At 68.2% G+C, this 56,695-nt stretch carries 54 protein-coding genes, 1 tRNA gene and 1 pseudogene (1 of these 56 cut by a window edge); 27 read left to right on the forward strand and 29 right to left on the reverse strand.

The features are described 5' to 3' along the window. From ACWEKR_RS31960 to ACWEKR_RS31970, 3 genes are all read right to left on the reverse strand, one after another. Positions 1-1,585 (reverse strand): amino acid adenylation domain-containing protein (locus ACWEKR_RS31960; RefSeq protein ID WP_452357651.1); only part of this gene is annotated, 1,585 nt, incomplete at its 3' end. 293 nt (positions 1,586-1,878) lie between these two features. Next, positions 1,879-2,862, reverse strand: coding sequence for a DNA-binding response regulator (locus tag ACWEKR_RS31965; RefSeq protein ID WP_452357652.1), 984 nt, complete (start codon positions 2,860-2,862; stop codon positions 1,879-1,881). A 143-nt stretch (positions 2,863-3,005) separates the two neighbouring features. Beyond that, entirely contained in the window at positions 3,006-3,878 is an 873-nt protein-coding gene (locus ACWEKR_RS31970; protein ID WP_452357653.1) for a M23 family metallopeptidase, read from the reverse strand. Between the two features lie 188 nt (positions 3,879-4,066). Here ACWEKR_RS31970 and ACWEKR_RS31975 point away from each other — a divergent pair, with 188 nt between their 5' ends. The 3 genes from ACWEKR_RS31975 to ACWEKR_RS31985 all read left to right on the forward strand — a co-directional run bounded on the left by ACWEKR_RS31975 (position 4,067) and on the right by ACWEKR_RS31985 (position 6,256). Next, on the forward strand, positions 4,067-5,131 hold the full coding sequence (locus ACWEKR_RS31975; protein ID WP_452357654.1) for a nitronate monooxygenase: 1,065 nt from the start codon (positions 4,067-4,069) through the stop codon (positions 5,129-5,131). Positions 5,132-5,190: 59 nt separating this feature from the next. After that, positions 5,191-5,583 (forward strand): SCO5389 family protein, encoded by a 393-nt coding sequence (locus ACWEKR_RS31980; RefSeq protein ID WP_452357655.1) that lies wholly within the window; start codon positions 5,191-5,193, stop codon positions 5,581-5,583. Between the two features lie 124 nt (positions 5,584-5,707). Next, on the forward strand, positions 5,708-6,256 hold the full coding sequence (locus tag ACWEKR_RS31985) for an HD domain-containing protein (protein WP_452357656.1): 549 nt from the start codon (positions 5,708-5,710) through the stop codon (positions 6,254-6,256). Between the two features lie 16 nt (positions 6,257-6,272). On the opposite strand, the gene ACWEKR_RS31990 is transcribed toward ACWEKR_RS31985, so the two are convergent. The 3 genes from ACWEKR_RS31990 to ACWEKR_RS32000 form a co-directional block, all read right to left on the reverse strand. Continuing rightward, positions 6,273-7,910, reverse strand: coding sequence for a long-chain fatty acid--CoA ligase (locus tag ACWEKR_RS31990; RefSeq protein ID WP_452357657.1), 1,638 nt, complete (start codon positions 7,908-7,910; stop codon positions 6,273-6,275). A gap of 742 nt (positions 7,911-8,652) precedes the next feature. Further along, positions 8,653-9,684: a cation diffusion facilitator family transporter gene (locus tag ACWEKR_RS31995; protein WP_452357658.1), complete on the reverse strand. Its 1,032-nt coding sequence runs from the start codon at positions 9,682-9,684 to the stop codon at positions 8,653-8,655. Next, positions 9,681-10,073, reverse strand: a complete 393-nt coding sequence (locus ACWEKR_RS32000; protein ID WP_452357659.1) for an ArsR/SmtB family transcription factor — start codon at positions 10,071-10,073, stop codon at positions 9,681-9,683. Before ACWEKR_RS32000 ends, ACWEKR_RS31995 begins: the two co-directional genes overlap by 4 nt. Positions 10,074-10,587: 514 nt before the next feature. Between ACWEKR_RS32000 and ACWEKR_RS32005 the strand changes: the two genes are divergently transcribed. The 5 genes from ACWEKR_RS32005 to ACWEKR_RS32025 all read left to right on the forward strand — a co-directional run bounded on the left by ACWEKR_RS32005 (position 10,588) and on the right by ACWEKR_RS32025 (position 14,876). Then, the gene (locus ACWEKR_RS32005; RefSeq protein ID WP_452357660.1) at positions 10,588-11,730 is read left to right on the forward strand and encodes an acyl-CoA dehydrogenase family protein; all 1,143 of its coding nucleotides are present in this window, start codon (positions 10,588-10,590) and stop codon (positions 11,728-11,730) included. An 81-nt stretch (positions 11,731-11,811) separates the two neighbouring features. Further along, positions 11,812-13,284, forward strand: coding sequence for a flavin-containing monooxygenase (locus tag ACWEKR_RS32010; protein WP_452357661.1), 1,473 nt, complete (start codon positions 11,812-11,814; stop codon positions 13,282-13,284). 74 nt (positions 13,285-13,358) lie between these two features. Further along, positions 13,359-14,144 (forward strand): DUF1542 domain-containing protein, encoded by a 786-nt coding sequence (locus tag ACWEKR_RS32015; protein ID WP_452357662.1) that lies wholly within the window; start codon positions 13,359-13,361, stop codon positions 14,142-14,144. A 93-nt stretch (positions 14,145-14,237) separates the two neighbouring features. Beyond that, positions 14,238-14,313, forward strand: a tRNA-Arg gene (locus ACWEKR_RS32020). A gap of 389 nt (positions 14,314-14,702) precedes the next feature. After that, positions 14,703-14,876, forward strand: a complete 174-nt coding sequence (locus ACWEKR_RS32025; protein WP_452357663.1) for a hypothetical protein — start codon at positions 14,703-14,705, stop codon at positions 14,874-14,876. A 309-nt stretch (positions 14,877-15,185) separates the two neighbouring features. Here ACWEKR_RS32025 and ACWEKR_RS32030 read toward each other — a convergent pair. From ACWEKR_RS32030 to ACWEKR_RS32045, 4 genes and pseudogenes are all read right to left on the reverse strand, one after another. Next, positions 15,186-16,190 (reverse strand): annotated as a pseudogene (locus ACWEKR_RS32030) (recombinase family protein); the annotation flags it as partial. After that, positions 16,187-16,474: a hypothetical protein gene (locus ACWEKR_RS32035; RefSeq protein ID WP_452357664.1), complete on the reverse strand. Its 288-nt coding sequence runs from the start codon at positions 16,472-16,474 to the stop codon at positions 16,187-16,189. The pseudogene ACWEKR_RS32030 and the gene ACWEKR_RS32035, both read right to left, overlap by 4 nt. 331 nt (positions 16,475-16,805) lie before the next feature. Then, the gene (locus tag ACWEKR_RS32040) at positions 16,806-19,670 is read right to left on the reverse strand and encodes a TraG/VirB4 family ATPase (RefSeq protein ID WP_452357665.1); all 2,865 of its coding nucleotides are present in this window, start codon (positions 19,668-19,670) and stop codon (positions 16,806-16,808) included. After that, complete coding sequence (locus ACWEKR_RS32045) at positions 19,667-21,178, reverse strand: conjugal transfer protein TrbL family protein (RefSeq protein WP_452357666.1); 1,512 nt, start codon at positions 21,176-21,178, stop codon at positions 19,667-19,669. The genes ACWEKR_RS32040 and ACWEKR_RS32045 overlap by 4 nt, the downstream gene beginning before the upstream one ends. Positions 21,179-21,188: 10 nt before the next feature. Here ACWEKR_RS32045 and ACWEKR_RS32050 point away from each other — a divergent pair, with 10 nt between their 5' ends. Continuing rightward, complete coding sequence (locus tag ACWEKR_RS32050; protein ID WP_379253895.1) at positions 21,189-21,563, forward strand: hypothetical protein; 375 nt, start codon at positions 21,189-21,191, stop codon at positions 21,561-21,563. Here the strand turns inward: ACWEKR_RS32050 and ACWEKR_RS32055 are convergent. Together ACWEKR_RS32055 and ACWEKR_RS32060 are read right to left on the reverse strand one after the other, a co-directional pair. After that, complete coding sequence (locus ACWEKR_RS32055; RefSeq protein ID WP_379253896.1) at positions 21,550-21,939, reverse strand: pilin; 390 nt, start codon at positions 21,937-21,939, stop codon at positions 21,550-21,552. The genes ACWEKR_RS32050 and ACWEKR_RS32055 overlap by 14 nt on opposite strands. Continuing rightward, positions 21,936-22,859 carry a hypothetical protein gene (locus ACWEKR_RS32060; protein ID WP_452357667.1) on the reverse strand — a complete coding sequence of 308 codons (924 nt, stop codon included), beginning with the start codon at positions 22,857-22,859 and terminating at the stop codon, positions 21,936-21,938. Before ACWEKR_RS32060 ends, ACWEKR_RS32055 begins: the two co-directional genes overlap by 4 nt. A 477-nt stretch (positions 22,860-23,336) precedes the next feature. Here ACWEKR_RS32060 and ACWEKR_RS32065 point away from each other — a divergent pair, with 477 nt between their 5' ends. The 6 genes from ACWEKR_RS32065 (at position 23,337) to ACWEKR_RS32090 (ending at position 31,089) form a co-directional block, all read left to right on the forward strand. After that, positions 23,337-23,978, forward strand: a complete 642-nt coding sequence (locus tag ACWEKR_RS32065; RefSeq protein WP_452357668.1) for a hypothetical protein — start codon at positions 23,337-23,339, stop codon at positions 23,976-23,978. A 49-nt stretch (positions 23,979-24,027) separates the two neighbouring features. Continuing rightward, positions 24,028-25,038: a TRM11 family SAM-dependent methyltransferase gene (locus ACWEKR_RS32070; protein WP_452357669.1), complete on the forward strand. Its 1,011-nt coding sequence runs from the start codon at positions 24,028-24,030 to the stop codon at positions 25,036-25,038. Continuing rightward, positions 25,035-27,500: a helicase HerA domain-containing protein gene (locus ACWEKR_RS32075; protein ID WP_452357670.1), complete on the forward strand. Its 2,466-nt coding sequence runs from the start codon at positions 25,035-25,037 to the stop codon at positions 27,498-27,500. The genes ACWEKR_RS32070 and ACWEKR_RS32075 overlap by 4 nt, the downstream gene beginning before the upstream one ends. 69 nt (positions 27,501-27,569) lie before the next feature. Further along, complete coding sequence (locus tag ACWEKR_RS32080; protein WP_452357671.1) at positions 27,570-28,604, forward strand: replication-relaxation family protein; 1,035 nt, start codon at positions 27,570-27,572, stop codon at positions 28,602-28,604. A gap of 7 nt (positions 28,605-28,611) precedes the next feature. Further along, positions 28,612-29,613, forward strand: a complete 1,002-nt coding sequence (locus ACWEKR_RS32085) for an NlpC/P60 family protein (RefSeq protein WP_452357672.1) — start codon at positions 28,612-28,614, stop codon at positions 29,611-29,613. 30 nt (positions 29,614-29,643) lie between these two features. Continuing rightward, on the forward strand, positions 29,644-31,089 hold the full coding sequence (locus ACWEKR_RS32090; protein WP_452357673.1) for a cutinase family protein: 1,446 nt from the start codon (positions 29,644-29,646) through the stop codon (positions 31,087-31,089). Between the two features lie 88 nt (positions 31,090-31,177). Here the strand turns inward: ACWEKR_RS32090 and ACWEKR_RS32095 are convergent, their stop codons facing one another. The 11 genes from ACWEKR_RS32095 to ACWEKR_RS32145 form a co-directional block, all read right to left on the reverse strand. Next, the gene (locus ACWEKR_RS32095; protein ID WP_452357674.1) at positions 31,178-31,651 is read right to left on the reverse strand and encodes a hypothetical protein; all 474 of its coding nucleotides are present in this window, start codon (positions 31,649-31,651) and stop codon (positions 31,178-31,180) included. Between the two features lie 91 nt (positions 31,652-31,742). Then, a complete protein-coding gene (locus ACWEKR_RS32100) occupies positions 31,743-32,876 on the reverse strand; it encodes a hypothetical protein (protein ID WP_452357675.1) in 1,134 nt (377 codons plus the stop codon). 252 nt (positions 32,877-33,128) lie between these two features. Continuing rightward, on the reverse strand, positions 33,129-33,290 hold the full coding sequence (locus ACWEKR_RS32105; RefSeq protein WP_452357676.1) for a hypothetical protein: 162 nt from the start codon (positions 33,288-33,290) through the stop codon (positions 33,129-33,131). A gap of 51 nt (positions 33,291-33,341) precedes the next feature. Then, complete coding sequence (locus ACWEKR_RS32110) at positions 33,342-33,653, reverse strand: hypothetical protein (protein WP_452357677.1); 312 nt, start codon at positions 33,651-33,653, stop codon at positions 33,342-33,344. 133 nt (positions 33,654-33,786) lie between these two features. After that, positions 33,787-35,550 (reverse strand): VWA domain-containing protein, encoded by a 1,764-nt coding sequence (locus ACWEKR_RS32115; RefSeq protein ID WP_452357678.1) that lies wholly within the window; start codon positions 35,548-35,550, stop codon positions 33,787-33,789. A 38-nt stretch (positions 35,551-35,588) separates the two neighbouring features. After that, entirely contained in the window at positions 35,589-36,824 is a 1,236-nt protein-coding gene (locus ACWEKR_RS32120; protein ID WP_452357679.1) for an AAA family ATPase, read from the reverse strand. 746 nt (positions 36,825-37,570) lie between these two features. After that, complete coding sequence (locus tag ACWEKR_RS32125) at positions 37,571-39,358, reverse strand: BTAD domain-containing putative transcriptional regulator (protein ID WP_452357680.1); 1,788 nt, start codon at positions 39,356-39,358, stop codon at positions 37,571-37,573. Between the two features lie 10 nt (positions 39,359-39,368). Further along, positions 39,369-40,112: a hypothetical protein gene (locus ACWEKR_RS32130; RefSeq protein ID WP_452357681.1), complete on the reverse strand. Its 744-nt coding sequence runs from the start codon at positions 40,110-40,112 to the stop codon at positions 39,369-39,371. A gap of 106 nt (positions 40,113-40,218) precedes the next feature. Further along, positions 40,219-41,364: a lipase family protein gene (locus ACWEKR_RS32135; RefSeq protein ID WP_452357682.1), complete on the reverse strand. Its 1,146-nt coding sequence runs from the start codon at positions 41,362-41,364 to the stop codon at positions 40,219-40,221. Further along, complete coding sequence (locus ACWEKR_RS32140) at positions 41,361-42,602, reverse strand: cutinase family protein (RefSeq protein WP_452357683.1); 1,242 nt, start codon at positions 42,600-42,602, stop codon at positions 41,361-41,363. The genes ACWEKR_RS32135 and ACWEKR_RS32140 overlap by 4 nt, the downstream gene beginning before the upstream one ends. Then, entirely contained in the window at positions 42,599-43,336 is a 738-nt protein-coding gene (locus ACWEKR_RS32145; protein ID WP_452357684.1) for a hypothetical protein, read from the reverse strand. The genes ACWEKR_RS32140 and ACWEKR_RS32145 overlap by 4 nt, the downstream gene beginning before the upstream one ends. A gap of 773 nt (positions 43,337-44,109) precedes the next feature. Here ACWEKR_RS32145 and ACWEKR_RS32150 point away from each other — a divergent pair. Further along, on the forward strand, positions 44,110-44,949 hold the full coding sequence (locus tag ACWEKR_RS32150) for an MmyB family transcriptional regulator (protein ID WP_452357685.1): 840 nt from the start codon (positions 44,110-44,112) through the stop codon (positions 44,947-44,949). A gap of 219 nt (positions 44,950-45,168) precedes the next feature. Further along, complete coding sequence (locus tag ACWEKR_RS32155) at positions 45,169-45,915, forward strand: MmyB family transcriptional regulator (protein WP_452357686.1); 747 nt, start codon at positions 45,169-45,171, stop codon at positions 45,913-45,915. 47 nt (positions 45,916-45,962) lie between these two features. On the opposite strand, the gene ACWEKR_RS32160 is transcribed toward ACWEKR_RS32155, so the two are convergent. Beyond that, positions 45,963-46,409, reverse strand: coding sequence for an NUDIX hydrolase (locus tag ACWEKR_RS32160; protein WP_452357687.1), 447 nt, complete (start codon positions 46,407-46,409; stop codon positions 45,963-45,965). Positions 46,410-46,874: 465 nt separating this feature from the next. Between ACWEKR_RS32160 and ACWEKR_RS32165 the strand changes: the two genes are divergently transcribed. Continuing rightward, a complete protein-coding gene (locus tag ACWEKR_RS32165; protein ID WP_452357688.1) occupies positions 46,875-47,666 on the forward strand; it encodes an alpha/beta hydrolase in 792 nt (263 codons plus the stop codon). A 115-nt stretch (positions 47,667-47,781) separates the two neighbouring features. Beyond that, the gene (locus tag ACWEKR_RS32170) at positions 47,782-48,324 is read left to right on the forward strand and encodes a GNAT family N-acetyltransferase (RefSeq protein ID WP_452357689.1); all 543 of its coding nucleotides are present in this window, start codon (positions 47,782-47,784) and stop codon (positions 48,322-48,324) included. 18 nt (positions 48,325-48,342) lie between these two features. Here the strand turns inward: ACWEKR_RS32170 and ACWEKR_RS32175 are convergent, their stop codons facing one another. After that, positions 48,343-48,822, reverse strand: coding sequence for a GNAT family N-acetyltransferase (locus ACWEKR_RS32175; protein WP_452357690.1), 480 nt, complete (start codon positions 48,820-48,822; stop codon positions 48,343-48,345). Positions 48,823-49,094: 272 nt separating this feature from the next. Between ACWEKR_RS32175 and ACWEKR_RS32180 the strand changes: the two genes are divergently transcribed. Continuing rightward, positions 49,095-49,916: a hypothetical protein gene (locus ACWEKR_RS32180; protein ID WP_452357691.1), complete on the forward strand. Its 822-nt coding sequence runs from the start codon at positions 49,095-49,097 to the stop codon at positions 49,914-49,916. Beyond that, a complete protein-coding gene (locus ACWEKR_RS32185; RefSeq protein ID WP_452357692.1) occupies positions 49,913-50,446 on the forward strand; it encodes a restriction endonuclease in 534 nt (177 codons plus the stop codon). The genes ACWEKR_RS32180 and ACWEKR_RS32185 overlap by 4 nt, the downstream gene beginning before the upstream one ends. Positions 50,447-50,594: 148 nt before the next feature. Here ACWEKR_RS32185 and ACWEKR_RS32190 read toward each other — a convergent pair whose 3' ends face one another. Both ACWEKR_RS32190 and ACWEKR_RS32195 read right to left on the reverse strand, forming a co-directional pair. Beyond that, positions 50,595-51,188 (reverse strand): 2'-5' RNA ligase family protein, encoded by a 594-nt coding sequence (locus ACWEKR_RS32190; protein WP_452357693.1) that lies wholly within the window; start codon positions 51,186-51,188, stop codon positions 50,595-50,597. A gap of 7 nt (positions 51,189-51,195) precedes the next feature. Further along, positions 51,196-52,551, reverse strand: a complete 1,356-nt coding sequence (locus ACWEKR_RS32195) for a hypothetical protein (protein ID WP_452357694.1) — start codon at positions 52,549-52,551, stop codon at positions 51,196-51,198. Between the two features lie 305 nt (positions 52,552-52,856). Here ACWEKR_RS32195 and ACWEKR_RS32200 point away from each other — a divergent pair, with 305 nt between their 5' ends. The 6 genes from ACWEKR_RS32200 (at position 52,857) to ACWEKR_RS32225 (ending at position 54,987) form a co-directional block, all read left to right on the forward strand. Next, positions 52,857-53,072: a hypothetical protein gene (locus ACWEKR_RS32200; RefSeq protein WP_452357695.1), complete on the forward strand. Its 216-nt coding sequence runs from the start codon at positions 52,857-52,859 to the stop codon at positions 53,070-53,072. A 6-nt stretch (positions 53,073-53,078) separates the two neighbouring features. Beyond that, the gene (locus tag ACWEKR_RS32205; protein ID WP_452357696.1) at positions 53,079-53,666 is read left to right on the forward strand and encodes a hypothetical protein; all 588 of its coding nucleotides are present in this window, start codon (positions 53,079-53,081) and stop codon (positions 53,664-53,666) included. A 6-nt stretch (positions 53,667-53,672) separates the two neighbouring features. Continuing rightward, the gene (locus ACWEKR_RS32210; RefSeq protein ID WP_357810378.1) at positions 53,673-53,876 is read left to right on the forward strand and encodes a hypothetical protein; all 204 of its coding nucleotides are present in this window, start codon (positions 53,673-53,675) and stop codon (positions 53,874-53,876) included. A gap of 105 nt (positions 53,877-53,981) precedes the next feature. Then, positions 53,982-54,524 (forward strand): hypothetical protein, encoded by a 543-nt coding sequence (locus ACWEKR_RS32215; RefSeq protein ID WP_452357697.1) that lies wholly within the window; start codon positions 53,982-53,984, stop codon positions 54,522-54,524. Beyond that, positions 54,511-54,714 (forward strand): hypothetical protein, encoded by a 204-nt coding sequence (locus tag ACWEKR_RS32220; RefSeq protein WP_452357698.1) that lies wholly within the window; start codon positions 54,511-54,513, stop codon positions 54,712-54,714. Before ACWEKR_RS32215 ends, ACWEKR_RS32220 begins: the two co-directional genes overlap by 14 nt. Positions 54,715-54,717: 3 nt before the next feature. Beyond that, complete coding sequence (locus tag ACWEKR_RS32225; protein ID WP_452357699.1) at positions 54,718-54,987, forward strand: hypothetical protein; 270 nt, start codon at positions 54,718-54,720, stop codon at positions 54,985-54,987. A gap of 102 nt (positions 54,988-55,089) precedes the next feature. Here ACWEKR_RS32225 and ACWEKR_RS32230 read toward each other — a convergent pair whose 3' ends face one another. Further along, a complete protein-coding gene (locus ACWEKR_RS32230; RefSeq protein ID WP_452357700.1) occupies positions 55,090-55,530 on the reverse strand; it encodes an NUDIX hydrolase in 441 nt (146 codons plus the stop codon). A 6-nt stretch (positions 55,531-55,536) separates the two neighbouring features. After that, on the reverse strand, positions 55,537-56,695 hold the 3' portion of the coding sequence (locus tag ACWEKR_RS32235) for a DegT/DnrJ/EryC1/StrS family aminotransferase (protein ID WP_452357701.1). It continues 95 nt past the right edge of the window; only the last 1,159 of its 1,254 coding nucleotides appear in the window; its start codon lies off the right edge, out of view — the gene reads right to left on this strand; the stop codon is at positions 55,537-55,539.

Genomic DNA, 56,695 nt, shown 5'->3' on the forward strand with positions numbered 1-56,695 from the left:
GCTCCGGCAACGCCGCCCGATCCAACTTCCCCACCGGCGTCAACGGAATCTCATCCAGCACCATGATCGACGCGGGAATCATGTACGCGGGCAACGACTCACCGAGGAACTCCACCAGCGCGGCGGTGTCCACGCCTAGCGTGTCGTCCTTCGGCAGCACATAGGACACCAGCGCGGTCGCGCCCGAGGGCAGCGGTTTGCCCAGGGTGGCCGCGAAGTCGATGTCCGGGTGGCTGGTGAGCGCGTTGTCGATCTCCCCCAGTTCGATACGGAAGCCGCGGATCTTCACCTGGAAGTCCGAACGGCCCAGGTATTCGATGACGCCGCCGTCCTGGCTCGCGGACTCGGTGCGCCGTACCAGGTCACCGGTGCGATAGAGCCGCGCCCCGGGATTGCCGGTGTCGGCGCCGAACGGGCTGGCGACGAATCGCTCCGCGGTCAGGCCCGGGCGGTTGAGGTAGCCCTGCGCCAGCGCGGGACCGGACAGATACAGCTCACCGACCACCCCGGCCGGCACCGGCCGCAGCCGCGAGTCAAGCACGAACGCGCCGACTCCCGGGATGGCCGTACCGATCGTGATGGGCTCGCCCGGCGCCATCGGCGGCGTGCTGGTGGCCAGGATCGTCGCCTCGGTGGGCCCGTAGCCGTTGTAGAACTCGCGCTCGGCCGCCCAGCGGCCGACCAGTTCGGGACCGAACTTGTCCCCGGCCACCACCACGGCCTGCAGGTCGTCGAGCCCCGCCGGGTCGACCGACTCCAAGGCGCCCGGCGTGATGAGCATGTGTGTGACGTGCTCGCGACGCAGCAGATCGGCCAGCTCGAATCCGCCGAACACCGACGGCGGCGCGATGACCAGCGTCGCGCCGGAGGAGAAAGCCAGCAGCAGTTCGAGCACGGAGACGTCGAAGTTCGGCGAGCAGACGTGCAGCACCCGCGACTCCTCGGTCACGCCGTAGTGCTCGCGCTCGGCGGCGACCAGCCCGGCCAGACCGCTATGGGTCACCACGACGCCCTTGGGCTTGCCGGTGGAGCCGGAGGTATAGATGACGTAGGCCGGGTGCCGCTCGTCCAGCGGGCGGACCCGGTCGGTGTAGGAGATGGGGTGCTCCGGGCGCGCGGCGATGCGCGCGGCCTGCACCGGGTCGTCCAGCTCGATCCAGTACACCCCGGTGCCGAGCACCGGGCGGTGCGCCGAGGTGGTCAGGCCCACCGTGGCGCCGGAGTCGGCGACGATGTGGTTGATCCGGTCGGTCGGGTAGGTGGGATCCACCGGCACGTAGGCCGCGCCGGTCTTGGCGATGGCCCAGACGGCGAGCACCGACTCCACGCTGCGCGAGATCCCGATGGCGACCACGTCGCCGGGCCCGACGCCGCGCTCGATCAGCTCCCTGGCCAGCCGCGAGGACGCCGCGTCCAGCTCGGCGTAGGTGAGTTCCCGATCGTCGGCCGGATCTCCCGTGGGGTTGAACCGGATCGCGACCTCGGTGGCAGCGGACTCGACCGCGGCGGTGAGCAGCTGCGCGAAGAGCGGACTGCCCGACCTGCGGCGACGGCTACCGCGAGCAGAGCGACGGGCGGTTTCCATTCGAGTGCATTCACCTCTCGCATCGAGCCAGGACCCGGGGGAACCCTGCTCAGGGTTCGTTATCCGGGGCCAGCGCGGACCGAGCAATCATATAGGGGCTTGACTGCCCAACCCGCGCGCTGTATCGGATTGCCGCGGCTGCCGTCGGTGCGGTCCGCGTCCCCCTTCGGTGGTGCTGTCCTCTCGTCGGACGCCGCCCACTCCCCCATGGAATCGGTGTCTTGCTTGCCGCCTGCCGTTATATCGGCGCCGAGCCCATCATGTTGCAGGACTCCCTGGATCGGTGAGTTTGCTCACAACCAGCCGCGCCGGGTGGCTTGCACCCCCGCCTGGAACCTGGTGCTCGCCCCGAGCCGCTCCAGCAGCCGTGCGGTGCGGCGGACCACCGTGCGCCGGGACATGCCGAGCCTGCGCGCGATCGTGTCGTCGGTGGCGCCCAGCCCCATCAGGGTCAGGATCGCGCGATCGCGTTCGTCCAGCGCCTCCGCGGACGGATTCACCGAGATGGGCGCGGCCATCGTCCACAGTACGTCGAAGGTCTTGATCAGCAGCTCGAGCGTGGGCGAACCGGTGATGCGCAGGCCCATCGGGTCGGGCCTGCGTTCGTCGGCGTGCAGCACCAGGCTGGCTCGCTCGTCGTCGCTGATGATCAGTTTGAACGGCGGATCCGGCAGGGTTCTGGCCTGCGCACCACTGGCGTTGGTGGACAGGGCATGCCGCAGCCGCTCCGGGTCCTGGTAGACGGTGTCCTGGTACAGCGTCTGATAGCGGATGCCGTCGCCGAGCCTGGCGCGTTTGAGCTCGAACAGCTGGCGTTCGCGTTCCGAATCGCTGAGATAGGGGCCGCGCTCGACGAGCTTGACGCAGCGGCGCGCACCGGTCTGCATCTCCTCGAAATCCGCCAGCATCTCCAGGCGCTCGTACACCGGCACGACCGCGCCGTTGCCGCGGGGCGAGCGACGCACCGAACGGAACGTCTCGCTCAGCCGGGCTGCGGCGGCGTGCATCTGATTGATCTCCTGTTGCCTGCGCCGTGCCTCGGCTTCGGACAACGATTCCGGCGCGTGCGCGTCCCACAGCGTTTCGCCGTCGGGCGACTCGATGCGGACCGCCGCGCGCACTTCACACAAGACATCCAACGAATCCGCGGCCAGGTCTTCCGAAACGCCCAGGTAATGCGCGATATCGGCGAGACTCGACCGAGGATGGTGCACCAGCACGGCGTAAGCGCGGCCGTGCGGCGACCCAGGCTCGAAGATGTCGCCCAGCTCGATCACGGCCCGAGCCTAGCGACCGACCGGTGCCCATTGGGCGGTTCTCCAAGACCCGGACGCGAACCGCTTCCCGCGTCACCGGGACGCGGGAAGCTTCGCTGCGTGCAACCATGCACTGCTCGGAATGTCAAGCCGGACAGGGGAAGTCAGTGCGCCGACGGGCCCCACTCCATGGGCACGCCCTTGGCGGCCAGGTACGGCAGCGGGTCGATCTTGGAGCCGGACTGGTCCCAGATCTCCAGGTGCAGGTGCGGACCGGTGGACTGACCCCGGTTACCCACGGTGGCGATCACGTCGCCTGCGTTCACTCGCTGACCCGCGTGCACGAACATCTCGTTCACGTGGCCGTAGACCGCGGTGGTGCCGTCGTCCTGCAGCACGCGCACCCACAGGCCGAAACCGGAGGCGGGCCCCGCCTCGATCACGGTGCCGTTGCTGACCGAGTGGATCGGCGCGCCCAGCGCGTCGGCGAAGTCGAGGCCGTAGTGCATGGCGCCCCAGCGGCTGCCGTAGCCGGAGCTGATCGCGCCTGCCACCGGGCGCACCGCGGGCGCCGGAGCGACCTGCTGCTGCACGCCCTTGAGGGCCTCCTCGGCCTGGGCCAAGGGTCCGGCGATCTCCGGGGGAAGATTGGGAATGCCGAACGGAGTGGCGACCGGGGCCGCGATCTCGGCCGCGACCGCGGTGGGTTCCGGCGCGGGCTGCGCGACCGGCGCGGCAGCCTTCGCCTCCGCAACCGGCAGGATGCTCGTACCCTTCACAGTGGTGGGCGCGGCCTGCTGCTCTTCGTCGGCGTCGTGCGAGCCGGGCAGCAGCGGCGCGGCGTAGGCCAGCGCGGGAGCGACCTGGCTGGCAGCGCCGATCAGCGCGCCCGCGGCGACCGCGGCGGTGGCGGCGGCCTTCACACGCTCGGTGGCGGACGGGTCGGCGCGGTGCCGCGTCGGACGGCCCGTTTCGCCGCCGTCGCCGAGGAGGCTCTGGACGGTAATGGAACTGGGGCCTACACGGTGCTGCGACAAAACTGAATCCTCGGTCGTACCACTGGGTCAGGGATGCCGGAGCCTGTGCCGAGCCGGTTCTATAACGATCCGGTGTAGCCAGGCGAATAACGGTTTGGCATCCGTCGTGACGGGAACTCTACCGCGTCGTGACCATTCCGCAACCTTCCGGCAGAAAAACGCTGGTGAGGTCCGGGTCACACGTCCAGATGCGCGACAATCGGACCGTGATCCTCGACCGCTTGGACGTTCCGATCGTGCTCGCCCCGATGGCGGGCGGTCCCTCCACTCCCGAGCTCACTGCCGCGGTGGCGGAGGCGGGTGGTTTCGGCCAACTGGCCGCCGGCTATCTGAGCGCCGCCGACACCGCAGCCCGGATCGCGGCGACCCGCGCGCTCACCGGCAAGCGGTTCGGCGTGAACCTTTTCGTACCGGGCCCCCCGACTCCCCTGGCCGATCTGGCCGACTATCTGGCCGAACTCGGCGCTGACCACCAACTCGGGGATCCGCGCTTCGACACCGACGACTGGGACGCCAAGCTGGATCTGCTCGTCGCCGATCCGGTCGCGGCCGTTTCCTTCACTTTCGGCTGCCCCGGCGCGGAGGACATCGAGCGGCTGCGCGCCGCCGGGTCCGAGGTCTGGGTCACCGTCACCTCGGTCGACGAGGCGCGCGTCGCGGTCGAGGCGGGCGCCGACGTGCTCATCGCCCAGGGAGCGGAGGCAGGCGGGCACCGTGCGACGTTCGTGGATCGCGCGGCCGACGACGCAGCCGACCCACTCGGCCTGCTGGCGCTGCTGCAACTGCTCACCGCCGCGACCGACCGGCCGCTGGTGGCCACCGGAGGCCTCGCGACGGGCGCCGGCATCGCCGCCGCGCTCGCGGCGGGCGCCGCGGCCGCGCAACTGGGCACGGTGTTCCTGCGCTGCCCCGAAGCGGGCACCAACCAGGTGCACCGCACCGCCTTGGCCGCCGACACCCCGACAATGCTCACGCGCGCGTTCACCGGACGCAGGGCGCGCGGGTTGCGCAACCGATTCCTGCTGCGACACACCGCCACCGCGCCGGTCGGCTACCCGGAGATCCACTACGCCACCGCCCCGCTGCGGGCCGCCGCACGAGCGGCCGGCAACTCCGAAGACGTGAACCTCTGGGCGGGTCAGACCCATGCGCTGGCACCGGAGCTACCTGCGGGCGAATTGGTTGCGACGCGGGCCGCCGACACGAAAGCCGCACTGGAAAAAGCACTTTCGCGTCGAATCCAGCATTATTGACAACGACTTTCGATTAGACTCGGACATCGCATCGACGTCCAGCATTGGAGGAGAGCGCCATGTCCCTTGATGTCCCCACCGCACTACTCGAACGCGCCGAGCGCGGCGAGGTCGACGACGCCGACTTCGTCGAGGTCGTGCGCACTTCCCTGCCCTACGCCTGGGAAGTGGTCAGCCGGGTGGCCGGTGAGCTGCGTTCCGGCACGGCGGAATTCGCCGACAACACGATCGCGCCGCCCGACGAGACGGCGCGCGGGCAACTGTTGCGCGCCATGGCCTCCGACGCGATCCGCGGTGGACTGGAGCGGCACTTCGGCGTGAAGCTCGCCTTCCAGAACTGCCACCGGGTCGCCGCGTTCCCGCTCTCCGCGGTGGGCGGGGAGACCTACACGACGTTCATCGGCACCCGGGCGCAGCTGCTCAACCAGAGCCCGCAACTGCGCAACTGCTGATCCACCAGCCGAACACCCGGCGCGGCAAACCGTTTCACCCGCGCCGGGTGTTCGTGTGTCCAGGGCCGCGCACCCGCGCGTCGCCGCCGTCCGCGGCCGTCGCCTACGCGTAGGGTGAACCGCCATGAGCAGCAACGATCTTCGCGAAGAGGTCGAGACCCGGCTCGCGCCGTGGCAGCAACAGCTCGGGGCGGATCGCGCCGCCTACACCAATCACGTCCTGCGCGTCCTGGCGCTGTGCGACCTCTTGGCCGCCGACCGGCAACCCCCGCCGAGCACCCGCGAGGAATTCCTGACCGCGGCCGCCCTGCACGACATCGGCATCTGGTCGGCGGGCAGCTTCGATTACCTCGCCCCCTCGTGCGACCAGGCGCGCGCCTGGTTGGCGAGCATCGAACGCGAGGATCTCACCGGGCTGGTGGTGACGATGATCGACCAGCATCACAAGATCCGCCCGGCGGCCCCGCCGCACGATCCGGTCGAGATCTTCCGGCGCGCCGACGCGATCGACGTCGAACTGGGCCTGCTCGGCCGTTTCGGCATCTCCCGCCGGACCTATCGTGAGCTGAAGAAACGCTATCCGAATCAGGGCTTCCACCGCAGGCTGGTGACGCTGGCCGCGGGGCGGCTGCGAAGCCACCCCACGTCACCACTGCCGATGCTGAAGTGGTGACGCGGGGCGGCGGGGGTCAGCCGAGCGTGGTGACTTCCAGGTCGCCGTCGGCGTACTGGCTGCGCAGTCGCTTCTTGTCGAACTTGCCCACGCTGGTCTTGGGGACCTCGGCGATGAACGTCCAGCGTTCCGGCAGCTGCCATTTGGCGAACTTGTCGGCCAGGAAGTCGCGCAGCTCCTCGGGTTTCACCTCGGCGCCCTCGGCAAGCACCACCGCCACGAGCGGGCGCTCGTCCCACTTGTCGTCCGGCACGCCGATCACGGCGGCCTCGGCGACCGCGGGGTGCCCGACCACGGCGTTCTCCAGATCCACCGACGAGATCCACTCGCCGCCGGACTTGATCACGTCCTTGGAGCGGTCGACCAGAGTGAGGTAGCCGTCGGGGCTGATCTTGCCGACGTCGCCGGTGCGCAGCCAGCCGTCGTCGAACTTCTCCGGGTCGACCACCGTGCCGTCGGGCGAGTAGTAGGAGCCGGTGATCCACGGACCGCGCACCTGCACCTCACCCAGCGCCACACCGTCGTTGGGCACCACGCCGTCGTCACCGACCAGACGCGCCTGCACCCCCGCCGGGAAACGGCCCTGGGTCACCCGGTAGGCCCACTTCTCTTCCTCGGTCACCGCGGTGGCGGGCGGATGCGCGACGCTGCCCAGCGGCGAGGTCTCGGTCATGCCCCAGGCGTGCAGCACCCGCACACCATGGGAGTCCTCGAAGGTACGCATCATCGACGGAGGAACCGCCGAACCGCCCACCACCACCGCGCGCAGATGGGTGATGTCCTGCGGATTCGCGGCCAGCGCCGCCAGCACCCCGCCCCAGATGGTCGGCACGGCGGCGGCGAAGGACGGCTTCCGCGCGGCCATCATCTCCAGCAGCGGCCCCGGCTGCAGGAACCGGTCCGGCATGAGCAGATTCGACCCGGACATCAGCGCCGCGTACGGCAGGCCCCAGGCGTTCGCGTGGAACAGCGGGACGATGGCCAGGATGGTGTCGTTCTCGAACAGGCCCATCCCGTTGTTCGCGGCCACCTGCATGGCGTGCAGCCAGTTCGAGCGGTGCGAGTACACCACGCCCTTCGGGTCGCCCGTGGTGCCGGAGGTGTAGCACATCGCCGCGGCGGCGCGCTCATCGATCACCGGAAAGTCGTAGGTGTCCGGCTGCGCGCCGAGCAATTCGGTGTAGGAGTGCACCTGCACGCCCTCGGGCGCGGTGAGGGTCGCCGCGTCACCGTTGACCACGACGACGTGGCGGACGGTCGTCAGGTGCGGCAGGATCTGGCCGAACAGCGGCACCAGCGTGCCGTCCACCAGCACCACCTGGTCCTCGGCGTGATTGGCCACGTACACGACCTGGTCGGGGAACAGCCGGATGTTCAACGCGTGCAGCACCGCGCCCATCGCGGGCACCGCGATGTAAGCGACCAAGTGCTCGTTGTTGTTCCACATGAATGTGCCGACCCGGTCACCTGCCCCGATGCCGAGCCCGCGCAGGGCATTCGCCAACCGCGCCGATTCGGCGCCGACCTCGCGGTAGGTCATGGTGCGCACGCCGGTACCGGTCCAGGTGGACACGGTCGAATCGCCGGCGAACGTCGATGCGTAGCGCAGCAACGTGGCCAGCGACAACGGCTCGTCCTGCATAGTGCTCAACATCGGAACTCCTTTTTCTTCGGTGACTTCCCGTCAGAAAGCCAAGTCGGTTGCGGCCACCCGCGGGGTCTGGCGATGTGATCCGTCGAGCGAGCCCGCCAGAAGGGTCGTCTCGGGATTCCGAATCGGATCGCCGCTGGTGAGCACGGCAAACGACAGCGCATGTCCGGAATCGGCCCACGCCGCGCGGCCGAGACGTCCGGTGGCACGGCGGGTTTCGGGTACGGACGGGCCTGCCGCCCAGCGCAGGAGCACCGGACCGTGCTTCCGGCCGAGGTTCGAACCGGGCTCGATCCGGGCCCGCGGCCCCGCAGCCGCGTCCGGCCGGATCACCCGCGGGCGGTCGAGTTCGCCGCGAAAGACCTCGTAGTCACGGGTTGATTGGACGGAGGTGCCGACCACGTCGGTGGGGCGCGTGCGCTCGGCAAGGCGGCCTCGGGTCGGCGCCTCCGCCGACGCGACGACGTCGGGATCTTCCGCGATGCGGCAAGGTGAGACTCGGCAGGGAAACTGAGCAATGGTCGGTACACGCGGCGGCATTGTTCAGCACGCACCGACCATGAGCCACATCACACGGGCGATGCTACCCAACAGTAGGCCGCCCCGGGCAACGCCTGCGGGCAATCCCGAACGCAGCCATCCGATGGCGTGCGCCCTCAGTTACCGCTGGTCAGCTCGGCGCGAACTCGACAACGGATGCCCTGCCCACCGACCATCCCGGTATGGCGACCTCGATAGCCGATCCCTATGCCCCTGCCGCCCCCGGCACCGCGAACTCGGTATGCGCCGGATAGGCATGCACCACAGCCGTATCCAGCTTGGGCACCACGTGGGTGAGGGCGTGCTGGGCCTCGTGCGCGACCCGATGCGCGTCCGCGAGCGTGATCGTCGGCGCGACATCCAGTTCGACGTCGGCGTGCAGCCGATGGCCGATCCACCGCATCCGCAGGCTGCGCACGCCCTGCACGCCCGGCTCGGCGGCCAGCGCCCGCTCCGCCGCGGCGACCAAGCCGGGCTCGACGGCATCCATCAACCGGCGCAGCACGTCCCGCGCCGCCGTGCGCAGCACCGCGAGAATCGCGATCGTGATGAGCAGGCCGACGATCGGGTCGGCCAGCGGGAAGCCCAGCGCCACTCCGGCCGCGCCGAGCAGGACCGCCAGCGAGGTGAAGCCGTCGGTGCGCGCGTGTAGACCGTCCGCGACCAGCGCCGCCGAGCCGATCCGCCGCCCCACCCGGATCCGGTACAGCGCGACCGTCTCGTTGCCGAGGAACCCGACCAGCCCGGCCGCGGCGACCCAGCCCACGTGCTCGAGCGGCACGGGATCCAGCAGCCTGCGCACCGCCTGATAGCCGGCGATCAACGCCGACAAGGCGATCATCGCGACGACGAAGAGTCCGGCCAGGTCTTCCGCCCGGCCGAATCCGTAGGTGTAGCGCCGGGTCGCGGCCTTGCGGCCGAGGGCGAACGCTATCCACAGCGGCACCGCGGTCAGCGCGTCGGAGAAGTTGTGCACGGTGTCGGCGGCCAGCGCCACCGAACCGGACGCGGCGACGATCACCAGTTGCAGCGCCGCGGTGCACCCGAGGACGACCAAACTGATCTTCACCGCCCGGATGCCGACCGCACTGGCCTCCAGTGCGTCGTCCATGCTGTCGGCGGCGTCGTGACTGTGCGGGACGAAGATCTCGCGCAGCACACCGGCCGCGCCCGACCGATGCCGATGATGCGGCCCGGCATGGTGGTGGTGCGGATGCTGATGATGCCGGTGGGTCATGACGCACTCGCTTCGTCTCGGCTGGGAAAGTCCCGCACGGCGGCGGCGCGATGGTGGGCGGGGACGCCCGGCCCGGCGTGCTCGGCGTTGTACACCGCGTCCATCACCAGTTGCCGGACGTGCTCGTTCTCCAGGCGATAGAAGATCGTCGTCCCGGACCGCCGGGTGTTCACCAACCGCGCCATGCGCAGTTTGGCGAGATGCTGCGACACCGAGGACGCGGGCTTGCGGACCTGTCCGGCCAGGTCGTTCACCGACAGTTCGCGATCGACCAACGCCCACAGCACTTGCACGCGGGTCGGGTCGGCGAGCATGCGGAACACCTCGACAACCAGCCCGACCTGATCGTCCGCGAGCGGCGGCCGCACTTCCTGGTTATCTGCATTCATACGCAGATAATAGAGCAGCCGATGGCGATCGGCACAGCGCTCCGGGCCGACGTGGCGGCGGCACCCCCTGCGTCGCCGCCGACACGCCGGTCGACCCCGAATCCGAACAGTTTTGTCTTAGCCGAGTGTGGCGTCGGTGCGCCAGGCGAGGGAACCGTTATCACCCGAATGAGACAAACCAATCGCGCAGGCGCACACCTAATTCTGATCCACCTCCGACAGAACCGCGATGACCAGCGCGAATGCGTCGGCAGCACGGGACAGGTTCACGCGCACCTGTACACACAACTGCACGTGCAGCACTGCGGCGCGAGCGTCCGGCAACTCGTCCCGTTCCGGTCGGGCCAGGGCACCGAACTGATCGCGTCTGCGGTGATCGTGCTGTCCGACTGCGCTCGGCCCGCCGGTGCTCGGTGACTGCGTCCGCCGCTGTGGACGACCCCGGAGGACTCCCCACACGCCCGGGCTACTGTGAATTCCGGGAAACCCATCGAGCGACCGTGGAGTAGACGACATGCCAGTGGACCGAATGCTGCCCACCCCCGAGGCAAGGGATCTGCTGGAACTGACCCGCGATATCGCCGACAAGGTGCTCGAACCGCGCGTGGCCGAGTGCGAGAAGACCGGGATCTTTCCCGATGGCGTCTTCCCCGCGCTGGGCGCGGCCGGACTGCTGAGCCTGCCGTACCCGGAGGAATTCGGCGGCGGCGCGCAGCCATACGAGGTGTATCTGCAGGTCCTCGAGGAACTCGCCGCTCGCTGGGCCGCCGTCGCCGTCGCCGTCAGCGTGCACAGCCTGAGTTGCCATCCGCTGTTCACCTTCGGCACCGAGGAGCAGAAGCAGCGCTGGCTGGCGGGAATGCTCTCCGGCGAGACCATCGGCGCCTACAGCCTCTCCGAGCCGCACGCCGGTTCCGACGCGGCCGCGCTGCGCTGCCGCGCCACTCCGGTCGAGGGCGGCTACCGGATCACCGGCGCCAAGGCCTGGATCACCAACGGTGGCCGCGCCGACTTCTACACCCTGTTCGCCCGCACCGGCGAAGGCTCGCGCGGGATCTCGTGTTTCTTGGTCCCCGCAGGCACCGAGGGACTCAGTTTCGGTAAACCCGAGGAGAAGATGGGTTTACGTGCCGTGCCCACCACCACCGCGGCCTACGACGACGCGTTCCTGCCCGAGGAACGGCGCGTGGGCGCCGAGGGCCAAGGCCTCTCGATCGCCTTCAGCGCGTTGGACTCCGGTCGCCTCGGCATCGCCGCCGTCGCCACCGGCCTGGCCCAGCGCGCCCTCGACGAGGCCGTCGCGTATGCCAAGGAGCGCGAGGCGTTCGGCCGCCACATCATCGACCACCAGGGACTCGGCTTCGTACTCGCCGACATGGCCGCCGCCGTCGACTCCGCCCGCGCCACATACCTCGACGCCGCCCGCCGCCGCGACGCGGGGCTGCCGTACTCGCGCCAGGCCAGCGTGGCAAAACTCGTGGCCACCGACGCCGCCATGAAGGTCACCACCGACGCGGTCCAGGTCTTCGGCGGCTACGGCTACACCCAGGACTTTCCCGTCGAGCGCTACATGCGCGAAGCCAAGGTGATGCAGATCTTCGAAGGCACCAATCAGATTCAGCGTCTGGTCATCGCGCGCCAACTGGCCGGGAGCTGACCCCCCCGGGTGGCCGGAAATACCGATTGATTGACCGCGGATGTCTTCGGACCTGCGGATACCGGCTCGTACCCTCGAAGCATGACGACGCCGTCCATCATCATCATCGGAGCCGGATTCGCCGGGCTCGGCATGGCGCTGGAACTGCGGCGCGCCGGGGTGGACACCTTCACGATCCTGGAGCGCGCCACCGACCTCGGCGGCGTCTGGCGGGAGAACACCTACCCCGGCGCGGCCTGCGACGTGCCCTCCCCGCTGTACTCCTGGTCCTACGAGCCGAAGTCCGATTGGCCACGGCGTTTCTCCGAACAGCGGGACATCCACGCGTACATGCGGGGCGTCGCCGACAAGCACGGCCTGCGGCGCTTCATCCGCTTCGGCACCGAGGTGACCGACGCGGAGTTCGACGAGCGCACCGGCCGATGGACCGTTCGCACGGCAGACGGAGCGCAACTGGCCGCCGACGTTCTCATCTCGGCGGTCGGCCAGCTTTCGCGCCCCGCGCTGCCGAACATCCCCGGTATCGACACCTTCACCGGTCCCGCTTTCCACTCCGCCGACTGGGACCACGACGTCGACCTGACCGGTAAGCGGATCGCCTGCATCGGCACCGGGGCCAGCGCGATCCAATACATCCCGCGCATCCAGCCGGACGCCGCCCACCTCACGCTGTTCCAGCGCTCGGCGGCGTGGGTGCTGCCGAAAGCCGACGTCGAGTACAGCGCCCTGCACCACGCGCTGTTCAAGTACTTCCCGCCCAGCCGCCTGCTCGAGCGCTTCGCCATCTGGGCCGTCTTCGAACTGCTCGCCCTCGGGCTCACCGACATCCCGGCCATCAAGACGCCCGTGATCGCGCTGGCCGACCGGCACCGGGAAAAGCAGGTCCCCGACGCCGAGCTGCGCGCGAAGCTGACACCCGACTACGCGGCCGGATGCAAGCGGGGACTGTTCTCCAACGAATACTTCCCCGCGCTGGCGCAGCCGAACGTCACCGTGGAGACCACCGCCATCGAGGCGATCACGCCGACCGGAATCCGGACCGCCGACGGCGTCGAGCACGAAGTGGACGTCATCGTCTACGGCACCGGTTTCAAAGGGACCGAGTTCCTGGCGCCGATGAACATCTACGGACTCGGCGGGCGCAAGCTGGCCGACGTCTGGGCCGATGAAGGCGCGCGCGCCTACCTCGGCTTGTCCGTGCCGCAGTTCCCGAATCTGTTCCTGATGTACGGCCCGAATACCAACGTCGGCGCCGGCTCCATCATCTACATGCTCGAATCCCAGGCCCGCTACATCCGCCAGGTGGTGCGGTATCTCTCCGACCGCCCCGGCCGCTATCTCGCCGCCCGCGCCGCCACCGAGCAGCGCTGGGACGACTGGCTGCAGCAGCGGCTGAAGGACACCCCGTGGAACTTCTGCTCCAGCTGGTACCGCAACGCCTCCGGCCGGATCACCAACAACTGGCCCGGCGCCACCGTCCTGTACCGCCGCAAAACCAGGACCTTCGATCCGGCCGACTACGACGAGGCGCAAGCCGCAGCGACCGCACGCTGACCCGCGCACTCAGCCGCACCTCAGCTAGCCGACAGTAAACTGGGCTGATCCGAGGTTCTGCGGAAGAGGTCCCCATGTTCTGGCTGCTGATCGTTCTGGTGCTGGTGGCGCTGATCGTCTTGGTGGCATGGCAGGCAAAGCAGAGCAAACAGCGCGGAGCCACCGAACTGGCCGACGCTCTCGCCGACGCCCGGCAAGTGAACGAACGACTGGGCGGCCAGGTCTACAGCCTCTCCGGCGGGAACGACGCCGCCGCCCAAGCGCTCGCCGACGCCTCGGAACGGCATATCGCGGCCGGTGCGCAACTCGACCAGGCCCGCACGCCCACGCAGGCACGGTTGGCGAAGCAGACCGCGCTGGAAGGTCTCTACTACATCAGGGCCGCACGGACCGCGATGAACATGGACCCCGGCCCCGCGATCGCCGCCCTCGACGGCCAGGACACCGCCGGGCAGGTCACCGAGAAGCGCGTGGTCGAGTACGAGGGCAGGCAGATCACGGCCGCACCCGATCCGTCGTCCTCGACGCCGAACTACTATCCCGGTGGCCGAGTGGCCGGACGGCCGGTACCCGCCGGGTGGTACTCGGAACCCTGGTGGAAGCCCGCACTGATCGCCGGCGCCTGGGGCGTCGGCTCGGCCCTGCTGTTCAGTTCCCTGTTCTCCGGCATGTCCGGGGTCGCCTACGGCGCACAAGGCTTCGAAAGCGGTTACGGCGAAGGTTTCCAAGACGGACTGGCCGCGGACGACGGCGGTTACGGCCAGGGTGGTGACTACTCCGGCGACTACGGCAGCGGTGGCTATGACGGAGGCGACTACTCCGGCGGCTTCGACGGAGGCGGCTTCGACGGAGGCTTCTGACCCTCCGGTACACCCCTAGGACAGCGATGCGGACTCCGAGCCGGTGACCCGGTAGACTGCGAACGTCCCGGGCGGGCCCAACCCACCCAGCAAGCCTTCGTAGCTCAGGGGATAGAGCACCGCTCTCCTAAAGCGGGTGTCGCAGGTTCGAATCCTGCCGAGGGCACCATCAACATGGGCAACTTTTTCAGTTGTTGCCCTACCTGCGACGGACCGTGTGCTGGTTTGGTTTGATGCTGGCGGCGGCTCGACGGCGGGTTCCGGGGGTGCAATTGCGGTCAGCGCGGCGGTGGCTTGTACGGCGGCGGGGAGTGTGTCCGTGGTCAGTGTGGCGTGGATGGTGGCACGTTTGGTGTTGTGGTCGTAGACGATCTTGAGACCGAACGCCTCGTACAGGTCGCGTTGCAGGGCGTCGGGGGCGTTGGTGAGTTGCAGCCCGAGTCGGGGTAGGTCTTCGATTAGGTCGGGCTCGTTCGGTGGTCGTCGGGCAGCCTGTTCGCGCAGTGCCTCCAGGGCGGTGTTCTTGGTTCGGCGTTCCTGTTCGAGTTCGGCGAACCGGTGACGCAGTCGTCCGGCCCAGACATCAGCTACCTCGTCACCGCTGGAGAAGCTGCGGGATTCGCGCTCGTCGAGGAGGTTGTTCTGACGGCGGGTGATCTCGGCGACCGTCTTCTCGATCGCGGAGATCTGCTGTTCGATGTCGTCGCGGTCGCTGGAGTCGTGGTCGCGTAGTTGGTGGCGTAGCAGCGTGGCGCGGTCGGGGCCGAACACGCGCTCGTTGAAGAAGGTTTGTACGCATTCCAGTAGCGCGTCTTCGCGCACGTACACCGTCGGGGGGTGATCGGCGTACGCCTCGGGGTTGCCGACGCGGTCGAGTTGCGGCTGGCAGGTGTAGTAGCCGTAGCCCTTACGGGTTTTGCCGAACATCCGTTTGTGGCATTGCTGGTGGTGCACGTAGTAGCGCAGCACGTAGGTGCGGATGGTGGCGGGATGGGAGTTCTTGCCGCCCATCCGCGATCCTTGCCGGATGGTGCGCTTTGCCTGTACCGCTTCCCACATTTCGCGGGTGACGAGTGGTTCGTGGGTGGGCTCGGGTGACCAGACCCATTTCTCGGGTGGGTTGAGCTTGCCGCCTTTCTTGGTGGCTCGCCGGTTCCACACCATGTAGCCGGTGTATTTGGGGTTGATGAGGATCTCGCGCACCGACGATCGCGTCCAGCATCCCCGGGCTCGCTCGGGCCGGTTCGGTTGCGGGGGCGGGTAGCGGTCGAGGTCGACGTTCAACCGCGCCGCGATCACTTCGTAGGCGAGGTGTTCGTCGTGTCGCAGTTGGAAGATCCGCACGACCGCCGGTGCGCGTTCGGGGTCCACGACGAGTCGGGATTTGGTGCGTCCCTCTTCTCGTTTGGCCGCGACCGGGTGCGGGACCCGCTCGTTGAGGTAGCCGTATAGGGGTTTGCCGATGTTCCAGCCTTGTTTGGCGTGTTCGCGGTAGCCTTCCCAGGACTGTTCGAGAGTGTGGCGCAGGAACCATTCGGCCACACCTTGTTTCATGCGTCGCACCAGGATCTGGGTGGCGCGTTTTTCCGACAGCGAGATCGGCCCCTCATCTGCGGCGTACAGCGGCACGCCAACGGTTTCCAATTCGTGTTCGAGCTGAGTGGACTGATGGGTCCACCGCGCGGCGCGTTCGATCTCCTCGACCACCACTGCCTCGAACCTGCGATTGGGGTGGCGTGCTTCGGCCAGTAGGTCGGCCAATCCCCCGTCGCGGGGAATCGGGATGTCGAACGCCTCGTGCGCGTTGCCGCGACCGCGCTGTTCGAGGTCCTTGCGGGAGGATTCCACGTCGTAGAAGAACGCGACGATCACGAACCCGGGCGGGAGGACTTTGCGGCAGTTGTCGAGCTGGCGTGGCAGCGACAGGGTCGGGTCCTGCAAATCGCGGGTCGAAGTGCGCAGGAACACCGCGACCGGGACCGGGGACCCACCACCCATCCCGAGCAGACCAGGGCTGTCGGGTCCGGCGAATGCGGGCAGGCTCATGCCGCCTCCTGCTCGCCGTCGGCGGTGATGGCGTCGAGATCGACCAGCTCGGCGGGAGCCGGGTCGTGGCTGTCGAGCCAGCGCAGCAGCGCCGAGATCGCGCGGGCTTGCCGGTCGGCGACGCGTGTGGCTTCGGCCCCGCTGACGTAGCGGATCTGGAACAAGGCCGTCAGTCCACCCACGCGGGCATCGACGTGCACCGGTATCTCGTCGCCGGTGCGCGAGCGGCGAGCGCGCCTATTCAGCGGGATCACCACGGCCGCATCCGAGGATTCCTCGTCCATGAATCGTTCTCCTTCTCCGGCACCACACGCTCGGAACGGCGCGGTGGTGGCTGTTTGGTGGGTTGTGGCACTGCATGGGACCGCCCTGATCCCCCTGCAGCGGGGTCCATGAACGCTCCGTAGCGGGCAGGGCGTCAAATGTCTTCTCTTGCACTGTTTCTGCCGCCATGACCGCCCGCATCCCCACCCGGGGTGCCGAACCACGGCATGCGGCGGCCAGCGCCGTTCTGGCGGGTACCACGCGCGGACCGGCACGGCGGGGTCGTTGACCGGCCACCGTCCCCCGGCAACGATTCCGCCCCTGGCGATGGAGCGGGCATCGGCGGCGGGCTCACGCCGCCCACCGGTCGACTGCTTCGTGGGCCGTCTCGTCGGAGTCGATGCCGACTTCGGTGGCCTGCGAATCCATGGCCGCTGCCAGTTCGCCGGGATCGGTGGTGATGAGCGCGTTCTCAGTGGCCGACGCCAGCGACCCGAATACCGCACGGTCCCCGCCGACCGCGAGCAGTCCCGAACCGCGTGCGGCGGAGAGGAGGAACTGTTGCTCGCCGTCGGAGAGGTGGAAGGCGGTGGCGACCTCGTCGATGGCCTGAGGTGCCTGGCGCAGCAGGATCTGGGTCGCGGCGTTGGAGATGATCGCGCGCCCCAGATCGGTCGAGAGCACATCCGCGCAGTCCTGGGTGGCAACGGTGAGTCCGGCCCAGTGTTTGCGGAAGCTCTTCGCCGCTCGGAAGAGGAACGCGGCTCCGGCAGGCTCGCGCAGCAGTAGCCATGCCTCGTCGACGGTGATCATGCGAGGCCGCCGCTGGCCAGGGTTCGATACCCGCCTCCAGGTGACATCCAGCACGAGCAGGGTGCCGATGGTTTTCAGCTCGTCGGGCAGCTCCCGCAGCGAGAACACGATCATCCCACCCTCGGGTGCGGTGGTGGTGTGCCCGTCGATCAGCCCGGCATAGGCTCCCTCGCCGGTGTAGGGGTGCAGCCCGGCAGCCAGCTCGGTCCCAGCGGCTGTGCCGAGCCGACCGAGCTGATCACGCAGTCCGCTCAGCGTGGGCGCCGGCCGGGTCCAGGTGGCGGGGTCGTCGGTGATCCCGGCGTCGGTGTAGGTGGCGGCCAGCGCGGCGTCCAGGGCCGCCCGTTGCGCGGCGGTCTGGTTCCCCAGCAGCACCTGGATCAGGGTATGCAGGAACAGCTTCCGTCGGGTGAGCGCATCGGCCGGGGCACTGCGGCGGCCGACGGGCCGCATGTGGACTTCCAGGTCGAACGGGTTGAGCCGGACGCCGGGTGCGCCGAGGCGGATGTGGGTACCGCCCACAGCCTCGGCGAGGCGGCGGTATTCGTCTTCGGGGTCGATGACGACCTGCTCGATCCCGCGATAGAGGGCACGTAGGATCTCGGTTTTGACCAGGTAGGACTTGCCCGCACCGCTGCGCCCGAGAACGACGAGGTTGTGGTTGTGGGCCTCGGGCCCGAACCGGTCCACGAACAACAACCCTGCTGCGGCGTCGCGGCCGTAGAGGACGCCCTGGGGCCGGGCGGCCTGGGCGGGGTCGGCGGCAGGGAGTTGGGGGGAGTCGAAGGGGAATGCCGCGGCGAGGGCGGTGGTGTCGAAGGTCCGCTGGACCCGGATCAGGTCGAGCCCGAGAGGCAACGTGGTCACCCAGGCTTGCGCTGCCCGGTAGGACAGGGTGCAGGTGTCCACGAGCAGGCTCGCCGCCAGAGCGCGGACAGCGGCGACCTCTTCGGTCAGTCCGGTCTCCGTCTCGGCGTGCACGGTCAGATACACCCCGACCCGGAACAACCGGGCTTCAGCGCGCGCGACGCGCGCCGACAGGTCGGCGGCATCCTCGACGGCGACGTCGATCTGTGGGTCGGTCAGGCGGCCCCGGCCGAGATCGTGCATCCGGGAGGATTCGAGGCGGGCCTGCTGGCGGCGCAGCCGGGTGGCGGCAGTGGCCGGGTCGATCGGCTCGACGTGCACGGCGACCTCGACTCTGCCCGGGTGAGTCAGCAAGGGCGCGAGCCAGCCGGCCATGACCTCGCGCGGATAGCCGGTAACCCCAAGGGTCGCACTCCAGTCGGAGCCGATCTCGAGATGGCGGGTGCCGATGGTGAGGGACTCCGGCGCGAACCGGTCGAGGCCCTCGGCGAACGGATCCGGTGATCGGCTGTCGGGGTCGGTAGTAATGACCGTGTCTGTGGCGGCGATGTGGGCGGCGGCGGACACCACGCTCTCTGGGTTGGTGCAGCTGGCCAGCACAGCGGTGGCGGCGTCGTTGTCGAGGGCAGTCACCGAGATCCCGAGAGGGGAAAGGACATCGGCGGCCTCGGTCATCCGGCGCAGCAACCGGGACTCGGCCGCCCGCCGCGCACCATCCGACAGAACCCGCCCCGCGCGTCTGCGGCCGGACAACCGAGCCCGCAGTCCGGTCGCGGTCAGGGGCTGGGTCTGTTCGCGCCAGATCAGCAGTACCTGCCGGTGCACCGGGTCCTCGCGGGCAGCCAGTTCGGTGAGGTGATCGGCGTGGTCGAGGGCTGCCCCAGCGAGGTCGGGCGACATCTGGGCGGCGGCGGTGTGCAGGCCGGTGATGTGCTCGGTCAGGTCCAGGCGGGCCGAGCGGATGAGGATTTGCACGGGTTGGCGCAGAGTGTGTAGCCAGCCCGCGAGTTGGCCGACGAGGCTGTCCTGTTCGGTCGGGGTGCGCAAGCTCAGGTTGAGGGTGCCTGCGACAGCGATGGCGGCGAGCCCGTCGGCGCCGAGGTCGATCACCCCGACACCACCACTGCCGCTGGCGGTGACCGATTCCGGCAGTCGAGCCGCCTGCGTGGTCAACGCTGCCGGGGCGGGCATGCGGGACCGGGTCGTGGTGGCACGGCGGGAGATCCACTTCGGGGCCACCTGAACGCGAGTCCGGACGAGTTGGCGTGGGCGGAGGCGGTGACGGATGGCGGCCACGAGCAGCAGATCGGCCGACAAGCCGTCGCGGCGGGTGAGCACCGCGACCGCGACGACGACGAACACCAAGGCAGCGGCGACGGCGAACACCGACAGAGGCAGCAGAGATCGGGTCGCCGCCCAGATCGTGTACAGCAGGACGGCGGTGGTGGCGAGGACGGCGAGCTGGCGGGCGGTGAAGGGCCCCAGCAGCCGGTCGGAGCGGTCGACGTCGGCGGGGATGCGCAGGATGGTGCTCACTGGAGGGTGCCTCCTTTCGGGGCGCGGGGCGCGCGGCGGCGTACGGGCAGGTCGGGCATGGGCAGATGCAGCTGCCGCCCTGCCGGACGCGCCGGTGCGGGTGGTTGTGGTGGGTTCGGTGGCGGTGGGGCGGGTTTGACCCGGGTGACGGGGAACGGCAGCGGGTACTGACCGCTGCGCGTCGGGCGAAGACGCGCGTACGGGTCGGCCGGGGTGGGCTCGGTGAAGTCGAAGGAGAGTTGTTGCGGTGTTGCGCGGCGACCGGGACGCTGCGGCGGTGGTTCGGGAGCCGGTGGTGATGTTCGGATCCGGCGCACCGGTATCGGGAGCGGGTACTGTCCCCCGGCCCCGGCGCGGATGCCCCGGTACGGGTCCGGCGGAGTGAAGTCGAACGCGAGTTGGCGTCCCCTCGCAGACCGGGTGGGACGTGGCGGTGGAGTGCCGGTCGCCTCGGCCGGTGCCGGGCTGGGTTGCCGGGCGACCCGGCGGACTCCTTCCAGGGGCAGCACGAGCTGCCCGTCCCGTGTCGAGCGCACCCGCGCGTACGGATCGCGCGGCCCATCGCTGGCGGCGGTGCGAGGTGCTCGCGGAGCGCGGGCGGGACGCGGCGTTCGCCGTGCCGCCGAGGCAGCGGTGCGAGCGCTGCTCGATGTGGCCCCTTTGAGCATGCCGAGGGTCTTGTAAGCGATGAACCCGCGCACGATCGACCCGAGAAAGCTGCGGCCTTGCCCGAGCTCGAGCACCGACAACAACCACATCGGCGTCTTGATCAACACGAACATCAACGCCAAAGCGACAGTGAGATCGGCGATCTCGTTGGCGTCCGGGCCGAACAGATGCCACCCACCGGGGGTGAGCAGCACCCGCAGGACGGTTACCAGAGTCAGTGATTGCACAACCTGGATCGCCAAGCAGGCGGCGAAAGAGCGCCACCACCAGCGGGCGATGCCGTCGAGGCCCGGCAGCCCGTGACACATCAACGCCAGAGGCGCGCCCACGATCAGCAGGATCGTGATGGTGACCCGCATGACGTAGGAGATGAGCAGCACCAGCAGCATCACCGACAGCGCGAGTTGCAGCAGCACGAACACGCCTCGGCTCTGGTTGCTGGTGACCGCCAGCTCGGTCAGCGCGTCGGCGGCCGAGCCGGAGTCGACGCCATCTCCGGCCAGTGCACCGGCGAGGGCGTTGGCGAAACCGATTCCGGCGGTGGCGATCATCATGCTCAATCCCCCGGCCCCGAAGCCGATCACCAGGCGGGGTGCGAGTTCGCGGATCGACCATTGGGTTTGGACGCTCTCGCGCATCATCAACAACGCCCCGGCGGCCATCACGACCAGGAGGTAGAGCGCGACCACGATCTGCCAGGACTGATTCCACAGAGTGCCGATCTCGGGTATCTGCCCGGGTTCGGGTGTGGTGAGCAGGGTTTGCGAGAGCAGTTCCAGTAGCGGGTTGAGCGAGGTCTCCACGATGCGCCGGAAGAACCCGTCGACCGCGTTCTCCACACAACCGTTGATGTTGGTGACCCCGCACTCCGCCGACCCCGATCCCGAACCGGATCCGGGAGTTGGTGCCGTTGTCGTGCCGGGCGCAGTCGTTGTCGGCGGGGCCGGTGCCGGGGCGGTGGTCGAGGGCGGTGTCACCCACCGACGCGGGGTTGTCGTGGTCGGTGGAGTGGTTGTCGGGGCCGGTGTGGCCGGTGCGGTGGTCACCGGCGGGGCCGGTGTCGGGGTGGCGGGTTGGGCGGCGGCACCGGCGGAACTGGTGAGCGCGATCAGGACCGCGGCGAGCACCGCCGCTGCGCTCGCGGCAGCGATGCGCGCGACAGGTGAGAACCGGGCGGGTGCCGGGGGTGCCTGGGCCGAGGTGATCACGGTCAGGCTCCGATGATGGACTCGAGCACGGCGACAACGACCGGTGCCAGCATCGCCAGCGCGTATCCCAGGCACGCGGCGCGGAAGGCGGTTTTGGCCTTCTCGATCTCGCTGGGGTCACCGCCGCCGAGCAGATAGCGGGCTCCGGCAATGGTCAAGAACAATGTCGCCAGCCCAGCCAGGATGCCCACCAACCAGTTGCGGGCGTTGTCGATCACCTCCCCCAATGACGACACGATAGCCAGCACATCGGCGTGCGGTGGCGCCGCTGAAGCAGATCCGGCGATCGGTACCAGCAGGACCACGGTCGTGGCCGCGACCGCAAGCACCCGCAGCCAATGCCGAGCCGACCGTGGCGTCGCGTGGTTGAGATGTCCCTGGTTGGTGTTCATGCCGCCTGCCCGTGCTCGGTGCTCGACTGCGCCGGGGCTGGCGAGTTCCGGTTCGGCCGGCGACCTCGCCGCGGTGACCGATCCGGTGGTGCGAGGGCGGTGACCGCCGCCGCCTCGACCGGGCTGGTGCGCTCGGGATCAACGTCGCGAGCACGGTCGTTCAGCCATGCGAGCAGGGCGCGTTCGGCGCGGGGCCGCTGCTTGCGCAACTTCCACAGAGACACACCACGTTCAGCGGCCAACGCGGTCAGCGACCGGCCCTCCCACCGCGACGCGGCGATGAGTTCGGCGGCGTCGGCGGAGATCACTCCAGCGGCCACGGCTTGGGCCAGCACCGTCTCGGGATGCCCCGGCCCGGCTCCGATCGCCCGCACACGCTCCCCCAGCGGGGCCAGGTCCTGGTCGAGGTCTCCCACCACCGCCACGTTGGTTCGCTGACGGGTTGCCGCCTTGAGGACGGCGCGGTAGGCACCCCAACGCAGCCGATGCCAGACTCCCGGCTCGTCCACGCTGACGCGCGGCAAGTGGACCAGGAACGCGGTCAGGATTTCGGACTCGACGTCGTGGCGGGCGGTGCTGCTCGCGGTCACGTACTCGCTGGCGGTCCGCGACAGCATCGGCGCGGCCAGCCCGGCGCACACCAGCATCGCGCCCTGCTCCTTGGCGCGGACTCGTTGCAGCAGCCACACCCAGATCGCGTCGATCTCTGCCATCGGGGTGGCCGGGTGCCACAGTCGCTCGCGCAACTGCCCCCAGGTCCGCACCGGGGTGGCGGGGTCGGGCTGCGAGGTCGGCACCGGGCGCGGGTGGGCAGGCAGGGTTTCGGCGGCCATCCGGTCGAAGCCCGCCCACACCACTGCCAGCGGCGAGTCCGGCTTTCCGCCCGGTCCTGCATATGTCGCGACGTGTGAATTCGTCACTACAGATCTCCTTGTTCGGTCGAGAACTTCCGACCCCGCAAGGAGACCTCGCGCCCATATCCGAAACGCACCCAAACCCTACCCAAACCACCCCCAAAACCTATCAGAAACATATCCAAGTCATATCCTGGGCGGGTTGGCGAATATTTCGCTACCGCATGCGACGCCGCCGCCGGGCCGCCGGATATCCGCTCGGATATGTATGACTACCTGCACTTGTGAAGCTTCGGATAGTGTCGGGATATGAACTGAATATGTTTCAGATAGGGTGCGGATACTGCACCTTCCTCCGTCGGCAACCCGGCACAAAAATTCTTCAGAAAAATTCCGAACCCTCAGGGAACGGACCGCCTTCTCAAGGCCCAATTTTCGACCTCAGGAAATTTTCACAAAAAAATATCGGGTAGCCGTGTCCCGATTTCGGCTTTTTGGCGGAAGTAAGCGAGTACACACCGCTCTCTCGCTCAGGAGGCCGCAATGTCCGCCAGTTCCCGCCGTCCACGCTCCACCGCCGCCGTGGCGGTCCCCTCGACCTTGTGGGCGCTCGGACCCGAACCGCTCGATCCCACCGACCGCTGGCCCGACCGGGCGCTGGTTCACACGATCACCGGATTCTCCGCGCCTGGTGCGCGGGTGATGCTGCTCGGTTGGCCCGCCCCCGTGACCCGAGGGGCGTTGCGGATCATCGAGCCCGACACCGCCGCCGCACTGTCCACGATCGGTGATCTGGGCCGCCGCGGACTCGACGCCCCCACCGACCGAACCTGGTGCGGTGAGCCGGTGGATCTGGTCGTCGCGAGTCTGCTCGCCGATCATCTTGACCTGATCGCCGCCGCGGAGCACATCACCGCGCTCGCGACCGAAGTCCTCGCGATGGGCGGTTTGCTGGTCGTTTTCTCCCGCTGCCGACACAGCAACTCCGGGATCCTGTTCGACCCGGCCGGTTCGGTCGTGGCCGCCGCGCAGGCCGCCGATCTGCTCTACCTCCAGCACATCATCGCCGCCCCCATCTCCGGGCACCAGATCACCGCGCCCGCCGACCCGGCGGCCTCGGGCAACGCGCGCCACGCCATCGCGCACACCGACGTCTTCGTCTTCCTCCAGCCCGCCCATGGCTGAGCCCGCACGCCCTCTGCCCCACCGGAACTCTCACGCGAAGGACGCCCCGATGACTCTCGAACCGACCGCCACCGCCACCGCCGACGTGGACTCCGGCATCCCCGCACAGCCGGGCGCGGCCGTCGCACTGGTGTCGGTGTGGGCCACGGCCCAGACCGCGCCCACCGCGCAGCGCCGGGGGCGCTATCACCCCGACAGCACCGCCCATCCCGCGAAGATGTTCCCCGCCATCGTCGCCCACGCCGTGAACACCTACACCCGGCCCGGGGACCTCGTGCTGGACCCGATGTGCGGGATCGGCACCACCCTGGTCGAGTCCCTGCATCTGGGTCGCCGCGCGGTCGGCGTCGAGTACGAGGACCGGTGGGCGGAGCTGGCGCGCACCAACATCGAGCTCGCCCGCGACGCCGGGATCGACCTCGCCGCGGAGGTCTACCACGGCGACGCCCGCAAGCTCGGCGATCTGATCCCGGCCGAGCTGCGCGGCCAGGCGAAGCTGGTCATCACTTCACCCCCCTACGGCGACAGCTTGCACGGCCACGTGCGCGCCAACCGCAAAGAGCCGGTCCTGAAGAAGAACCACCGCTACGGCCAGATCCTCGACCGAGGCAATCTCGCCAACGTCGGGCTCGGCCGCCTGCTCTCGGGCTTCACCAAGATCCTGGCCGGGGCCGCCGAATACCTCGCTCCGGGCGGGTATGTGGTGATCACCGCGCGGCCGTGGCGTCAGCACGCCGAACTCGTGCCGCTGCCCGCCCACCTCTACACCTGCGGCGAGCTGGCCGGGCTGGTGCCGGTGGAGCGGTGCGTGGCGCTGCTGGGCCGCCTCACCGAGGGCCAGCTCATCGCCCGCAGCTCGTTCTTCCAGCGCGACTTCATCGTCAAGCAGCGCGCGGCCGGGCTGCCGATGCACCTCATCGCCCACGAGGACGTCATCATCCTCCGCAAGCCGGACGCCGAGGAGGCGACCGGACTCCGCCGCACGGGCCGTTTCCCGTTCGGTAGCGCGGCGACTCTGCCGACCGTCGAGGTCACCGGCCCGGTATCGGTGGCCGCGTGAATCCCGAGCAGGGATGGCTGGGCCGGGCGCTTCTCGCGCCCGGCCGGGCCGTGGCCGACCTCCGCCAGACACTCGAACACGCCCTCGTGTCCGCCGATGCCCTGTTCGTGGTCGCAGTCGGTGTCGCGGTGCTCGCGGCGGTACGGCTCACGGTCCGGTGGCGGCGAGGTCGGCTGAGTGCGCGTGCCCGGCAGATCACCGTGCTCACCCCGCCCTCGGTCGACGCCAAAGGCGCGCTCACCTTCTGGGCACACCTCATCGGCCAGCTCCGTCCAGCGTGGGCGAGGACGCTGCTGGGGCAGCCTCATCTGGGGTTCGAGTACACCGTCACCCCTGAGGAAGGGGCGGCGATCCGGCTGTGGGTGCCGGGCGCGATTCCACCCGGGTTGATCGAGCGGGCTGTCGCCTCGGCGTGGCCCGGCGCGCATACCGACACTGCCGAACCCGCCCGGCCCCCACTGCCGAACCCGGTCAAAGGGATCCGGCGGGTCGTGGCCGGAGGCGAGCTACGCCTCGGGCGCCACGAGGGACTCCCGCTGAGCACCGATCACTCCGGTGATCTGGTGCGCAACCTGATCACCGCCGCCGACGACCTCGCCCCCGGCCACGCCGTGTGCGTGCAGATCCTCGCCCGCCCGGTCACCGGCCGCCGTGTCGCCCGCGCCACCCGCTCCGCGGCGAGCACCAGCAGCCGGACCGGTGTCGCGGCGGGACTGCTGCGCGAGGCCCTCGACCTCCTCGCGCCCGGCTCGAGCAGCCCCCGCGTCTCCCGCACCGCCACCGGGGTGGGAAGCGCGCGGGCCACCGACCGGCAGACCTCGCTCGAATATAGCGCCGCCGCCCGAGCGGCAGCGGCCAAAGCGCGAGGGGCGCATTGGGAGACGGTCGTCCGCTATGCCGCCTCGATCCCGGTCGCCACCGACCTCGACAAGATCCACTCGACAGCCGAAGCGCGGGCAGTGGCGCGCGGGCGAGCCGACGCTCTCGCCACGGTGTTCGGGGCGTGCACCGATCACAACTTCTACCGGCGTCGCCGTCGGCTTTTCCGCCTCGAACGGTTGATCCGGGAGCGGCGTCTCGGGCGTGGGGATGTGTTGTCGGTGCCCGAGCTGGCCACGATCGCGCATCTGCCCACCGACGATGGGCTACCGGGCCTGCAGCGCGCCGGGGCTCGCGCGCTGTCCCCGGCCCCGGAGATCCCCGTCGGTGGGGAGTTCACGAAGCCGTTGGGGATGGCCGACACCGGCACTCGCCGCCCGGTCGCGGTCAAAGTCAGCGACGCCCGTCATCACCTGCACATCCTCGGACCTACCGGTGTCGGCAAATCCACGCTGTTGGCGCGCACGATCCTCGATGACGCCGAGGCGGGGCGCGGTGTGATCGTGATCGACCCGAAGGGCGACCTCGTCACCGATGTTCTGTCGAGGCTGCCGTCTCGCATGGGTGAGCGGGTCACGCTCTTCGACGCCGACGCATCCAGCGCTCCGCCGTGTGTGAATCCGCTGGACATCGGCCGGATCGGGCGCGCGGGAACGGATCTCGCGGTCGACAACCTGACCACGGTTTTCTGCCGGATCTTTCATCAGTGGTGGGGGCCGCGCACCGACGACATCATGCGCGCGAGCCTGCTCACCTTGTGCGCGCAGCCCGGGACCGCGACCCTGGCCGACCTGCCCCGCCTGCTCACCGAGGGTGCGTTCCGGTCCCGGGTCACCCGCACCACCCACGATCCCGTCCTGCGCGGGTTCTGGGACTCCTACGAGCAGCTCTCCGAAACCGGCCGCGCCCAGCTCACCGGCCCTCTGCTGAACAAACTTCGGGCGTTCCTGCTGCGCCCGTTCGTGCGCGCGGCCATCGCCGGTGGCCCTTCGACCGTGGACTTCGGCGACATCCTCGACCACGGCGGCATCTGCCTGGCCAGGTTGCCGAAAGGGTCACTCGGTGAGGAGACCTCCCGTCTGGTCGGGTCACTGCTGGTCGCGCGGACGTGGCAGGCGGTGACCGCGAGAGCCCGGGTGCCCGCCGCCGACCGACCTGACGCCGCGCTCGTGCTCGACGAGGCGCAGAACTTCTTGAACCTGTCCACCCCGATCGAGGACATGCTCGCCGAAGCCCGCGGACTCCGGCTCTCCTTGCTACTGGCGCATCAGAACTTGGGCCAGCTCTCGCGCGAACTGCGCGACGGCATCTCGGCCAACGCGCGCAACAAGGTGATCTTCGCCGTGTCGCCCGACGACGCGCGCGATCTGGCCCGCCACACCGACCCGTGGCTGTCCGAGCACGACCTGTCCCACCTCGACGCCTTCCACGCCGCAGCGCGCCTGTTGGTCGACGGCCGCAACGCTCGCCCTTTCACCCTCACCACCCGCCCCCTGGACCCACCGATCCCCGGGCGCGCCCGTGAGATCGCCGCCGCCGCCCGCACCCGCCTCACCGGCTCCCACCCCGGCCGCGACGAGTGACCCGAGCACCGACAGCTCATCCCCGCCAACCGCCCCCGCCCGTTCGTCCTGAGAAAGGTTGTGCCACCGATGCTCTCCCGCCCTGCCCAGCAGGCAGACAACCGCCGACCCCGCCCCGACAACCGGCCCCGCCCCCGACCGCTCGACAGCACCGCACTCGTCTCGCGCCTGACCGAGCGCGACCGCTGGATCCTGCGCATGCTGCACGAACACCGCGTCCTGACCACCAATCAACTCACCAGCCTGGCCTTCCCCACCCAGCCCATCGCGCTGCGGCGGCTGAACCTGCTGCACCGCTACGGCGTCGTGGACCGTTTCCGGCCGTGGCGGACCCAGGGCAGCGCGCCGATGCACTGGGTACTCGCACCAGCCGGGGCCGGCGTCCTCGCCGCCGAAGCCGGAATCACGGTCCGCGAGCTGGGCTACCAGCATCAGCGCGCCGTCGCCATCGGCCACAGCATGCACCTGACCCACACCCTCGGCGTCGCCGAATGGTTCACCGCCCTGATCGCCCACCCCGCCCTCGACCAGCGCGGCGAACCCGGCCAGCTCGAGGCGTGGTGGTCACAGACCCGCTGCGAGCGCCTGTGGGGAGACCTCGCCCGCCCCGACGCCTTCGGTCGCTACACCCACGCCGGCACCGTGCTCGACTTCTACCTCGAGTACGACCTCGAGAGCACCACGGCGCTGTCGCGGGTCGCGGCCAAGCTCACCGGCTACGCCGAGCTGGCCCGCACCACCGGCGTCATCGCCCCCGTCCTGCTCTGGGTGCCAAGTATCGCCCGCGAGACCAAAGCCCGCGCGGCGCTGCACCGAACCTGGGAACGGCTGCCCGATCCCGAGGCCGTGCCCGTGGCCACCGCCGCCGCCGAACTCCTCACCCCCACCCACGAGGCCAGTCCCGCCGACCAGGTCTGGCTGCCCCTGGACGCCAACGCCGCCAACGCCTCTCGCAGGCGACACCTGCACCAGCTCGCCAACGCGTGGCCTCGGCGCACCCCACTCGACGCCGACATCGAACCCGAACCGACCTGGGCACCGCAGGGCGGCATCGTCACCCTGTCCCCACCACCCCCACAGCCACCGACCTACGAGTCCTGGTGAGCTAGCGATGCTGGTCAAGGCACTCGGGGCAGGATTCGGCGCGTTCGTGTTCCTCACGGTCGTGATCGCGACCGTGGTCAGCGCCGTCGTGGTGTTCGACCACGCGCTCACCCCACACGCCCCGGGAGCCTCGACCGGTGCCGGCTCGACTCCGAGCACCGAGGCGGTGCAGGACATCCCGGCTGAGATGCTCGTGCTCTACCAGGCCGCTGTCGGGGACTGCCCCGGCCTGGACTGGAGCGTGCTCGCCGCGATCGGCAAGGTCGAGACCGACCACGGCCGCTCCACCCTGCCGGGAGTGTCCTCGGGCGAGAACGCCTCCGGAGCCGGTGGACCGATGCAGTTCCTCGCTCCCACCTTCGACTCCGTCGTCTCGAGGCATCCCCTGCCCGCCGGTGGCGCGAGCCCGCCTTCGCGCTACAACCCCTCCGACGCTATCCATGCCGCCGCGTTGTATCTGTGCGACTCCGGCGCACCCGATGACCTGCGCGCCGCGATCTGGGCTTACAACCACGCCGACTGGTACGTCGACCAGGTCCTCGACCAGGCCGCCCGCTACCGCGCCACCGACGCCTCAGGCGACTGCCAGACCGCGTCGCCGCCGAACCCTGCTGCTGCACAGGTGGTCTCGTTCGCTTGTGCCCAGCTCGGCTTGCCCTACATGTGGGGCGGCAACGGGCCTGACGTGAATGGCGGCTGGGACTGCTCGGGACTGACTCAGGCCGCCTACCGCACCGCCGGGATCTCGATCCCCCGCACTACCTACGACCAAGTCCACACCGGCACACCGGTATCCGAAGACCAGCTCGCCCCCGGCGACCTCGTCTTCTACGGCAACAGCGCCGACGTCCACCACGTCGGGATCTACCTCGGCGCAGGCCAGATGGTGCACGCCCCCACCTTCAACGAACCCGTCCAAGTCTCGCCCTACCGGTGGAAAGGCGACGACTTCTACGCCGCTAGGAGACCCACACCCACCCACGACGACGGCTCCCGCGCCGCCTCCTGACCATCCCCCTCGCAGGAATGGAGGAACCCGATGCACCACAACAACTCCCGCCTCCGCCGCACCGCCCGCGCGGCGCTATGCGCGGCCATCGCCGCGACGACCGTGACGGCCGGTGTCGCCGCCGCAGAACCCACACCCGACCGCGCCGGTGTCCCGTGCCCACGCTGGACCGCACTGCTGGCACCGGGCACCTATGAGACAAACCCCACCACCGGAGGGTCGGCGCCCGGTGTCCTCACCCTGCTCGGGGAGTCTCTGACCGCCCGCTACGGCAGCGACATCGAGATCCGCACGCTCGCGCCCCTGCCTGGTACGGGATCGGTGAGCGGAGCCGACCTCACCGCGGCGGTCTCAGGGCTGTGCTCGGACACGCGAGTCGTTTTTGCCGGCTACGGCCAGGGCGCCGAGGTCACCGGCGACCTCGCCACAATCCTCGGCAACAACAAGGGCCCAATCCCGGCCTCCCGTGTCCTGGCCGTGGCACTCGTCGCCGATCCGCGCCGCGACGCCACCACCACCCAGCTCGGCACCCCGGTCTCCGGGCGAGGTGTCACCGGGCCACGCTCGCAGGGCTTCGGCGTGCTGAGCGATCGGGTGCGCACGCTCTGCCTCGAGGGCGACAGCTACTGCTCGACCACCACCGAGTCGTCTCCGGTCCTCGCCGCGGTGAGCCGCGCCCTCACCACTGCCACCTCGGCCGCCTCCACCCCGGCCTCGACCAGCACCACCTCGCCCACCACCACAACGAGACCTCCCGCCACCACGACGAGCACACCGGCTACCAGCATCGGCGCGGCCTCGACCGGGCAGATCAGCGCCTCCCAGGTCCTCGCCCAGGTCGTCACCGTCCTCAAGGGGCTCGCCAGCTTCACCGCGAATGTGCCCGCGATCGTGGCCGACCTCGCTCAGCTGCCCGGCCTGATCACCGCCGGGGACGTGCGCGGCGTGCACCGCGTCTCGGGGGACCTGAACAATCAGTTCGCCCCGCTGGTCGAGCTGGCCGATGGGCTCGACCTGCGGCTGGTGGCGCGTGCGCTGGCGTTGGCCGCGCCGCTGGACACGACCGGTGTCGCGGCGATCGCCGCCGAGATCGTCGGTGTCCTGGCCGGACTCGACATTTCCCGCATTGCTACCGACATCGGCCGCGCCCAGGAGATCGCCTGGACCGCTGTGGAATCCCTCGCCGGTGGTGACCCGGTGGCGGCGGTGTTGGCGCTGACCGGGCTGGCACCGGTCGCCGCCGACCTGGTCTCGGCAACCGCCGCCGCGTTCACCGGCCAGCAGTTCCCCACTCTGACCAACACCTACACCGCCACGACGGCCGGAACGGGCACGACACGCAGCACCACCGGTACGGGCACCGCCGTTCCGGCCGCCCAGTATGGCCACACGGCCACGTTCGACGCCACCGGCTACAACACCGCCGCCCCCGTGCTGACCGACTGGATCGAACAGGCCATCGACCGCAGCAAGTAGCTTGCACCATCCGGCACGGCGCATAGAAAAACGGCCCGTGGTGCCGAGCGATTGCTCGGCACCACGGGCCGTTTCAGCGGGTAGGCGGTCAGGAAATGATCGGCGGCACTGCGCGCGGGGTGAACGCGGGCGGGGCACCCTTGTCGCGGAACCGCCACGACGGCAACGGCGTGGGCGCGGCGTCGATCTGCTCATCGCCGCCGCTGTCGCCGCCGTCGTCGTCGCTGGTGGTGCCCTGGTCGATCAGCTCGTTCAGGGTGGCCACGACCACCTCGCGGGCGGCGGTGTCGAGGTCGCGGTACAGGGTGCCGGTCAGCGGGCCGGTCATGATCCGCACCGCGCCGGTGTGCGGGAAGAACTCGCCATCGGTCGTCACCTTCTCGTAGCGCAACGCGATCGGTACCCACGGCACCAGCGAGGCCAGCACGGGCATTTGCAGCTCACGCATGGCCGTGTCCGCGATGGCGATCCACAGCTCGAGGCTGTTGGGGGCGTGGCGGGAATCGGCGTACACGCGGTACAGGGCCGAGGCGAGGACCTTGGGGGTTGGGGTGGAGTACATAGTCGAACACCTTTCTCAGGGGGTTAGATTGAGAGGGCGGTGTCGGACTCCCCGGAGATAGCAGCTCCGGGGATTCCGGCATCGCCCGTTGTCAGGTCGCGAGGGTGAACTTCTTTGGGGCCGTGCTGGTTTGGCGCGCGGTCCCGTGCTTGGTCAGGGTGACCAGGGCGTTGTGGACTGCGCCGCTGGACCGGGCGAGGGCTTTGCCGATCTGGTGTGGGGTGAACTCCTTTCCGGGGTTTTCGCGCAAGTGGTCCTCGACCTGTCCCCGCAGCCCACCGGCGGGCAGGCGTTCCGCCGTCGACTCCGGGTCCGCCGCAGCGCCGTCGTCGGCCGCCGCCGGGGGTACCGGGGCCGGGGTGGCGGGATCGTCGCCCGTGGGGGCAGCTACCGCCGTCTCCGGGGTGGTGTCGGGGGCGGCCGGGGCCGCCTGCTCGGCGGGGGTGCCCGGTTCGGGCGCGGTGGGTTCGGCCGCGATGGATTCCGGGGTCGCCGGTTCGGCCGGTGCGGTGGCCGCCGGTTCGGGTACGGCGGGCTCGGGCGCGGCCGGGGCCTGTTCGGGTTTCGCTCCGGCGGTCCAAGTCTTCCCGCCCTTGCCCGGGTCGGTGTCCGCCCACACTGCCCCGGCGAGTTCCCATTCCGTCAGCAGCTGCCGCGCGGGGATGGTCTCGATGGCTGCGAGTTCCGCCAGCTGTGCGGTGGTGCTGCCGGGGTGGGTTTCCAGGGCCTCCCACAGCGCGCGTGCTTCGGCGCTGTGCAGCGCGGGCACCTCCGCCGCCGACACGGTGGCGGGTTCGGTTGCGGGCCCGGCGGTGTCGGGGTCCGGTTCGGCCGATGTGAGTGTCTCGGGGGAAACCGGTTCCGGCGTGGTGGGTTCGGCCGGGCCTGGGTCGGCGGGCGCGGCGGGCGGGTCCGGTTCGATGGCAGCGGGTGCGCCCGCGCCCTGGGTCCAGGTCTTGGCGGCCCGAGGCGATTCGGGGTCGGTGTGTGACTGGGCGCACCCTGCGGTTTCCCACTGGGCCAGCAGACGCCGCGCGGTGGACAGTCCGATCCCGGCGATGTCGGCCAGCGCGGCGGTGGTGCTGCCGGGGTGGGCCCGCAGCGCCGCCCACAACGCGCTGTCGCTGTCGCGGGACAGCACCGGCACCACGCCCGACCGCGAACCACGTTCCGGGGCGGGTGCGTCCGTTTCCGTGGCCACGGCGGCGTTCTTCTTTTTCGACATGGGGGGTTCCTTCCAACATTGGGTTTCGTGAATTCGGTGATGTCCCGGTGGGACGGAATGCGCACCGATCGGGGCGATTTCCCCGCCGGGTCGGTGCCGTTTCCGGTTCCATGACCGCTCGATAGGGCGTGTGATGTCAAGCGGAATATGGAAAATTATTCCGGCCCAATATTCCTCTCTTCCACTTCTGTAATGCGCACGGCACGAGAGGAATTTGACTCGCCACTATTCATTTGCGCGAGACCAGGTGGATCACGCCGGCGACCTCGCCGCGGTGCCGCAGCGGACGAGGACACACTCCGGAGCACGCGGCCGGTTGCGGGTCGCGCCCGCTACCGCGTTGCCACCGAGTTTGGCTCCGGGTTTGATCACACCGTCCTCGTCGTGACCTTGGGTGTTCTTCATCAGGCGCATGAGGTCTCCTGTTCGTGGCCTGCGTTGAGGTCGGTCGTGTCGCTGGCGGGTTCATCGAGTCAGGTGCTCGCGCAGGGGGCCGGTGGTGCGGTCGAGCCACACACTCGCCCCGTGCCCGCGCCCGCTTCGGCGCACCAGGTCGGTGGCACCGGTGGCGTAGGCGGCGATGTCGTCGGGGTGCACGAGGTGAATTCGTGGGGCGGCATAGCCGCCCGTGCCGCCGGTCACGTGCGCCACGGTGTACATGCCGCGCTCGTCGTGGGGGCCGGGGGCGTAGATGATGAATTGATCGCCGGTGATGGCGTTGGCGATCACGTAGATCGGCTCGAGGGCGGCGGTGGTGGGGATCGCGGGGTCGGTCATGGTTTGTCTCCCTGTCGTTGCCGCCCCGGTCGGGGCGGGGTGAGGGTTGGTGGTGGTTGGGCCGCGCCGGTGGCCCGGTGGCGGCCCTGTCCGGGTGCCCCGGGCGCGGTGCGCGCCCGGGGCACCCGAGGGGTTAGGCGGCGCGTACGGCGGCGGTGGCGGCGCGGCCGATCGCGGCGGCGGTGGCGGCCGGGTCGGTAACCAAGTGCAGGGTCACTCCGTCCAGCGGCTCCGGGTCGCTGTCGGCCGGTGCCAGCCACAGCACCGCGCATCCGGCCGCGCGCAGCGCGTTCACGCGGGCCTGGGCACGGTTGCGGTTGGGGCCTTGGTATTGGCCGTCGGAGATGATCACCAACAGCCGGGTCGCGCCGGGCCGGGCCAGGTCGAGGGCACCGTCGAGGGCCTCGACAGCGGTATCGATGGCGTGGAGGTAGTCCGGGCAACTGAATTCGGTCACCCGCGCCGGGGCGGTGCCCGGGTAGGTGATCGGTTTGACCGAGGCCCCGAACGTCACGGTCGCGGTTTGGGCGGGCATGGTGGCCAGCTCGGCCGCGCGGGCGATGATCCACGCGGCCGAGGCTGCCGGGGCGGCGTAGCTGCCCATCGAGGAGGACACGTCGCACGCGACACCGACTCGCAACGGCAGCACCGGAGGGGTTTTGCGGGTGGTGCGGGTGAACGGTTCGGCGGTCGGGATCGCCCCGGCGGCGCGTTGGGCCTCCCGGGCCAGCGCGCCGCGCATCCGCAACCGGCCCGGCGGCAGCGCGGAGGTCGTTTTCACCGTGGCCCGTTCGCGGGTGGCGGCGGTGTTGAGGGCGCGGGCCAGTACCCGCGCGGCGGTGTGCTCGGCCGGGCGGGCGGTGCGTGTGCGTCGCGTGCTTGCGGTCAGGCCCCGGCCCGACCCGTCACCGAACACCGTCCGCGCTTGCCTGGCAGTGTGTTCGGCGGCGCGTTCGGCGGCCTCCCGCGCGGCGGCGGCGACCTCGGCGGGGTCGGGGTCCACCGGCGAGGCGGCGACCGCGTTGCCGATGTTGGTCACGGTGTCGCCGATCGCGGCCCCCAGCGGCGAGGACGGCACGGGGTCGGTGTGGGGGTCGGGGCCGACGATGTCGAGCCAGCGTTGCCCGAGCTCGAGCATGGCGGCGGTGTCGGTGTCGGCCACGGTGTGGGCCTCGCGCCAGATGGCGCGCAACTGGTCGAGGGTGTCGGTGCCGAGGATGGCCTCGATCGCGGTGGCGGCGGGCGCGCATTCGGCCGCCTCCAGGATGCCGCCGTCGAGGCGGGCCAAGATGAGCGCGGCATTGCGGGCGGCGTTGTAGCGGGTTGGGGGGATCTGGGCGGCGGCGATCGCGCCGCCGTTGTCCCCGATCACGATCTCGGTGGTGCTGGCGCGCAACCAGTGCCGGTCGTCGGGGCGGCGGCGAATTTGGGCGGCCTCGATCCGTGATTCCTCGAGCAGCATCGCGGCCTCGACCACCCCCGGGTGCGCCACCGGCGGCGGGTTCCACGCCGAATGTTTGGCGTGCGCGCACTCGTGCACCAGCGCGCCCCACACCGCCGGGTAGCGGTTGCGGTCGCTGTTGCGTTCGGGGTGGGCGGTGGCGGGGTCGATCTTGAGGCGGGAACCGTCGAGTTCGATGGCCGCGAGCCCCGGCACGAACACCGCCGGGTTCCCGAACGCGGCACCGGGGGCGATGCTCACGGTCAAATCGTCACGGTCGGCGATCGGCGGAACCTCGGCGGTCATCGCAGCGGAGAGGGTGGCCCATCCCCCGGTCACCGGCACCGACGCGGGGGCGGGGGTGGCAGGCGCGGCGGGGGCGGTGCCGGTGCCCGGGGTAGCGGGGATGGGGGCGGTGCCCGGGGTAGCGGGGGCGGTGATCACGTGGCCGGTCATGGCGGGCAATGCCTTTCGTAGGCGGGTGGGGTGGCTGGTCAGATGCGGGGGCCGAGGGCCAGCGGGGCGTGGTTGGTGCCGTACACGGTGCGCACCACGGCGGCCACGATGGCCCGGTCGTCCTCGGGGGCGGCCCCGATCAAATTGGCTGCGGCGGTGGCGGAGTCGGTGGCGGCGGCGATCTTGCGGAACGCCAGCAGCTCGCGCAGCTGGGGTGCCCACCCGACCTCGCCCTTTTCCTGTCGGGCGGCCAGTTCCCGCGCCACTTTCACCGCCCGCCGTTCCACCCCGAGCTGGGCGGCGAGGTCGTAGTCGCTGCCCACCTGCACCTGGAACGCGAACCGGCTCGCCAACGCATCGGACAGGATCGCCCCGTGCACCCCGGGGTTGTGCCCGGCCACCACGAAGAACCCGGGCGCGGCTTTGACCACCTCGCCGCCGTGGGCTTTGATCACGATCTCGTGGCGGCCGTCCATGGCCGGGTACACCACCGACAGCACGGTCGGCGGGATGAGGGTCGCGTCGTCGATGAACAGCACCCGGCCCTCACGCATGGCCCGGACCAGCGGCCCGTGCACGAAAACGAAAGTGCCATCCGGGTTCTGGGTGTACTCGCCGACCAGATCGGCGACCGTGGTGTCCCCGTCACCTTGCACGGTCAGCAGGTCCCCGTAGGCGGCCTCGATGAGCGAGGTCTTCCCGGTGCCGGGCGGCCCGTACAGCAGCACCGGCACCTCGGCCGCGCGCATCGTTTGCAGCACATCGACATCGGCGCGCCCGGCGAGCTTGCGCACGTGGTAGTCCTGCCCGTTCGGCCGGGCCACCGTGTTACCCGTGCGGGCCGGAGCCGCCGGGGTGTTGGCAGGCGCGGCCGTGGCGGGGGTAGCGGCCGAGGTGGTGTTCTCCTTGGGGCGGCGGCGGGCCGGATTCGCCGCCTTACTGGCGGACGGGGCTGCCGGGGTGGCAGGCGCGGTCGGTGCCGGGGCGGCAGCGGTCGGGGCGGCGGCGGTGGCAGTGGTGGCAGTGGTGGCGGTGGCGCGGTAGCGGCGGGGGGCCGCCGAGGTGCGTTCGGCGTGCCCGGCGGCGGTCAGCGATTCCAGCGCGTTGCCGACCGCGCCGGAGGACCGGCCGAGCCCGTTGGCAATCTCACGCGGGGACTGTTCGCGGGCCGGGTCGGAGGCCAGCGCGGCGGCAACCATGCGCCGGAGTTCGCCGTTGGGCAGGCGACCGGCGGCCGGTGCAGCGGCGGTGGCGGTGGCGGGTGTGATGGGCATCGCGACTCCTGCAATTCCGTTCCGAATTCGTGCGCCGTTTTCGGCATACGTGCGGCGTGGCCGCCATTCGGATTTCTGCGAATTTCCCGGCGAATTCCGGGAACGTGGTCGACGCTAGCTCGATCTCGAACATCCTCACAACCCCGAGAAAGGCTCAATTTTCCGGAATTTTTCCGGACAATAGCAAATCCGTCTAGGCAATACGGAAACGCTGCGCGCACATGCACTCGCCAGCCAGGCCACGCCTCGGCCAGCGAAGCCCGGGAAGAATGGATAGATAATGATCAATCGAAAAAGGAGAACGAGGTGAGAGGAGGAGGCACGCGACCGGGTAGTCAGACACAACAGGACGCATCGAACCGGCCGTGAGACACCGCCCGAGCATGTCTATACATCTTTGTGTATAGACGATCCCCGCTGATATCCGCCCGGATATTTGCCCGCTGACCTGCTGTTTCGCGCCGCGGGGGTGCGTCGTTCCAATCCTCACACCGAATCATGCAGCGAATCTCACCATGGAACATCGCACGGAAATTTTTTCATCGAGCCACTCAGGCCGACAGGGACTCCACCCTTGAGAAAAAGCTACGAGTGCCCGGCGCAGGAAACCCGATCCCTCCAGCAATTATCGAATTGAATAGCGGAATGACATGAAAGCACGGACGACCGTCTCGTAAACGGCCGGAAAAGCCGATTTCTACACTAATCGACAATGAACGCGAGCGGTAAATCCGACCGCATTCGACTCATTGTTGGGTGCGGCGGAGCGTTTCGAGAAGCTGTCGGGTTTCCTGACTCGGGGACTGGCCGATTTCGGCGAGTCTCCGGGTCAGGAGAGTGTAGGTGCGGGTGAGTGCGGCGGTTTCGCCGAGGCGGGCGTGCAGGCGCAGGAGGTCGTGCCAGACTGCTTCGTTGTACGGGTCGTTCTCGACGGTGGTTTCGAGCATTCCCAGGGTCGCGCGAGGGTCGTCGGTGGTTCGGGTGGCCAGCCAGCTCAAGGCATTCAGCGAGGTGCGTCGCGCCGATTCACGAATGGATTGGACCCAGGTGTCGGTGAGGTCGCTGGCCAGCTCGCTCGTCGCCAGGGCCGCGATGCGGCGGGCGGCGTCGGTCTGTTCGGCGTCGCTGCGGGCGTGGCGGCGTTGCGCTACCGCCGCGTTGAAATCCCAGTAGTCGACGCCGAGGTGGCCCGAGAGCCGGACCTGGGTGCGATCTTCGGCGAGTACGTCGGTGATCTCCCCGCCGGTGGCGGTGCTGAGCGCGGCGCGCAAGCGGCTCAACGTGTTCGCCAGCGCACTACTGCCCCGATGTCCGGGCCGCTGGCCCCACAACAGCTCGATGAGTTGCGGGCGTGGCATCCCTTCGGGATGCAGGGCGAGCACGGCCACGAGTTCGCGAGCACGCGGCTGCAGCTGTGTTGTGATCTCCACGCTTTCCCCGGAGCCGGGGTCGTGCCAGAAGATCCGGGTAGGCCCGAATACCCGCACCGTCAGCGCGGGCGCACCGTCTACCGGTGTCGGCACCGGCGCAGTATCGGTGGAGGCGGTCTCGGGGTGTGAGCTCGGCTCAGGTGCCGCGGTGAGGTTGCCCTCCGCGAGCTGGCCGGCGTCCTTGGCCTCGACAGCGAGCACAGGCTCAGAAGGCGGTGCGGCGATGGTCTCACCGGCGTCCACCATTACAGGCTCACGTAGGCGAGGACGCGGGGTGGGCACGGTGGCGGGGTCGATGCTGTAGATCCTCGGCCCGTCCTCGCCGCGGCGTCTGCGGCGGTCCTGGCGGGCCGCAGGGGCCGCGCGAGGTGGGTCGAACTGGCCGTTGCGTTCGTAGCGGCGCAGCTGGATCTCCACCTCGATGATGGTGCCGCGAGCGGGCGGGATCAGGTGCTGGCGTGTGCGGCGGCCGGTTAGCAGGGCACGGGCACCGGCGCGGGAGGCGGGCAACTCTCCCACGACCGGGAACCCGATCGCGTCGATGTAGGCGCGGCTGCCGCCGATGACCACGATGCCCCGGGGGCGTCGACGCGGGGTGAGATCGAGGAGCCGCTCGGCGGCGGGCTCGGGATCGATGTGCTCGGCGCGCACCACGAACAGGGCGGCGTCGGCGGCGGCGATGACCGGATGCGCGGGCGAGCCCGGTTCGGGGACACCGCAATCGGCGAACACGGTCGCTCCGAGCCCGCGCCAGCCCCGGTTCGGATCGGTCAGCAGCGCAGCGGCCGGGACAGGATGGGCGGGGTCGTATTCGGGGGGCGCGGCCAGGAACGCCTCCCCGCCGGGCAGATGCTGCACGTGCTGGGCCAGCAGCTCATGGGTGATGGGATGGCCGACGGCGCTTCGGCGGGCGAGGCTTGCCAGGCCGAGATGCGGGTCCGCGCCGACTATTTCGGCGAGCTGGCCGCCTGCGGGGTCGGCTTCCACGATGAGAGCTGTTTCGGGGCCGGGCCAGGTGTGGGCGAGCGCGACGGTGGTCGTGGTGGTCCCGGCGCGCGAGCTCAGTCCGGCGACGGCGATCAGGTACGGCGCCTGCGGCCTCATCGATGGGTGCCTATCTCTGCTTCTGGACGTTGGAGATCACCAACGCGCCCCCGGTTTCGGCGGGGCGGGTGTTGATCAGCTGGAGGTAGTCGATGCGCGTGCGGTCCGGGCGAATCTCGGTGATGTGGACGTTGGCGGTGGTCGGGGCGATCGGGGTGATCGCCACGCAGTGCCGAGTACCTGGCGCGATGGTGGCGATGCCCGCGGCGAGGCCCTCGAAGGTGATCCCGCTCTCGGGCGCGAGCATCGGCATCGCTTTGGCCGCGTCGCGGTCGATGTAGTAGGCGGCCTCGAAGGAGGCGATCACCCCGGCCAGGGTGGCGGGGTCACCGGCACGCTCGGTGACCACCTCTCCGGTGAGCCCGGTGCACGGCCCCTGAGCCGTGGTGGTCGAGCTGGGTGGTGCTGCCGTGGAGGGCACCTGCGCGCCGGTGTCGCTGGTCTTGTCTGTCGGCACCAGCAGGATCCCGGCCAGGACAGCAATAGTGGCCGCCAGCGCGGCCCAGGCACCGCGCGGCAGCCGGTTCGCTGGACCTGCCCCCCATCGGAGATCCCGGGCGGCGTAGGCCGCGCTGGGAGGATTGCGTATCCGGTTGAACCAGAACTCCTCCGGCAGGACGGGCTTGTCGGGCTCGTCGAAGTCATGGCCGGAGCCGGTGTCGGCTATCAGCTGCAGGTCCGGAGGAGTCTGGGGCAGGTCGACCCATGCTTCAGCATCGTCGTCTTCAGGTGGTTTCCGCGGGTACCTCGCCATTCATCTCGCCTCGGTTTAGGTGTCTCCGGGGCCTGCCCGCACCCCGAGAGGGAAGGTGGGGGTCGCGGGGTGCGGGCAGGGTTCCCCCGGAGGGGTCAGGGGCGGCTCACGCGCTGGGCCGCACTTCGGCCTGGGTCTGTGCCGGGATCGGCTGCGACACGGGACCGTTGGCGATGTCCTCGGTGAGCCGGGCCAGGACATCGGAGACCGCCCAGTGCGCGGTGGAGCGGTGGTCGCCGTCGTATTCGCGCCAGTCCACCTTTGTGCCGCGCTGGCGGTAGGCGATCAGCGCCTTGCGTCCGGAGCGGACCGGCACGATCTGGTCGAGCTCGCCGTGGTAGAGATGCAGCGGCACATCGGATTTCACGTGTGCGAGCGACTCCAATGCGAGGACCCGTCTCCACCAGTGGTCGTTCCAGGGGTCAGGCTCGCGGCACCAGTGCGCCAGCGGCTCGGGGAACCGTTGCAGCAGTTCGAGGACGGTGAGGTGGCGGGCTTCGGCGGCGGCGACGAGACCGTCCTCGTTGAGTACATGCCGCAGCGGGAGCTGGTTGTAGGCGTGGGACAGCCCGATCAGCCCGGCGAACGCCAGCCCGGCCAGGCCGGTGCGGGTGCTCCGACTGACCAGCGGAGCCAGGACCGCGAGGTCGGAGAAGACCGCTCCGGCGGCGACACCGCGCAGGTCGATCTCGGGGGCGTACCAGGGCTGTAGCTCCCCCGCGACCGCTGCGACACGGCCACCGTCGGCATATCCCCAGGCCACCACCGGCGCTACCGGCAGGTCCAGGTCCGAGGCGCGATAGACCGCGCGGGCGAGGTCGAGGACCGGTTTGGCACCGGCGGCGCGCGCGGCAAGGAAGGTGTGCGGGCCGGTGCCCGCACCGAGGCCCTGCCCGTCAGGGATCGCGACGACCCAGCCTCGTGCGAGGGCGGCCTCGATACCGGTGGTGTCGGGTTCGGCACCGATCGCCAGCAGTTGCGACGGCGCGCAGACACCGCCCAGGCCGCGAAACTCCGAGCAGTACACCAGGATCGCGGTCGCGCCCGGAGCGGCGATGGTCTCGGGGATCAGCACGATCCCCGAGGCCGCGATGGGTTCGGAGCGGGCGTTGGCCGTGGCGTAGACGACCTGCCACGCCCCCCGCGCCTCGCTCAACTGCGCAACGAACACCGGTCGTGTGCGCACGAGGTCTCCGGGGCGGTAGCCATCGAGGGTCGTGACGTTGTAGAAGTCGTTGCTGCTGGTGGTCATGGGTGGCTCCCGGCGAGGTCGTGGGCGAGTGCGGTCAGCCATGCGATGCCGCTGGCGAGTTGCCCTGCGGCGGCGTAGCCGGTGTGGCGGCCGTGTATGTCGGCGTAGCGAAGCCACACGCCCGGATTGGTCAGAGCGGCGTTGTCGGCCATCAGTTGCCCGAACGCACCCGAGAGTTGCCCGGCCAGTTTCGGCAACTGCCCGACTGGGTCGGAGGCCACGATCGCGGTGATCTGCCCCCACCGCGCCGACGCGGCGGCGGTCTCGTCCGGGCTGGGTGGCGGAGTGCGGGGGTCGGAGGCATCGATGAGGCGCTCAGCCAGACTCGCCGCGGGCGCGTAATCGACGAACCCGGCCCCGCTCTGAAAGTCGTTGTTCACCACGTTGGTCCACGCCTCACCCAACGCTCCCGACAGCAGGGCCTGGATCGAACCCAGCGCGGCCAGCGGATCACGCAGATCGGTCTGGGCCGCGAGCTGGGCGGCCATCCGCAATAGGGCGGCGCGTTCGGGGGCGGCGCAACTCAAATCGCCGTCGACGCAGACATCGACCACTCGGCCGGTCAGCGCCCCGTACTCGACACCCGAACTGGTGGCGATCCCGCCACCGGCTGCCGGGACGGTGGTGATCGCCACCCCCGACACCGCCACCCCGGACGTGCCAGGGGCGGGGTCGGGGGTGAGTTGGCCGGGGCGGCCGGGGATCACCGGTGAGTCCGGGGCGCGATCGGGATCGGAGTACAGCGCGATACCCGCCACCCGCTCGGCCGAGACGGGTCCCTCGCCCGCGCCGACAGCGCGGGCGAATTCCGAGACCACCTGCGCGCCTTGCGAGAATCCGACCACCGCGAGCGCCGTGGCCGGGCAGTCGGCGGCGACCCTCGCCGCGGTCGCGGTCAGTGCGGCGAGGCCCTCGCCGACCGAGGCCGCGTACGGGGCCGCGCCGCCACCGGTGCCTACCGCGCCTCCGAACGCGGCCGAGTACGGAATGTAAGTGCGCTGCACCAAGTCCGACACGGCGGCCACCACCGGGCCGAGCAAGAATCCGAGCATCCCTGTGTCGGCGGTCTCGGAAGCCCCCGGCGAGGACTCGCCGGTGCCCTGCACTCCAAGGACCCACAGCACGGGGCAGCCCGGCCCGCCGTTCGCGGGTGGTTGCGCCGACCCGAAGCCTGGCGTGCACAGCGCGCTCGTGCAGGCCGCCAGGACGGTGGCGGTGAGGAGACGGAGAGCGGTCACGGCTGGCCCACCCCCACTCCGGCACCGAATCCCGCGCCTACCGTGCCACCGGCCAGCGCGCCGACCACGGCGGCGGGAAGCCCGGCCACGATCGCGCCGGCGACAGCGCCCGCTGCCGCGCCCAGCGCGGTACCGGCCACACCGGAGGTGATCGTGCCGATGACCGGCACGGTCACCACGGTGCCCAGTGCGGCACCGGCGATACCGCCGATCGTTCCACCGGCCAGCCCGCCCGCGACCGCGCCCGCTGCCGCCGCTGGTGCACCCGCCAGTGCGCCTCCGATCGCACCACCGGCCCCCGCCCCGGCGATCGTGGCACCGGCCACCCGATCAGACCGTCCCGCCGGGATCCCAATCGAATCCAGGAACGTCGCGGCCTGCGCTTCCAGGTTCGCGGCGGTGGTGTTGACGCCGTCACGAATCTCCGGAGGCAGCCAGTCCGGTGACGGAGTCTCCCACTGGCCGATGCGGATCGTGTCCGGCGGGGCCTCGATCGGCGCGACCGGAGGCACCGGTTCCGGTGAGTGCAGCTCGACCACCTGCACCGGCGGCGCGGGAGCAGGTGGAGGCGCCGGGCGCGGGGCCGGGCCGTTGCGGACCTCGGGCGGCTGTTGCGGATACACAGCAGGCTCGGACGGCGGCGCGACCGAGGGCGGCGGAGGCGGGGCCGGAGCGGCGGTTCCGGGCTGGACCGGGGCGGTGACTCCGGGCTGGTCGGCGATCGGATCCAGCATCACAGCACTGGCGTGCGGCGCGGCAAGCATCATCACCACTGGCACAGCGCCGACAGCCAACACACGGCCACCCCACAGCAGCCGACCCCCGTACGCGAGGGATGTATTCCCATTTTCGGGCACGACAAATAACCCTTTCGATCGAATGAGAAAGGAGAGGAAAAAGATCAGAAAATGCGCGTGACAACGCGTGAGAAACGACGGATTCCCCGGCCGCCGACCGCAGCCGGGGGACCCGTCGCCGTATTCCTCATTTCAGAGGAATGGCATGGCTGATCAGACGAACGACAGGATCAGGCTCAATGCCTGCGAGGCGACCGACAGGACACTCGAGACCAGCGATGCGCCCGCGTCGAGCAGCGACAGGATGGTGTATGGGTCCACAGTTATTCCTTTACCGGAGGAGGTGCAGTTGCCCTACCATCACAGCCCCGAAAACCACTGCCGCGCCACCCCTTCGAGGGGTAAGGAATGTGCTACCACAACCATTACCCCTCCGACTGCACATGCTGGCCTGCACCGACGAGCGAAAGGGGTAACGCGAGTGTCAGTAGAGAAACTTCCCGAACGCGCGATCCCAGTGTGCGGGTACGGTAAATACGCCGCGCCCGTCGCGCGGCTACCGATGGCTAATTGTCGGCTAGCTCACAGAAAATCTTGTTTGCCGGGGATGATCTTTCTCTGGTAGGAACGAATCAGCTCGGGGAAAGTGAACCCTTCAACGTACCTCACGTGGAAGGAAGTACGGAAGACCGTAGTAGGAGGGGCTTTACGTGACCCGGACAACGAATCCGGCCCACCACTATCCACGACGACGCTGCCAGGGCCGCACGAGTTCCTCTTGTTCGGAGATACCAGACCTCGGCTGCTGGGCACGCCAGATCCGCGAGCGCCGCAAGCTCCCGCGCCCGCGCGCCGCCGACCGCCTCCACATCAGCAAGGAGATGCTCAAAAAGATCGAACATAACCAGGCGACGCCCTCGCCAGCGGTTTTGAACCACCTCGTCACCGCCTACGACCTCGATCGCGCGCAGGAACGCTACACCCGCGACCTCGCCCGACCCCCAGTCGCTCTGCCGTCGATCGCGGAACTACGCACCCGCACCGACACTCCCGAGCACCGCGCGACACTGACCTACCTCGACCGCCGCGAGATCGCCGGCGCCTACATCGATCCGCTGTGGAATGTGGTCCTCGCCAATGAACGGTTCACCGCGGGCCTGCCCGGCATCGACCAGTTCCGCGGCAACGTCGCCTTGTGGTTCTTTCACCCCGGCTCCACCACGGCGACCGCTGAACCCATTGTCGTGCACTGGGACAGCGCCGCCGCCTACCTGGTCGCGACCCTGCGCGGCGCCCTCGGACGCCACCGCGAAACCCCGCACGCCCTCACCCTCTTCCACGACCTGCGCGCTGCGGCCACTTTCCGCGAGGCGTGGGACACCAGCGACGCGGTCGCCTACGGCCGCCGCCCCGAGGAACCCGTCCACCTGCGCGACCCCACCACCGGCGAGCCGTACTCCGCACGCATCCACCTCGGCTACGCCTCGAGCTCCCACGACATCCGATTCTGCGTGTGCTACTGCGAGCCCTACCCCTCGGACCAGGTCTGACCGGCAGTGTTAGCCGACACGGAAGATGCCGATGAACCGCCACCCACTGTGCCAACCCCCGCACCACCGAACAGGAGTACCGAATGACAGGCAATCCCCCCAGCCGCCACCACACCGCCGAGTCGACACCTCATCGTTCACACGCCGGGAAAATCGCGCACGCGCTACCCCCGCACAGACGGGCAAGATGAAATGCGGAAAGCCCCGCCACTCGACGGGATGCCCGACTTCCACGACTCGCTGGAATGGCTGCGCCACCGCCATCATCTGTCCCGCGAGTCCGCCGCCCAACACGCCGGTTTCAGCAGCTCCTACCTCCACCAACTCATCCGAGATCGGACCTACCCCGGCCCTCGCGTCTTCACCAAACTGGCCGCCGCCTTCGACCTCGATCCCTCACAACGACGACACCTGCACGAACTGTGGCAACCCTCCCTCGAACTGCCACCCGCCGAGGAACTACGCCAGCGCCTCACGATTCTGGGCATCCAAGCCCACCTCGACCACCTCGATACCCGCGACACCCTCGCCGTCTACCTCGATCCCCTCCGAACCGTGCTGCACGGCAACCGGATATTCCACCGCATAGTGCCCAGCCTCGCCGAGGCCGACAACAACTACTTCCAGTGGATGTTCTCCTCCGCCGCCCGCGACCACATTCACGACTGGTACAACGAAGCCCGCTACGCCGTCACCATTCTGCGCGGAACCCTCGGTCGATACCGCGATCTCCCCCGAGCACGAACCCTGTTCCAAAGACTGCGCACCACCCCCGAATTCCCCCGCATCTGGGAATCCACACCCATGCAAGTCACCTATGACCGCCCCCGCCCGACACCAATCCATGTGCGCACACCCGGCACCGACAAGCCCCTCCCACTCAGCCTCGAGATCAGCGACTACCCCGACTGCCCCCACGTCCTCCTCGCCTACGGCCTCTACGACACGTCGGCCATCGCGCGCTAACGGCGGTCCTGTGCTGCGGTGTCCACCATGCTCGCCGCCTGCTGCGATCAATCAAATGGTCTGTCGAACAGTCGCCCCAGCAGGGCACCCTGGCCGGATTGCAAGATGTGCGCAGCCTCCAGCGGTACCCAGAAGCATTCGAAGTGGGTGGGCTCGCCTTGACCGTCATGGTCTTCCTGACTGCTCCAGCGGTCGGGTGCGGCCTCGCTCAACTCCAGCTGGATTACGTGCCTCTGCTGCAACTCCCACCGATACGGCGAGATGTCGTAAGCGTATTCGCCCAGCTTTCGGACAACTCTGAACTCGGTCAGTCCCGTCTCCTCGCGGGCCTCGCGCAGCGCGGCGTCCTCCGGCGATTCACCGGGGCGGATACTGCCCGCGGGGACCTGGATACCGACCTCCTCGTAGGAGAACTCAGTGTGACGAAAAACCAGCAGCTTGCCGTCGCGCACGATGTAGACCAGCACTTTATCCTTGCTGACCTTTTCGGGCATCGGAGTAGTCCTCTCTGAAGAGTGGGTGGGATGAAACAGGTGACATGCACAGGCGATGAAGCCGACCAGCCCAGGGGGTCGGCTTGCAAGTAAACTGGTCGAAGTCTCTTACGTCGGTTCGAGGCGACGTTACGATTCCGCGTGGTTGCTCAGCGTCAATCACGTTGCACTTCAACGTATTCTAAGGTCAGCGCAGCGCGACTCACCATGCGCCGGAGCCGGATGGTCGGTTCGCGCCCCGAGCAGGGCGGCAGCCGTAGCGCGGGCAATGAAGCGGGAGGAAGCCCGCCGCACCGACAGTCCCAGAACAAGCGAGGACCAGGCGTTCGCTGCACTGCTACAACGGCCGAGGCAGCATCTCGCCAGGGGAACCGCGGCCTTGTGCCGATCGCTGGCGGGGCGCGGATAGATACTGCACAACATGGGTTCGTCCGCCGCCGGGTTGTGAGCGAAGGGAGCTGTGCTGTGGAGGACATCACGGTGCGTTCGGTCGATGGTGTTCGACTCGATATCGCCCTTCATCCGGCTTCCTCAAGTACCGGCCGCGGGGTGGTATTGCTGGTCCACGGAATCACCGTAGATATGGATGAGGGCGGCGGGATGTTCATCCGGTTGGCCGAGCAGCTCGATGCTGCGGGGTTCAACGTGGTGCGGTTCTCCTTCCGTGGTCACGGCAACAGCGGCGGGACACCTCGCGGCGTCACGGTGGCTGGGGAATGTCTCGATCTCCAGGCTGCCGTGGAGGCTGTTCGTGAACGCTTTCCGGGGCCGCTTTCAATCGTGGCGGCAAGTTTCGGCGCGGTGTCCACGACGCTGTCACTGCCGTGGCTGGAAAGCACCCTCCATCGACTGGTGCTGTGGAATCCAGTTCTAGATCTACGCCGAACGTTCCTCGAGCCAGAGTTGGCTTGGGGAAAGGAGAACTTCGGCCCACAGCAGCAGAAAGACCTCGCAGAGCACGGATGGCTTGTCGTCGATGGCCAATTCGAGCTTGGCCGAGTGCTGTTCTACGAGTTCGCGCACTATCGGCCCCTCGATCTGTTCCTCGAAAGCACAGTGCCATCCCTGATCGTGCACGGTGACCGAGACTCAGCGGTCTCCTACGACATTGCCGCCGGAGCGGCTCGATCACGACAGAACACGACGTTGCACACTGTCTTCGGTTCGGATCATGGGTTTGACTCACGCCGGCGCGAGGACGAAGCAATCACCACGACGGTTGAATGGCTTGTCGACCAGTCCGCGTCTGAATCGTGAATACAGCTGACCTCTACGGTCCGAGCCGACTCGGCGAAACCTACCTGTGTCGGCACGAGCGGGTCATCGCTGAAATTCCGTCGCCGACGAGCGTCTCGCTGGGTACGGTTCGGGCATGTCACCTGACTCCGAGACCTCGATTGTACTCGATGCAGTGCGCCTTCGGCCGTTGCGCGCATCGGACGAGCAGGTGGTCCGCGCGGCGCATGAGGCCATGGCCGACAGCGACGGATTCCCCTTCGCATTGGGTCTCACACCGGCCATCCCGTGGCGGCAGTACCTATCGGCGCTGGAGGACTACCGCCACGGGATCAACTTGCCCGACGGAATCGTGGCAGCCACCTTCCTGGTCGCCACGGTCGATGACCAGGTCGTCGGCCGCACGTCCATCCGGCACACCCTCAACGACGGATTGCGTCAACGAGGCGGTCACATCGGCTACGGTGTCCTTGCACCATTTCGGCACCGTGGCTACGGCACCGCCATCCTCCGCCACAGCCTCACCGTCGCCCGCGCGATCGGCCTCGACCGGATACTCATCACCTGCGACGACAGCAACCTCGCCTCTCGGCGCATCATCGAAGCATGCGGCGGCATTGTCGAATCGGTCGTACCATGCAGCGACGGCACCCTGAGTCGCCGGTACTGGATCGATTGAGCTGCCGATCCGACGCGATCAGGTCAGGGGCAGTTCGTACACCGCACGGCTGCGGCCGGGTCCTTTGAAGTCGCTGATGATTGAGATGCCGTTGATCTCGTGGTCGCCTGGCACGTTGACGAATCCGAGGGCAGTCCAACTGACGTGTGCTGCGTGGTTCTCGGGTTCGGATGTCAGATACAAACGCTCGCAGCCCCACTTTTCAGCCTGTGACTGCACGCTGTGCAGGAGCGCTCGTGCGATGCCGCATTTCCGGTACTGGGGGTGGGTCATGACGTCCTGTACGTACACGTCTGCGGGGTCGTCTTGGCTTCGGAATGCGATGACTGCTCCGGTGATGGTGTTGTCCTCGCCGATCGTGATGGGGCAGGTCGAGGAGAACAGCTTGGCGTAGAGCCAGTAGTCAGACAAGGTGCGGGCACTGACAAATGGCTCCCCGAGCCCCATGAGTTCGCGGACTTCGCTGATGTGTTCTGGCTGTAGTGGCGTGACGATCACAGACACTCCTCGGTGTGGATCGGCCGTGGCGGAAGCCTCGGCGGGTTCACCATCCGCATGGGGGCGCCGAAGGCCACCGTCAGACCCTGTGACCCGCCCTGGAATCTTCCATTCGATAGCCTGCTCATCTGAGTGCTCAACCCATGCGGCCTCTCCGGTTGCCCCGTATCGTGGCCGGGCGGGCCCTCGTCTGAGAAGCTTGTCCGATGCCCTCGCCGACCAGTCCAACCCATGTCAGACACCTGACCTGCTTTCTCAGCTACACCCGTGACGTGGCTGCCGAAGCGAGCGTGCGCAGGACGCTTGGGCAGCTTCACGTCGATCTAACAACCAGCCTGGATGTTCCTGGAGGCACATCGCTTTCAGGTTCACTCTCACAGGCGGTGCTTTCCGCTGACTTCGTCTGTGTTGTGCTCGGAGCCGAAACACCTAGCCCCACAGTGATGTACGAAGCTGGTATCGCAGTCGGCGCCCGACGCCCACTCGTGGTGGTGACGAGCATCGAGGCCGATCAGGCGGTAGCGCAAACGATTGATGCGCCGATTATCCGATATCGAACTGCAGATGATAGTGCCATTCACGAAGGGTTGAGCGCCTACGTCAGCAATATCCAACCGCTAGCAGCAGAGCTGAAGGTTAATTGGGATGTTCTCTCGACCGAAACGGTTTCGTCGCCAATCCGTCCCCATCTCGAAGGGAGCAGGCTAGAAAGGACGATCGCTGCCTGGCTAGAGCAGTCCGGCGCAGCAGTGGTGGCAATCCACCCCGTCCAACGTGGGTTTGAAGCGGACATGGTCGCTACATTTCCTGCGCTCGGGGACGCATTCAGTCAAGTGGTAGTTGAAGTTAAAAGCGGTGATAGGACTTCTTGGACGGGATTCGATTTAGATAAGTTGCGCAACACCCTGAACATGTTCGGATCGAGGATCGGCATACTGGTGTCGCCCGATATTTCTCTAAACAGATCAACCATTGAAGGCGGGAAGGCGGTTCTCGCCGTATCGATGGACGAACTAGATCAGTGGGTGCAATCTGGTCAACTCGCGCGCCGACTGACTCGTCTGCGTAATGAGTTAGTGCACACACGGCCGTGACCGGCTACGACGTAGCGCTGCTTGCCAGCCTCCATGAGGCGTGCCGCACTGCCATCGGTTCCCACGCCCGCGGCAAGGCGCTTGAAGACTTTGTCGAGTACGTCTTTACCCAAGTCCCCTCGGTTAGCCTTTACGCGCGGGATGTAAAAGATCTTGATGGCGCTCAAGAGTTGGATCTGGTGTTATCGCATATACCAGCGATGTCCGAGATCCCTATATCAGATTTGCTGTTAATGATCGAATGCAAGAATGAGCAAACTAAAACCAGCGCCGCACAAGTACGCGAGTTTGGAGCAAAGCTGCGATCCCGCAGCCTGTCGATAGGAATATTTGTTACCGCCGCTGGCCTGTCGGGAAAGATAGGCGAGGCAGCTCATGCAGCGATACGCGATGAATTGGGAACCGGTATCGCGATAATTGTTGTACTCGCCCACGAACTTTCCACAATCGTGGAGCACGAGGACTTGGCCCGGCTGCTTCGTTACCGGTTGATGGAGCTGCGCACCTATCGGAGCTACCGAAGTTTCTGAAGAATTCGACCAGCGAGGAGCGACACCGTCACAAGACCAGATTTGGCAATAATGGCGAGCTAATTGCGCACTCGCTGCATTAAGACTGTAAGTAATTCTGACAGCGTATCCTCCTGCCATTAAAGGTTATGTGATGCCACTCATGCCTTCAGCACGCCAATGAGATTCGCGTAAGAACCTTCCACGCGTACGACCCCTCAAGGCGTTCCAGCGCAACCATCGCCACGTCCGTGATGGCGATGTCCGTCTGGCACATGGTGACATTGATGCGATCAACCACCGCATCGGCATCCGCTACTGCAGCTCCCCCGGACTCGGGGTAGGCAATCGTCACATGCGGATTAGATGCCGTCTCCTTGATCCGCGCGCCGGGGTAAGCGGACAATGTTGCACCGCGCAGTGCGCCACGAAGCTGTTCGACCGGCGCAGCGGGTGACACGTCGAACGCCAACGCCCCGTGCATGTTGCCAAGACGGTGGACGGCTACACCGAAGGTCGGCACATCCCGACACGCCTGTGCTGCAGCCCTTGCGATGGCGTTGAGTTCGCCCGGGGTGCATTCTCCAGGGTACGCGATTCTGTCTAACGTCAGATGCAGGCTGCTCAGAGGAGCGAAGTCGAAGCCCGGCACCTTGATCGCCGCCTGGCACTCGCTGGCCAACAACCGAAGCTCCGAGCTGTGCTCGAAGGTGAGGAACCAGTAGCAACCGAGTGGGCCAATGCGGTCCTTGGTCCGTCCCATGTCCGGTCTATTCCGTTTGCTCATTGATATCAAGGCTCGTCACACTGGCCAGCACGTCGCGGACGGCCCGCAGCGGTGATGCGTCCCCCCACCGAGCGGTAGCGTCTTCCACAAACTCTGATGCCCGGCGCCGAACCTGCATCATCGGCGTCCCCGCTGAAATATCAAGGGCATCAATCATGATGCCCGTGGCTGCGTCCAAGTCACCGCCTGCCGACACCACGTGCGACCGCGCCAGATCGATCATGACCAACGACCGGCCCCAAGGAGAATTGTCGTCGCTCATCTCTGGCAAGGCCAGCTCGACATATCGTTCGACTCTATCCGGCATCGCCAAGGACAGATAAGCCGTCGCGGCATTTCCGGCGACCTGCGCCGGGCTGTAGCTTTCCAGCGAAATGCTGGAAGGCACACCATCCGGCGCCTCGTTACGAGACACCAGGTCGTAGGCGTAATCAACAGCCTGATGGACCCCCTCGACATCGCCCAGCTTCCCCAGGGCCCGTGCGAGACCGTTTACTGCCAGCCGCACACTCTGCGGGCCGGAGTCCGCTTGGGCGAGACCATCTTGGGCATATTGCACGGCTTCAGCGTAGTGCCCGGCATAGTATTCGCAGAAGCTCTGCATGCCGCGGACCCACGCCATCAGGTTGGAATCTTCTGCGTAGTCGCCGAGCTGGAATGCTTCCAGGCAATAGGCACGAGCAAGCGGAAAGTTGCCGCGGCCAACAGCGATGTACCCCAGCAGACCCGAGGTTTCGCTCGCGATTTCGAACAGTCGGCGCCGCTGCTGGGGATGGCTGCACTCGTTGAGGACTTGGTCGATCCATCGGCGCTGTTTTCGCAGAGTAGCAACAAGATCGGCAGGCTCAAGTGTCTCGTACCGCGCGATACTTCGGACCGTACTGCGCTGCAGATGCTGAATCACCTCGGCGTTGACCGAGCGGCTCAGCTTGTGAACCCGGCTCAGCACATCGATCAGGTCGTCGTCTGCTCCGTGGCCGGCCCCGACCAATGACTTCCCTGAGTCGCCATCACTGGTAGGTGGCCCGGCGTCCCCGGGCAAGAGATGCATCGGTGAAGGTTTGCTCGGCAGAGAGCGATCCCGATCCGACGTATCCTGGGCGGGCTGCTCCGTTCGAGCGACCAATCCGTGCCGCTCTCGCCACGCCGCCTCCCCCTCAGCCACGATCTGCTCGAAGCGGTCGCGGTCCTCGGGTGTCGCCCGCTGCTGGTAGGTCGTATCCAGGATGGCTTGGGTACCAGATCGCGGCGTGACCGCGCTCAGCCCGCTGCGCCAGTTCGTGATCGTGGTGGTCTCGACACCGAGCAGTGCGGCGAACTCACGGATCGACTTGCGCATTGCTTCTTGGAGTGCGGCGGCTTCGAAGCCGGTCCACTGTCGCGCTCGTACCATCGCCTTTGCCTATGTTTTTGGGCCTGACCTGGGCAAATACCTACGCTACGCCCACAGTACCCCATCACCGCGCGGTTACAGCCGAAACCACGTGTGCGCCAGGGTCAAAAGCGGTACCCGGTACCGGGCCGACGCCGCAAACCCCTCACGCGGCGCACCGGCGGCCAGGGTGGCGGGCCGGTGGCGAAAGCCCCCGGTATCGGGTACCACTCCGAACTTTGCCGCCTGGACCCGGAAAGAAGCACTGCGCGATGCCCACCAGTTCCCTCGCCATCTATCAATTGATCGCCATGACCGGACAGGCGGCGCATCAAGCGCCCCTAGTGCCGTTCACGATCTCGCAAGCGCATGCGGTGATGCGTTACCACATCGCTTGCCGGGCGAAGCGCTGTCCGCGAAAGGCCGCCGCGCTCAACACTCTGGTCCAGGCCGGCCGGGTGGTGCCCTCCGAGACGAAGCCGCGGTGAGCCGCTATGAGCGCACCGCCCAGCGGATCCCCGGAGAATCAGCCACCTGACTCCAATGAAAACAATTCGGCTAAAGCGACATCGAAGTGGCCGCCGTTCGAACCGCTGCCGTCGAGCGAGATGCTGCTGGCGGCGTTCGCCGGGCTGACGCCGATCACAAACACCGACATCCTCGATCCGGCGGGCGACCTGGTGGTGAGCCGGGAGCGGTACCGGCTGGCGTCCGAAGTACTGGCGAGCGGCGCCGTCGCTAACGAAAGGGTGCAGTCTGTTGCGACGGCGCTGGTTTCGGCCAAAGAGGAACTCGACTTGCTGGTGACGATCATCGACGACGCCGTGGGCAAGCGACTGCAACGTCGCCAGGGCGGGGCGCAACCCGCGTGCCCGGATGCGGAAGCCCGGCCGGTGCCGGTGCATACGGAATCGGTCGGGCAGATCGCGGCCCGGATGGCCGCGCTATGGGAAGTTGTCAGCGCCACCGCGGGCGACGTCGGTGACCTGCCAGAAGCCGACCGGCTGATGGAACTGTGCGAGGGCTACGACAGTCTGGTCGCGGACATCGAAGCGGGCCAGCGCCTTCCGCCAGGGTTGTGATGCGCCATGCAACCGACACAGCCGCCGCGGCGAATCCGCCACATCCACATCGAATCCGGCGCGCTGCGCCTGGACTTCCAAGCCAGCGCCGAGCAGGCCCAGCACGTAGCCGACGAGTTGGCGCAGGGATTCCCGGAGCTGGTGGTGACGGTCGATGACGACGTACAACCCGATTTGCCACCGCTCCCCTGCGCCGCGCTCTGGGACTAACCCGTTTTCTCCATCGCCCACGTTCCGTGGCCGTGCGCGCCCACTCATATCGTCCAAATCCAGAGGGATACAACATTTATGTCGTATAAACGGCCCGAGTATGTCGTGTATGGGCCCACTCCAGAAAAGCCACTTGCCTTCACGCTTCCGCCCGTTGAGGCCCAACCCAATCAGCCGTTGCCGGATGCCGGGCCGCTTCTGCGGGTGTGCGCGGGCGCGGAGGAACCGACCACTGCGCTGCTGCGGTGCGCGCGGCAACTGGTTGGTGAGTGGCGTCATGTACACGAACATGGCCGCAGCGGCTCGGCCTCGGTCGATGAACAGCTCAACTTGCTGATCTGGCTGATCGACCGAGAGGCAGGCGGGCACACCAGCGGGATTGCGTTCGAGGCAGACGCTCCGATGTCTCCCTCGTCGTACGGCGATTGGGTGGCGTGGCTGGCGTGGAAGTACGCGCTATATGCGCTGCGGCAGCACGACTCGGAACACCACGAGCGCGACGCGGCCGAGCTGATGGCCTGTATCCGGGCGTTCGACCAGTTGGTCGCCGACGTGCAAGCAGGGCGGGTGCGTCTGCGGGAGCAGGCAGGGAAGTTTCCGCCCGAGACGGTCCAGCGATCCGCAGGAGACGATCATGACTACCTCTGACCCATTGCCTCACAAGACGTTTGTCTCCGCAGATGGCAAATTGGCGGAGTTCATGTGCCAGGTGCATCTGATGGAGCTGACCCGCCCCCGCGCCCGGGAGCTGAGGCATATCCACCGCTTTCACCACCCGGACGAATGCATCGTGCATCTGGAGGCGGCTTGTCTGCTGCTGATCGAGGATGGCTTCTGACCAATGCAGCCGCTCATCGTCGCTATCCCGTGGGTCGGGTCGGTCTTCTTCATCGGCGTGCTGTGCTTCCGGCTCGGCTACTGGTGGAAGACGACGGAGCTGCAGGGCCGGCATGCGGTAGGAAATGTGCCGGGGCGAGACGATCGGTGGGAGTCCGACGAAGCTGACCTCGGTGACGAAGCATCGATGAGTGCATCGCCAGCGGCAAGACCGGGGCAGTGGCGGAGCGATGATGACGACACCGGGGTGATGCCGGTATCGACAACGCTGTAAATGACCAGTAGGGAACGTAGCCCGCTCCGTTTCTGGAGCGGGCTACTGGCGGTGCGGAGACTTCGGTTTGTACCCGTCGGCGCGGCCGATTTGACTGTGCGGTCAGCTCTCGCGGTACCGCGCCAGTACCTGCTTCACGGCATCCGTGACCGGTGGTTCCTCTTCCAGGCTGGTCCAGGTGTAGGCGTCGTGTTCGGTCAGCTGCACAGGCTCGGCATGGCCGACCTCGACGGTGAAGTTGAACTGTCGGCTTTTCTTGCCGCTGCCGGACTGGTAATCGAACTCGCCGAGGTAGTTCGTGATGGCGGTGACCTCGAGGCCGGTCTCTTCCTTGACTTCCCGAATGAGAGCTTCGTCGATGGCTTCGCCGGGATCGACTTTGCCGCTGGGAAGTTCCCAGATCCCACCCATGAAATCATCGGCGGGTCGTTGCAGCAGAAGGACTTTGCCGCCGTGCTGGACGACGGCACCGACGATGAGTTGTTGTACCTCGTCCCGGTCGGCTTCGCACGTCAACTGCTCCAGCAGTGTTGTCTCGATCATCTAGTTCTATCCTTTCAGGTCGGCGTGGTGGGTGATGACTTTGTAGAGCGCTTCGATGTAGCGGTCGACGAGCGGCAGGTCCTCGTCTCGATGCCACACAGGAAGCTTGAGCGTGGCGTGGTGGAGCTTTTCGGCGCGTGGGTAGTCGCCGAGAGCGTAGGCCAGCTTGCCAGTGAAGGCCGGAAACAACGGACCTGGCTCTTGGAACAGCGGTAGCAGATTGAGGGGGCACGTCGATCCGGGCCGGTCGAACTCGCGGCAGCCCTCGGCCTGGAGTGCGGCGTGAAAGCGCTCCACCGGCACGTCATCGAAGAATTCACTGTCGTAGAGAATCGTGAGTCCGTACCAGGCTGGTCGCGTGTGCGGTTCGTGCCAGGTGATGGTCAGGCCGGGCTCTCGCCGGAGTTCGTCGTGGATGTACTCGGCGATGCGTTGACGCCCTGTGAGGTAGTCATCCAGATGTGCAAGTTGTTCCAGCGCGAAGGCTGCGGCCAGCGGGTGGATGCGATGTTTGAGTCCCATGCCTGTCACGGCGTAGCGGCTGAGGTCGGAGCGGGCTGGGATTTCGTTTCGGCACCGCTTGTTGTACTGGCCGTGCAGCAAGACGCGGTGGTACACCTCCTCGTCATCGGTGAGGATGAAGCCGCCTTCCCCTGCGGACAGCGGTTTCGGCCCGTTCATGCTGAACGCGGCGGCTTGCCCGAATGTCCCGATCTTCTGCTCACCGATGCTCGCGCCGTGAGCATGGGAGGCGTCTTCGAGCAGCGATAGCCCGTGGGCGTCCGCCAGTGTGCGTAGACGTTGGACTTGTGCGGGCATCCCCCACATATGCGTTACCACGATGGCTTTGGTTCGCTTGGTAATGCGTCGCGGCACGTCGACCGGATCAAGGTTGCCACTGGCGTCGCAATCGGCGAGTACGGGGGTAGCGCCCAAGTGCAGCAGCGGTGTGGCGGTGGCGAAGAAGGTATACGCAGGGACAATCACCTCATCACCTGGCCCAATGCCGCAGGCGGCATACATCGAATACAGCGCAGCGGTGCCTGAGCTGGCGAGCACGGCGTAGCGGGTGCCGAAGTAGTGCTGGAGTGCGTCTTCGAGTCGGGCGATGACACCGGAGCGGTCATAGATCGAGATGGCCTCGTCGAGCTGATCGAGGATGGCG

The sequence above is a fragment of the Nocardia sp. NPDC004573 genome (assembly GCF_053602135.1).

Bases quoted from the DNA above. Each gene is read 5' to 3' on its own strand.
- ACWEKR_RS32155 (WP_452357686.1), top strand. From the start codon at position 45,169: ATGCCCGACTTCCACGACTCGCTGGAATGGCTGCGCCACCGCCATCAT.
- ACWEKR_RS32225 (WP_452357699.1), top strand. From the start codon at position 54,718: ATGCAGCCGCTCATCGTCGCTATCCCGTGGGTCGGGTCGGTCTTCTTC.
- ACWEKR_RS32090 (WP_452357673.1), top strand. From the start codon at position 29,644: ATGCACCACAACAACTCCCGCCTCCGCCGCACCGCCCGCGCGGCGCTA.
- ACWEKR_RS32125 (WP_452357680.1), bottom strand. From the start codon at position 39,358: ATGAGGCCGCAGGCGCCGTACCTGATCGCCGTCGCCGGACTGAGCTCG.
- ACWEKR_RS31980 (WP_452357655.1), top strand. From the start codon at position 5,191: ATGTCCCTTGATGTCCCCACCGCACTACTCGAACGCGCCGAGCGCGGC.
- ACWEKR_RS32195 (WP_452357694.1), bottom strand. From the start codon at position 52,551: ATGCGCAAGTCGATCCGTGAGTTCGCCGCACTGCTCGGTGTCGAGACC.
- ACWEKR_RS32135 (WP_452357682.1), bottom strand. From the start codon at position 41,364: ATGACCACCAGCAGCAACGACTTCTACAACGTCACGACCCTCGATGGC.
- ACWEKR_RS31995 (WP_452357658.1), bottom strand. From the start codon at position 9,684: ATGACCCACCGGCATCATCAGCATCCGCACCACCACCATGCCGGGCCG.
- ACWEKR_RS32000 (WP_452357659.1), bottom strand. From the start codon at position 10,073: ATGAATGCAGATAACCAGGAAGTGCGGCCGCCGCTCGCGGACGATCAG.
- ACWEKR_RS32005 (WP_452357660.1), top strand. From the start codon at position 10,588: ATGCCAGTGGACCGAATGCTGCCCACCCCCGAGGCAAGGGATCTGCTG.
- ACWEKR_RS32145 (WP_452357684.1), bottom strand. From the start codon at position 43,336: ATGCTGGATCCGATCGCCGACCAGCCCGGAGTCACCGCCCCGGTCCAG.
- ACWEKR_RS32095 (WP_452357674.1), bottom strand. From the start codon at position 31,651: ATGTACTCCACCCCAACCCCCAAGGTCCTCGCCTCGGCCCTGTACCGC.
- ACWEKR_RS32190 (WP_452357693.1), bottom strand. From the start codon at position 51,188: ATGGGACGGACCAAGGACCGCATTGGCCCACTCGGTTGCTACTGGTTC.
- ACWEKR_RS32230 (WP_452357700.1), bottom strand. From the start codon at position 55,530: ATGATCGAGACAACACTGCTGGAGCAGTTGACGTGCGAAGCCGACCGG.
- ACWEKR_RS32015 (WP_452357662.1), top strand. From the start codon at position 13,359: ATGTTCTGGCTGCTGATCGTTCTGGTGCTGGTGGCGCTGATCGTCTTG.
- ACWEKR_RS32115 (WP_452357678.1), bottom strand. From the start codon at position 35,550: ATGACCGGCCACGTGATCACCGCCCCCGCTACCCCGGGCACCGCCCCC.
- ACWEKR_RS32200 (WP_452357695.1), top strand. From the start codon at position 52,857: ATGCCCACCAGTTCCCTCGCCATCTATCAATTGATCGCCATGACCGGA.
- ACWEKR_RS32050 (WP_379253895.1), top strand. From the start codon at position 21,189: ATGTTGGTGACCCCGCACTCCGCCGACCCCGATCCCGAACCGGATCCG.
- ACWEKR_RS32110 (WP_452357677.1), bottom strand. From the start codon at position 33,653: ATGACCGACCCCGCGATCCCCACCACCGCCGCCCTCGAGCCGATCTAC.
- ACWEKR_RS32210 (WP_357810378.1), top strand. From the start codon at position 53,673: ATGCAACCGACACAGCCGCCGCGGCGAATCCGCCACATCCACATCGAA.
- ACWEKR_RS31975 (WP_452357654.1), top strand. From the start codon at position 4,067: ATGCGCGACAATCGGACCGTGATCCTCGACCGCTTGGACGTTCCGATC.
- ACWEKR_RS32010 (WP_452357661.1), top strand. From the start codon at position 11,812: ATGACGACGCCGTCCATCATCATCATCGGAGCCGGATTCGCCGGGCTC.
- ACWEKR_RS32220 (WP_452357698.1), top strand. From the start codon at position 54,511: ATGACTACCTCTGACCCATTGCCTCACAAGACGTTTGTCTCCGCAGAT.
- ACWEKR_RS32205 (WP_452357696.1), top strand. From the start codon at position 53,079: ATGAGCGCACCGCCCAGCGGATCCCCGGAGAATCAGCCACCTGACTCC.
- ACWEKR_RS32130 (WP_452357681.1), bottom strand. From the start codon at position 40,112: ATGGCGAGGTACCCGCGGAAACCACCTGAAGACGACGATGCTGAAGCA.
- ACWEKR_RS31990 (WP_452357657.1), bottom strand. From the start codon at position 7,910: ATGTTGAGCACTATGCAGGACGAGCCGTTGTCGCTGGCCACGTTGCTG.
- ACWEKR_RS32070 (WP_452357669.1), top strand. From the start codon at position 24,028: ATGACTCTCGAACCGACCGCCACCGCCACCGCCGACGTGGACTCCGGC.
- ACWEKR_RS32120 (WP_452357679.1), bottom strand. From the start codon at position 36,824: ATGCCCATCACACCCGCCACCGCCACCGCCGCTGCACCGGCCGCCGGT.
- ACWEKR_RS32170 (WP_452357689.1), top strand. From the start codon at position 47,782: ATGTCACCTGACTCCGAGACCTCGATTGTACTCGATGCAGTGCGCCTT.
- ACWEKR_RS31985 (WP_452357656.1), top strand. From the start codon at position 5,708: ATGAGCAGCAACGATCTTCGCGAAGAGGTCGAGACCCGGCTCGCGCCG.
- ACWEKR_RS32100 (WP_452357675.1), bottom strand. From the start codon at position 32,876: ATGTCGAAAAAGAAGAACGCCGCCGTGGCCACGGAAACGGACGCACCC.
- ACWEKR_RS32160 (WP_452357687.1), bottom strand. From the start codon at position 46,409: ATGCCCGAAAAGGTCAGCAAGGATAAAGTGCTGGTCTACATCGTGCGC.
- ACWEKR_RS32065 (WP_452357668.1), top strand. From the start codon at position 23,337: ATGTCCGCCAGTTCCCGCCGTCCACGCTCCACCGCCGCCGTGGCGGTC.
- ACWEKR_RS32035 (WP_452357664.1), bottom strand. From the start codon at position 16,474: ATGGACGAGGAATCCTCGGATGCGGCCGTGGTGATCCCGCTGAATAGG.
- ACWEKR_RS32055 (WP_379253896.1), bottom strand. From the start codon at position 21,939: ATGAACACCAACCAGGGACATCTCAACCACGCGACGCCACGGTCGGCT.
- ACWEKR_RS32080 (WP_452357671.1), top strand. From the start codon at position 27,570: ATGCTCTCCCGCCCTGCCCAGCAGGCAGACAACCGCCGACCCCGCCCC.
- ACWEKR_RS32105 (WP_452357676.1), bottom strand. From the start codon at position 33,290: ATGCGCCTGATGAAGAACACCCAAGGTCACGACGAGGACGGTGTGATC.
- ACWEKR_RS32085 (WP_452357672.1), top strand. From the start codon at position 28,612: ATGCTGGTCAAGGCACTCGGGGCAGGATTCGGCGCGTTCGTGTTCCTC.